Source organism: Microbulbifer epialgicus (assembly GCF_041447265.1).
Lineage (GTDB): Bacteria > Pseudomonadota > Gammaproteobacteria > Pseudomonadales > Cellvibrionaceae > Microbulbifer > Microbulbifer epialgicus.
Map to the genome: position 1 here is coordinate 1 of NZ_JBGMEK010000007.1, position 57,671 is coordinate 57,671.

The window sequence follows — 57,671 nt, forward strand, 5'->3', positions numbered from 1 at the left end:
CAGAGTTGAGCATGTATTTGGTTCTATGGAAAATGAACAGGGAGGAATGTTCGTTCGAACTATAGGACTTGCGCGCGCCAATGTTAAGGTTGGCATGATGAATTTGGTTTACAACATGCGTCGATTTGTCAGTTTATACAGTCGAATTGCGCCCGCAGCATGAAGAGTGGGATAAAATGGATATGAGTTTTACTTGGAATTACTATAAAACACACTAACTATCAATATTTATCGAATAAGCTCAGTTTTACAACTAAAACTCAACCATAAAATAGCACTCCAATAATTCGTAAATTTATCTCCGAATTTATAGAGATGCCCATTTGAAAGTTTCTTTCCTCAGCTAGAAAACTTTTCTCAAAATCTTCCATCTAACATACATACAATACACTGCGTTGGACATAGCCTAGGTGGGGCTCTAGCGACTCTAGCTGCGGATTGGCTCTCCTCTAACACAGGAAAAACTGTAAAGCTCTACACCTATGGAAGCCCCAGGGTTGGACTTGATCAATTCTCCAATAATTGTAAACGCCGATTAACTCCTCACAATATCTACCGAGTTTATCATCGAGCCGATGCTGTTCCTATGGTACCTACTTGGCCATTTGTTCATGTACCTAGCGGTGGAATAGGAGATTTTGAACTACCAAGCCCAAGCTATAACCCTCTTACTAATCATAGTAGCGTAACCTATATTGACTCTGTCGCACCGAATGAAACGAGCCTAGATTGGGATACTGTTAGACAAAGAAAGCCTAAAGGCAACTTGGATAAAAGTATCGAAACCTGGCTTAAATCTGATGGTATTCTCTCATTATCCATGAATACCGCTTGGATTGCCGGAGAGGCATTACTCTGGGTCTTAAAGAAGATCGGTCACTTGGCTGGGATCTCTTTGGTTGTTGCAGGGAGTACAACATTTACCATCTTAGACAGATTGGCAATATTCCTACATAACGCCTACCAAGTAAGTAAAGATATTTCCTACTGGGTAATGCGGTTAATACGTAGATTTGCTCAGTTAATCGGTATGACTATTGTGGAAGGAGTTGACATCACGGTCTCATTTATACGCATGGTGTTCTTACGTATGCACCGGGCTATCTCTGACTTAGTAATGAGAGCAGGAAGGATGATTCACTAATCTGACTTAGCAGAAGTAACTATAGCAATATGGCATTAAGTGGTACCCAGCCCAGTAGTGCAATCCAGTTGACCCCACTACTGGGCTAGTTTTCTGATTATTCTACGTTATAGGCAAAGTCACCTTCTTCAGTCGCGGAAACTTTAATTACCTTAACCTCTTCACCTTTAGCCATCTTATCCAGGCACTCACTAGCCAATTCAGGTAACAGGGTTTTATTTAAAATCACCTCAATATTACGGGCGCCAGTATCAGCTTCATGACATCGCGCTACGATATTTATAAGTACATCCTCATCATATGAGAAAGATGCTCCGTAGTGCTCACGCACTCGCTTCTCAATCTTACGCATATTGATTTTACAAATCTCAACCAGATCCTCATCATCCAGCGGGTAGTAGGCAACTACATTAGCCCGGCCGAGGAATGCCGGCTTGAATTTCTGTAGCAGATGAGGACGGATATTATCCAACAATACATCCGGTTCAGGCTTTTCCTCAACTTGGTTAAAGATAGCTCTGATAGCGTCTTCACCAGCGTTTGAAGTCATGATAATGACTGTGTTCTTAAAGTCGATATCACGACCTTCACCATCCTTAATCGTGCCTTTATCAAACAAATTGTAGAAAATATCCTGCACACCCGGATGGGCTTTTTCCATTTCATCTAGCAGGATTACTGAATAAGGCTTACGTCGTGCAGCTTCAGTGAGCACACCACCTTCTCCGTAACCAACATACCCGGGTGGAGAGCCCAGAAGCATGGAAACTTTATGCTCTTCCTTGAACTCAGCCATATTAATTGTGGTAATACTTTGCTCACCGCCAAATAGCTCATCCGCTAAAGCCAACGCAGTTTCGGTTTTACCCACACCACTGGTACCGCAGAACATAAATACCCCGACAGGCTTACGGGGATCAGTCAATCCAGCACGGGAGGTACGGATTGCCTGGGCAACGGCCTCAATTGCGTGTGGCTGTCCTATGACACGCTTATTCAGGCGGTCGGCCAGTGTCTTCACTGCAACAATTTCATCGCTCACCATTTTGCCTACCGGGATTCCAGTCCAGTTGGCAACTACCGCAGCTATTGCCTGCTCATCCACCGCAGGCTGCATGAGTGGTGTATCTCCCTGGATCGCCTCCAGATCAGAGGTAAGAGCTTTAAGTTGTTCTTGGTAGTCTGCCAACAAGGCAGCATCGGGAGCCTCTTCACTATTACCACCCTGAGTTTTTATAAACTCGGCGTCAATCAGATCACGCAGTTTCTGAATCTGCTCAATCAGCTCATTTTCCTGAGTAAGTTGCTGCTCCAGAGAGGCCTGGCGCTGCTCTTCGGCTTGCTTAAACTCTCTCAACTCAACCAATTGCTCTTCGTGCTCACCCATTGCCGCATTTTCACGTTCCAGCTTGGCCAGAGTGGTAGTAGTGCGGTTAATATTAATACGAGCATCTTCAATTGCCCCCGGTGTAGCCGACTGACTCAAAGCCACCCGAGCACAGGCGGTGTCTAACAGACTTACCGACTTATCAGGAAGCTGGCGGCCGGGAATATAGCGATGGGACAATTTCACTGATGCGATAACTGCTTCATCCAGAATACGCACTTTGTGATGCTGTTCCAGGGAAGTAGCAATACCGCGCATCATATCAATAGCATTGTTTTCATCTGGCTCTTCCACTTTTACCACTTGGAAGCGTCTGGTCAGGGCTGGGTCGCGCTCGAAATATTTTTTGTATTCCGCCCATGTGGTTGCGGCGAGAGTACGCAATTCCCCCCTGGCCAACGCAGGCTTCAGCAAGTTAGCCGCATCACCCTGTCCTTCTTTACCACCAGCACCAATCATGGTGTGGGCTTCGTCAATAAATAAAATTATTGGCGTAGCTGAAGCGCGTACTTCTTCGATAACCGATTTCAGGCGATTCTCAAATTCGCCCTTTACGCTGGCGCCCGCCTGTAGCAAGCCGAGGTCGAGTGTACGTACAGCGACACCACGCAATGGCTCTGGTACATCACCACTGGCAATGCGCAATGCAAACCCTTCCACGACGGCGGTTTTGCCGACACCGGCTTCGCCGGTAAGAATTGGGTTATTTTGCCGGCGACGGGTTAGGATATCGATACACTGACGAATCTCCTCATCTCGGCCAAGTACAGGGTCGATCTCACCCTTTTTGGCTCTTTCGGTGAGGTTAATAGTGTACTTGTCCAACGCCGGCGCCTTACTGGCTGCTGCGGCCACCGCGGCAGCTCCGTCACTACTGGCTGCCGCAGCTCCTACATGGCTGGATTCTCCGCTCTGACCAAACATCGCTCTGGCTGTTTCACGGACAGATTCCGGGGCTATATTCTTGAGTTCGGGACAAGACTCCAGGATTTGTCGGCGGGAGGTTTCTTCCAATAATAGCGCCGCCAGGAAATGTCCGGAACTGATAGCACGATGGCCATAGTCGATTGAAGCAAGCATCCAAGCATTTTTACCTGACTCTACAATAGTCGGAGACAGCGCCGGTGGGCGGCTGCTTCCAGAGCGGAACCCAGCAATTGCCGTTGCCAACTGTTTGGCGAAATTAGCTGGGTTACAATCATGTTTTTCCAGCAGGTGATACAAGTCTGTATCAGACTGGTCCAACAATTTGAGTAGCCAGTGCTCTAACTCTACATTGTACTGGTTCTGTGCCAGGCACAGACCGGCAGCCCCCTCAAGAGAGTCACGCATGTGCGGTGTCATGGTATCCACTAACCGCTTCAGATCAATATTAATCACGGCGTAAAGGTCCTTTTAAAAATTATTGTTAAATATTACTTATGCTGCTGGTAAAGCTTCATCGGGCGATAAATTTTCAGCACTTAGCGTAATCTGTACTGGATCTACAGCTTCCTGCTCACTGGCCATATGAGTATTCCATCCCAGCAGGGGCTCATATTCAGATTTCCGATTTAACTGTACCGGTGACACCTGCTTGGAAGGCAGTGATACGGAAAGTTCAAAATCCATTTCAATACCCGCGCTAAACTTAATAAACGCTTTTAATGCTTCCAATTTCTGGGTTCCAGGGGCAATTGTCATAAATTGCTCATAGGCCATTGGTTCTATAATCACCCGGAATTTATTCTGTGCCTGGAAGCAATGAGTCCCCAGGATCGTGTTGGTACCAAGGCAATTATTCACTCCATCAGGAGCCTCATCACACGGGAGCCTACAGAGAATATCTTTGGGTAACTCATCCCATTGTCCCTGGAACTGCTCAATACTCACGATAAGATTAAAGTAGTGCTTGATCATACTGGTCAGAGCTGCCGCAGAGCAGCGCTCCTGACCAAGGTGGCCGGCCATTCCCAACATTGCCTCATCAGGTATAGGCATCCGGTAACGCATTTCACTCGTGCCGAGTCCAGCCAGGGAAGCAATAGCTTGGGTGAAAAGATCAGGCTCACGCTCATTGCGCAGACGCTGCCGTTCATAATTCACTGGAAGTTGATATTTGTACCAAGCTTGGTAGAGCAGTGACACATGGCGATGGTTGAACATATCGAGAAAATCACGTAGAGCCGTGTTATTTTCCCTCAGCTCTTTTTGCACAAGCTCAGTCAGGTAGTACGGCAAAACCCCCTGACTACCGATCAAACCGGTAAACCCAACCTCCATATGCCATTGGCTGACATCGGCGTCCTGCCCTTGGCCACCAACGGACTGTTTTTTCTCAAGGCGTAAAACGTCTGAGCCAACAAATGAAAGCCCCGATTGAGCGCTAAAGCGAACCAATTCTTTGGATGGTGGTGCGGCTCCAGCAATAGGCTCGTTGCAGAACCCGCCATCCGACATTGACACTGCCCGCTCTACCAGACGTACAGCCTGGAAAAAGTCGAAATTGTAGGGTTCTCGGCGCAGCCGCTCTATTACAGTAAAGCTTTTTCGCCGGCGCGAGGTGGCCATCTTTTCAAGTCTCCATCTCTGCCACTCATAGTGGCAATCAATTTGGTAAATGAATTAATAGAGCAATAGAGTCCTAAAAAGCGCTCAATAATACTGGCAAATAAGAGTGGGCTTGTACCAGTAAGCATCATCGAATCGAGTTCTATTTCCACTTCAGTACCCCGGCACAAAACTACACTCTGATCGATCTGTATCGGTGCGGTAACAGGCTTGGTTTGCAATTTAAGCAAGGACTCAATTAAGTTACGCGTGCTGGCAGAATCGCGAAAATCATATAGTCTGAATATCTCCTTGAGGGCGTCGCAACCCTGATCACCTGATAGTGAAAGATGATTCAAGTTCAGGTGCGAAATTAATCGCCAGAAACCACGCTCCCTTCTCGGAGGTCTCAATGTCGCTGTTGGCGCAACCACACTGGAAATACGACTGGCTGGAACATCTCCATCCACCACCTCAAGATAAGGTTGCGAATTCCCACTGGGTAGTTTTTTTGGCAAATTGCGATTACAGCAAGTTAGCTTAATATCCAGCGTCTGGTCACTGATTCTGTGTGGATTAAAATCGAGATCTACCAGGCTGATATCAACCTCTGAAGCCTGTTCATTGCGATGCTCACCTTCAATAACATCTCTGCGCTGGCTGTACCAGAATGCCGATTGCTCCGCATGATGCTGACTATGCTTAATGCCATAAAATGGCCGGTAATTGGTCGTTTCTCCATCACCATCTGTCGCAGCCACCTCGTCAATGGAATAAATCTCCAAGCCATCACTGCGGCGAGCATCGGGCACAATATGATAATTATATTGAGTGTGACTCAAGGGGATTGGATCAGCACTCTGACTAAATAAGTTGATTACCGGAGTGCAGCCAAGGGCAAACATACTGGGAACCAGTTGTTTTTCCAATTCTTCATGGGTTTCAGAAAGATAGAAATAGAGATTTAGAGTATCCCCATAGCTCTCATTCAGAGCATTCTGCAAATTGGCAATATCCAGAAATAGAAATTTTTCCGGAAAAGCAAAATATTCTGTCAGTAGCCGATAGCCAATAAATGCTGTATCGGGGTAAGGCAACAACCCCTGATCTTCGTCCAGTCCTACCTGTTTGATATCATCAGGAGATAGAAACGTTGGTTTAGGGTCACTCTCACCATTGGCTACTACCAACTTTACACATTTTGTCAGCAACAAATCGTAAAGAGCATATACATGCGTAGCTTGACCGCGCAGGAAAAAACGCAAATTTTCCGGCGTCATTCCTGCAAAACTTAAATCCGGGCTCAAAGCTTTTAAGGACAATTTAAGAACCGCATTTGCCCCTTGGATATCATTACAACCAGGTGCAATAAAGGGCCTGGGCATCAGACTAGCGCTCACGGGCTGAAATGGACTGATATCTACCGGATAATTAGTAGTAAAGCGACAGGTCTGTCCTTGAAAGCTTTCACTTTCCAATAAAGTACCAGCTGCCACCGGAGTGATAGCATCAAGATCTGCATCCGGCTCAAACTGTACAATAGCGCAGGAGGGAATTGGCCTTAGATAATGCGGATAAAGGGTTTCGAGCATAGCATCTGTCAGCTCAGGAAAATCATCGCTGAGTTTCTGCTGTACCCTCGCATTCATATAAGCGAAACCCGATAGCAAGCGTCCCACGAGAGGGTCGTCAACTGTTTCCGCATCCAATTGTAATCGCGAGGCCGCTGCGGGATGCATCCGAGCAAATTCAGCAGAAGTTTGCTGAATGAAGGCTAATTCGCGCTCATAGAGATCGATTAATTTTTCACTCATTACAAAATCTCAGACACGTCTACCAGTTGGGTCACAGGGTTCAGGGCCGAATCAAACACAATCACTTCTGCCGCCGGGTTCACATGCAATACAGCTTCGACTCGAAAACGAATACTCGGATCCTCTACATCAACCTTTTCCTGGGTTGTGACTTTTACCGAGCGAATTCTTGGCTCAAAATTTAGGATTGTTTTTTCTATATCCCGGCAAAACTGTTTCCTGCTGCCCAATGAAGATAAATTTACTGTGGATAAATCCGGGAGACCATAATTAATATTTGAGTGCTCAAGATTATCCAGTCCATCAGGAGCAGAAATACAGCGATAGCGCGTATTAAATAGGTACTCGAGATCGCGTCGCACTCCCTCACGTAATTGCCTCAGAACCTGATGGGATTGATGTATATCCATTCTGCTAGAAGAATCCAGCAGTCTGTCCAGAACCGGTGCCAGCAGGCGCTTTTCCTTTGCCATAAACCTAAGTGCCTCCTACACCTATGGTCGCCAAGGCCGTAGTCAGCTTCAGTTCAGAAACCAAATGATCAACGGTATAATGACTTTTCAAGTGGATAACACTTTGATAGCTACCTGCCTTGCCAGGCTCATCAACCACCCTGACTCGTGCCTCGCGCAATGGATAGCGCGCAAGCATCTCCCACGAAAGATCGTCACGGCCAGTCGTATAACGATCGAGCCACTGTTGTAACTGGCGTTCACAGTCAGCGGCATTCATATAGGCACCAACCTTATCCCTGATCATTACCTTGATATAATGTGCAAAGCGGGACGCACAAAGAATCTGCTGTAACATGGAACTGATACGCGCATTCGCTGTGGCGGCTTTCGAGGTGTATTGCTTAGCCTTTTGTAGAGACGGCACACTATTAAATGCGCTGTAAGGGGTATCATAACAGTGGCTCAAGCAGGCAAATCCCAGCTCAGACAAATCCCGTTCAGCAAAATCTGTAACCAGAATCGAGGTGGACATACGCACCATGGAAGGATTGCTATCTGGTCTATAGGGTATTTTCGGCAACTGGGTTACCAGACCGCCACCCAGGTGATCGCGGGCTACGCCACGAATATGGGAAAACCATCCCACCTCACTAAATTCACGCAGTAGTACAGCGCCCAGGGCAAAACAGGCATTACCCCATAAATAGTGTCGGTTGTGAGAAGCATTGACCTGCTCCTGGAATCTCAATCCACGATAGCGAGAAAATTCAACATTGTAGGGCTCACGCATAAGCACATACGGCAGGGTAACCGCGACGAAGCGGCTATCTTCCAGGTCGCGCAAACTGTTCCAGCGAATATACTCTTTCTGACGAAAAACTTCGGAAAACTGAATTGGTTTTGCCAAGTCATCGAAATGGTCAATACCAAATAGGTATGGAGTGGCCGCGCAAATAAAAGGAGCAAAAGCGGCTGCTGCTGTATGCGCTATTCCCTGCAGAGTAAACACATCATCGTAGGGGTGGCCCGGCATTGGTCGATGACAGATATAGTAATCGCCCAGTAGCAATCCAAATGGCTCGCCACCCGGAGTACCAAATTCCTCGTTGTAAACCAGGTGAAACAGACCGGACTGATCAAAATCCGGAGCTCTTTCCATATCTTTGCTTAAATCCCGCCAGTTGGCATCCAGCAGTTTGATCTTGATATTGTCCGAGTGAGGCGTATTAAAAACCAGCATGGACAAACCACGCCAACTTGCTTCAAGTTGCTGAAAGCGAGGGTGGTGTATGATCCGGTTTACCTGATCACAAATAAGCTCATCCAGCTCCATAATCATGCGGCTGAGATATTGGCGAACAGAAAAATTATCCTTCTTTGAGCAGGGGCAAATTTCAGTTAGCCAATATTCAAAGGCAAACAGCTCATCCGGCTCGCGTAAAAAGCGCCGAAGTTCGCTCTGCTCTCCCTTGGCCAACTTTTCCGGTAGTACGTCTAGATGATCTTCCATTATCTGGTCATGTGTTGCGCAAGGCACCGGAAAACTCCCACAAGCATTGTTCCTGAGAGACTCGATAGAATCCTAGCCTTGAGCAAGGCCCTTTGAAGAGGTGGCCCGCCTCAAACAGGCGGGCCTGTGGCATTATCCAGCGGACGGGATATTCGCCACCATACGCATGGATGTAGTCAGCTCTTCCATCTGCAGCCAAGGCTTCAAATAAGCAACTGCACTGTAGCAGCCAGGCTGTCCTGGAATTTCCTTCACTTCCACACGGGCCTCAGAGAGCGGGTACTTCGCCTTCATTTCCGGGCTCGCGTCCGGGTTGGAGTTGGTGTATTGGGAAATCCACTTGTTCAACCAGCGCTCACAGTCACTGGCTTCCATGAAAGAACCCACCTTGTCCCGGGCCATTACTTTTAGGTAATGGGCGATACGAGAAGTGGCCATCAGATAAGGCAAACGCGCGGAAATAGCTGCGTTTGCAGTTGCATCTGGGTCATCATAAGTCTTGGCTTTCTGTGCGCTCTGAGAACCGAAAAATACGGAATAATCAGTATTTTTATAATGGCATAGCGGCAGGAAGCCCTGAGCACTGAGTTCCGCTTCACGGCGGTCTGTAATACCGATTTCAGTAGGGCATTTCTGGTCAAGATCGCCGTCATCACTTTTAAACACGTGTGAGGGCAGACCTTCTACCTTACCACCACCCTCTGCACCGCGAATTGCAGTACACCAGGAGTTTTCAGCGAAAGCTTTGGTCATGGTGGTACCCATAACATAAGAAGCATTCATCCAGCAGTACTGGTCGTGCTCAGCAGGGCGGGAAACACCGGATTCATCAACTTCAAATTCCTCGAAGTCAAAAGCTTCGATGGGCTTGGTGTTGGCACCATAAGGGGTACGAGCCAGGGTGCGCGGCATTACCAAAGTCACGAAACGGGAATCATCACTGTCGCGGAAGCTGCGCCACTTGATGTATTCAGCTGACTCAAAAATACCGCCGAGATCGCGGGGCTTGGACAACTCGGTGTAATCATCAAAGCCGAACATACCGGAACCGGCTGCGGAGATAAACGGACAGAAGCCCGCTGCAGCAACATTCGACATCTTGCTCAGCAGCTCGATATCTTCTGGGTGGCTGGTAAATTCGAAATCACCAATCATGCAGCCATAGGGCTCACCACCAGCAGTGCCAAACTCTTCTTCATAGATTTTCTTGAAGGTCTGGCTCTGGTCAAACTCAACGGCTTTGTCCAGGTCACGGAACAGTTCACGCTTGCTCAGGTTGAGCATGCGGATCTTCATGGTTGCCCCGGTTTCAGAGTTCATCACCAAGTGGTTGAGCCCACGCCAAGAGCCTTCCAGCTTTTGAAATTTTTCATCGTGCAGGATAGCGGACAGCTGCTTGGACATAGCCTGGTCAATCGCGCTAACCGCAGTTTTAATGGTCTGAGTCAGGTTGCGGTCCCAGGTAACAGTACCTTTCAGGACCTGTTCAGTGAGGTTTGCAATCAGGTCTTGCGCTTCTTGAGGCTCAGTTTGCTTGGTTGCGGCAATCGCCTGGTCCAACAGGCTGGAAGATTGTTCCTCAGCTTCGCTTTCCGCTACATTTTCTACTTCTGTGCTCATTCTGAGTCCTCTCCTTTATCCTTGTTCAGGCCCAGCTGCTCGGAAATAGCGCCTACGTTTTCCGTGCTCTTCAGAATATCTTCCAGAACTTTCTCCAGCTCTTCTGAACGGTCAGCCTTGCTCAATAGGTCACGCAATTTACTGCGCGCCTCCAAAAGCTGCTTGAGCGGCTCAACCTGATCCACAATCTGCTCTGGGGAAAAGTCGTCCATTTGTCTGAAATCGAGATCGACGGCCATTTTACTGCCGTCACCTGACAGGGTGTTCTCCACCTGTAGGTTCAACTTCGGGTTTACCTTGGTCATTACATCGTTGAAATTGTCACGATCGATTTGAACGAATTTGCGATCTTTCAACGCCTTGCGATTTTCAGTGTTATCACCTGAATAATCGCCCATAACGCCCGCCACGAAAGGAAGCTCCTTTTTGACTTCTGCGCCATTGGTTTCTACATCATAGGTAATATGCACACGCGGCTTGCGCACACGCTTTAGTTTGTTGTGGATGCTCTCAGACATCTCAGGTCTCCTTTCCTAGATTTAAGGACTGCTATTCTCAATTAACTACCAACCTGTGTTGGCTTCTTCTTGTGGTTGACCGCCCCATGCATCATCGGAAGCAGGCTCAGAAGCCGCAGCTGCAGGCTCAGATGGCACCGGCGCAGACGGAGGGGTGCCGCTCGATACCGGTGGCGCCACATAACGCTGAGTATCGGTGCCATCCAGGCGCACTCCTGTGAGCTGGGAATAGAGCGCTCGGGACTGCTCGTCCGGCAGCAACTCTGTCATCAATTCTGAAACCGTCATACGCCCCCAGCCAATCAGTCGTTCCAGGCCTGGTGCCAGCGGAGTATGGGGCTCGTAAGTCCTGAAATACTTGGCGGCCTGCTCTAGCAGGCGAAGTGCATCCTCACGCGAGGACACAGGCCCTGTTGGAGCCACGATAGCATTGGCAACCAATGTGGCCGCAACATTTGGGACAGCATCATCTGAGACAGCCTCAGCTGATTCTGACTCATCACCTTGAGTCGTTGTTGCTTCAGCCTGAGCGGCAATCGATTCCAACTGGGTTTTATAGATAAATCTGGCTGTGCGCAGCACCTCATCCAAAAGAGAGGAAATATTGGTCGAAGGAGGGGCATCATGGCCGCAACTCTTACGCAGCGCATCGTTAATATTTTTGTAGTGGGCAATGCTGGACTCTATTGTCTCAATCAGGTTCTGTGACCACTCGTTACTCGCACTGTTTACACATTGATTGACGTCCTCAAAACTATAACCCAAGGTTTCAATTCGTGCGGCTTTAGCATCGTCATCAGCAATGCGATCGGCATCTCGCGCCTGCTGGTGCTGGAAGAAGGAGAAATCTCCATAGTCGCCCTCGGGTGTAACCGGAGCACTGCGAATAGGCATCATCAAGGTGCCATCGCCGCCATCACCGTTGAGGCCCGTGAGGGGTGCCACTTTGGTTTCAATGCCATCTTCATCGGGCAGTGGGTACAATCCGTCCCAAAAATCTTCAACGAACTGATCAATCAACTGTAAGCCATCCCGGAGGCCGGCAAAGCCATGCAGGCGAATAAGCGCCTCGGTATACCAGCTGGCGACCTCCAGGTCCTTGCTTTTCTTGGTAAGAATCTTTTCCGCGGACTTGGCCACGTCTCGCCAGGGCGCCAACAAATCAGTGTCCGTTTCATCGAACATCGCCGAGCGCTCAGCCGCCCGAGCACTATTTCGCGCATCCTTGATGGAATAATAATCTGAGGTGGGCGAACGGTCCTCCCGTATGTCCTCTCCCACAGGGCTTTCTGGAGAGATCGGGGCAACAAGCTCTTCGATATTTATCGTATTTGGGAATGCCATGAATTAAATCCCTTGTACCAAATCCATTCCTTCAATAAGAATCTCGAGAAGAGTACACGTTGTAAAGATCTAATCAAGGCAAATGACACGATGAACCAACATTACCCTAAAAAAAGTGCATGAAGCACAAAGCTGTGCAAATTATTTTTGTTATATTTTTAATATCTAGGATTTTATTTAGGGCTATTACACGGCGATTACAGCTGAGCTCTTGTTTTCCGCGACTTCCTCTCCCATTGGCAAATACTTAAAAGTTGCCACTATCTGAATAAATTCGATTTTAGCCTGTTGAATACTTTGTGAATCGGTCCAGAGAAACGCTGTATAAAAACATTGCGCACTTTGTGAAAATGCCACTAAATATTGAATCGATTCTCGACCGATACTTGCACACATTTCATACACAATAACACTCTGCCAAGGCCATTCGATGGCCTCAGGGCCACGTAAAATTTCTCCATTGGTGACCTTCCCGAGACATTGCTTCATTTGCGCCTCTCCGTAGTCGGCAAGCGTAAGTCCAGAGGGAAGTTCAGAGCGATCCTGAGCCAAAACAATCAGGTAGCGATTGGCTTCTACATTACCAGCCTGGATTATCGCACTGGGATTCAGGTTATCGCACGAACGCCAGCCACGCGGTGCGCTTATGGTGATACGAGGATCTACACTGCTAAGCTTACCCAGCACAATGGGCAATTCCGACTCTCCTCTCTCGCTGGAGGTCTTAGTGCAATGTAAAAGCTCAGCACCCAAATACAATTGGGAGTGCCAGCCAGAGTTCCACAACTTCTGTATAAATCGGCTGGCTTCTACCCTATCATTGGTTTTTTTCAACTGGGACCTGGAACTGGCCAACAGAGCCTTTATCTGACTGAAACTGAAATGAAACTCACTACCCAGCGCAGCGATCGCACGACGCCGCTCAAAATATCCTCTGATTTCTCCGGTAAATACTACAAAGTAAGACATACCTTTAACCTTTGCTTCCTGCAGCGATTGATGGGTAAGCAACTTCTAGGCTAATCCAAGTTGCCCTGCCTGCAAGCGGTATCACCTCAACGGCTACACCAACTATATTTCCTTTGTTTGCCAGCTCGACCAGCCTGCCCTAAATATTTAACTCGCCCGCTTAGTGAAGTGAGCGCGCGTGATATTTCTTGAACAACTGGCTCAGATTCCCCGATTGCCTCAGGGAAAAGATATGCGCATAGATAATCGATAAATAGCCGCGTTCACGCAGAACCAGGAAGTCACTCCTGCTCAATGCATCCAGACGCTTCTCGGAAACACAGAAAACCCCAGTCAGTTGATGCTTTGTATTGTGGGGCAGATCCACCAGAACCACTTGTTCCTGCAATAGCTCCATCTGCATCAGGTGGCGAACAAACTCCCTGCTCTGTATCTTCTGCTGATAAATCTTTTCTAGCAGACTTCTGGCTTCCACTAGACGTTGGCTTGGGTCCCCGTTTTTTTCAAAGAGTTTGTACCCAACCCCGTTGACCGCTGTCAGTGACAATGCAGAGGGATCAACACAGACAATAGCATTGGAAGGGCTACTGTCTTTACAATACAAATAGAAAGGATACGCCCTCAGAGTTGCCGGTATATATTCCCCCTGCCACTTACCTTCCCGCCAAAACAGATTCTTGCCAGGTTTGATCCCCAGCATGGCGCAGCTTTCCAGCGGCTCCCCATCTTTGGACCTGGCAAAGACAATTGGGCAGTCCCGTGCCACTGCATGGAATTCGGTGGGGTACACAGGGCAGAGATGCCGGTTATCGCTGTGAGAAATATCTCCCACTACAACACTGTGCCGGCGGTGTTTGTTTTTGTCCAATACAACAAATTGTTTCACGCAGTGTTTCCCTTCACTTCTTACATCGCCACTTGCCGCTGCCTTGCGCCCAGCATGGAACAGTAGAACTCAGGGCTTGGCAGTGACGGACATAACAGACTGGTCGGTGCTAGATGCTGTGACCCTTCACACCACCACAGGCTGTAACTGGCAAAGCTTTTTTTACATAACTGTCCTAACAGCCCCGCGTAACTACTCTCAATACCCGATGCATCACCACTGGATACATAAAAGTCTGATTGAGGCCCGGGTAAAATCGCCGTATATAACCCCGTAGGAACTGGTGCAAAAGCCTCAGATAGCTGATCGACATGCAGCATATTTTGCAGAGCGCCGATCGCCAGTTCAGAGAGTCCCTGAAACCAGTCTTTTTCATGCGCCATGAAGGTAAATGCATCGGTAGCTGCGGGCAACGGTGCCGTGATAGTTAGCGGAAAGTAACGGCCAACGCTATCCACACTGGGAACCAGTATCCCCGCCCAGGCGCTTTCATCAATCATCCCCTTACCATGCACAAAGCGCCAGACCGGGCTGGTTAAATAATAATCCAGCCACTCATTGCCCATAATCTCTCGGGAGCCATGTACAGTGCGTTGCAGCCATTCATCCCACACACTGACAAAGCTGGCGGGTAACTGGCGTTGGATAAAATCCCCATGCCCCGGCAGCTTGCCAAAAATACCTATAGAGTTTTGCAAATTACTCTCTCTCTGCTCACAGAGTCTCTGGACACCTGTACCCACGTAGCAGGCTGCGATCAAACGGATTATTTACATTGGAGGCGATCAGCCTGAACTGTGCTTTGCGTCCCTCCTCGGAAAAGGTCACCAATCGCTCAGCATTACTGCGGCCAGATTCCACATCAGAACTGGCGAGAAGACGGTACCATGCCCAGTCCCCTTCAAAATGTTTGCGGTGCACAGTTTCATTCAGGTCTTCAAAAATAATCCGCGCCCTGTTGCTCTCACCACCGCGCCAAGTGAGTTTCTTACTGGTCTTGGGCCCATGGGAATAGGGAACCCGCTGGTCTCCCAACTCCAGCTCAAACAATCTCACACTGGAATCCAGCTTGGTTGGCTCAATGCGAAACGAATAGGATGCGTTTGCTCCTGCAGCGAAGAAGGTCTTGCGGATTTTTTCCGCACGGCGCAACTGAGACAGAGTCTCTTGGGACAAGCTCATGCCCTGCCCCTCCACATATTTCACTTTCCAGTTTCTGGTGTCGACAAATGGCTTCAGGTATTCATCGACAAACTTCTGCTGAATACCGCCCGGTTTGAAGTATTGGTTAAACTCCATCACCGGCACTTCCTGATCGCGGTCGCTGCGCAACGGGTAGCGATTGGCCAGGGTATTGGTATAACTGAGATAGACCTGCTCGCGCCATACCCGGTTGAGATGGCCTTTCGCCTTGCTCATCACCAGTGCCCAGGTGCCGTCAGCAATATCTGTCAGCCACCTATCAAAGGGAGCTGGCGCATTGGCCGCTTTAACCCTCAGCTGCTTGATAGCGTCACCGCCCCCTGCAAAACGACCCTTGGCGCTAGCAAAAGCGGCCTCATTGGAATCGGGTGCACTATCAATCTCAGTCAGGTACTCCTGAATCTTGTTGATGGTGACAAGGTACTCCTGAATCCTCGCCGGCCTGCCCTTTTCACTTTGGGTAATGCGCTGCACCTCTTCAAAACGCACATCGACAATATTGGGCTTGTAGTGATCTTTCAGCGCACCTGCAGCACTATCCAGCGCAGCGCCCCCGAGCCTGCGAGTAGTGCTGGATACCGGCAGCGGCACGCCTTTAGCATCTACGGGCAGTTCAGGGCGAGGGGTCAGGCGAGTGTTATCCGCGGTGATTTCTGTCACGGCCAGTAGTGGTGAATAGATGGGATCAGATAATGTCGAGAGAACCTCCAGAGCCTGGGAGGTACTGTTAAATCTGCGGATACTGAAACCGCCGAGGAAAGACTGCCACTGTTGCAGATATTCACTCAGATAAATACGCTTCACATCCTCGCCAAGTTTCGCGCGATCTGCCTCGGTAAAGTCCTCACCAGTGAGATCGCCACCATAAATCCAGCGCTCCTCGGCCATGTTTGTCATCAGCTGGGAAGCGGCCCCGAAGTCCATTTCCTTGTATCCGGCTTTGGTATACAAGAAGGGGATACTGAATCGTGGATCGTTAGCTGCTACACCAAAAACCTGCTGGGTATCACCTCCAATCTCCTGATAAAGATCTACCGAGGTCTGACCCAGATCGCTATTTTGTAGCTGGGCGAAAAGACGCTGCGGTACCGGGATACGTCGCAGCTGCTGGCGCGCACGCGCCACTACCCGATCATTCTGCTGGACACTTGCGGGAATCGCTTGGGCTAACAACTGGTCGAGGTGATAGCGCAAATTCTCCTGCTCACCAGCCTCCCCCGGCAACTGTCGCTCCCAGCGTGAATTGTAGTAACCCTCAACACTGGCAATATCGAGCTTGTCCGGGTTAAAGAACATCAAGTAAGTTTTCAGCGTACTGACCAGAGCCGGGTCATCACTGCCCAAGCGGCTGAGGTTACTCTCAATATCGCGCAACAGTGCCGGCAGGAAAACAGTTTCCAATTTATGACGGTAGAGCTGGTCTACCGCCTGGTCGATGCGTTTGTCATACAAACCCAGGTTAGATATCCAGGGGTGCTCTTCGCGATCGTACACTGAGGTTGCCCGGCGCAGGGGCTCAAGCATTTTCAAGGTATTTGCTGGCGTGGGCCGTTTACCCTTGAGCTCATCCTCAGCCTGTTGATAGGCAGCTAGGCTGTCATTAACCTCCCCCATAGACAGCTTATTTGACGCAAGACTGCCGCTCCAAAGGAAAATCGAGCCCACGAATACCGCCGCCAGCGTGGCATACACCCCTCTGCGCAGCCACTGATTGGCTGTTTCTACCCTGCGGTTAACGCCAACCAGCTCCGCCTCTGGAAAAATAACATCCTTGAGTAAGCGGTGTAGGAAAAAGCTCTTCCCCGCCCCTTGGAATTTGTGCGCAACACTGCGCTCAAGACCAAAGTCTGCGGTGACCGAAGCCATCATTCTGTCTACCGGGCTACCCTCTTGGGTACCACTGGTAAAGTAAATGCCCCTTACCATTGGCACAGTTTCGTAGCGGTTTGGCTCGAAGGATTGCTTGATAAAGTCGGCCAGAATACCTGCGAGATTTTCCATTCGAGCAGGGAAACCCTGCAATAAAGCGCGCTTCTCTACATTGCGCTCCTGGTGCACCCGCCACAAAACGCGCTGATTCAGGCGCTCTATCAACTGGTTGAATTCCGCCTTGAAGTTATCCAAAGGCGCACCGATCGTAGCATTGGTTTCGCGTGGGAAACTCACGCCCCAAACCTGCTCACGCTCAGCTTGGGACAGGTTATCAAAGAACTCACTAAAGCCCGCCACCAGGTCACACTTGGTGAAGGTGAGATAGATAGGAAAGCGAATGCCCAATTCCTGCTGCAGTTCATTTACGCGTTGGCGAATTGTTTTTGCCTGATGCTGGCGCTGCTCCTCAGTTTGCACCATCAAATCCTGCAAACTGATAGCAACCATGGCGCCGTTGATCGGGCGGCGGCGGCGATAGCGCTTCAATAACCCCAGGAAAGCTTTCCATGCACTGTTGTCATATACCCTGTGGCTATCTTGAGTGGTATAGCGGCCCGCGGTATCTATCAGCACCGCATCATTGGTAAACCACCAATCGCAGTTGCGCGTACCGCCAACCCCACCCAAAGCCTCTTTCCCGTGACTTTGCGCAAGGGGGAACTCCAAGCCGGAATTCACCAGAGCCGTGGTTTTACCACATCCGGGCGGACCAATAATGATGTACCAGGGCAACTGATATAGAGATATCTTACCTTTGTCTGACTTGAAGCGGGCGTTGCGCAACACTTCCATAGCTTCACGGAAACGCCCAGACAGTGCATCCAGTTCCTCGCGGGAGTGCTCCTCATCCGGATCCTGTGCTGCCTCCTGAGACTCTTCAATGCCCTTAATTAATGCCTGATTCTGGCGGCGCTCCACCAACCACTGGCTCAAGTTCCACACCAGCCAGAGGGCGAAAATAAATACGATTATTGTGATACGAATAGTTGGCGAAAGAGTGGCGTTTTCACTGCCAAATTTGATGTAATCCGCCCCAAACCAAATAAGCACAGAGAGTGCTGACAGTCCGATCAGTCCTAGCACCCATTTATTGGTAAAAAAGTCGCGCAAGCGTTTCATGAATAGCTCCATCTCCCCGGGGCTTTGCCGCGCCGGATCGGTTCAGTCCGAGTGTTACCCTTCTTCCCCTTGCGGGGCTTCGCTGTCACTGCCTGTGAGATCTACAACGCGATCAGCCACTGGCGTCGTCGTTTCGTATAGCCACCAGCGATAGCCGCTATAAGTGGCGACCAACAGGCCCAAGGCAACACTCATAACGACCCATAAGGGCACGTAGTGAATCAGGCCTGATTTGCGCTCGACACAGCCCTGCCAGCGGGGGGACAGGTCCCGGTCCATAGCCGGCTTGTGCTGCTCAATCGTTCGGTACAGTTCATCGCGTATCTGTTCGATCTGTTCGTGGCCGCGCTGCACCAATCGGTACTTGCCCTGGAAGCCGAGGCTTAGGCACAAGTAGAAAAGCTCCAGCAGTTCCAGATGGGAGGCCGGCGTTTCGAGCATGCGCTGCAAAATAGCAAAGCATTTTTCTCCACCAAAAGTCTCTTTATGGAACAGACTTAACAACGAGTGCTGGCTCCAGCCACTGGCGGTTCCCCAGGGAGTAGTAAGTACCACTTCATCTACTACGGTACACAGCAGGTAGCGCGCAGTGAGAACCGACTCCGGAGCCAGAGCCAACTGCTTGGCCTCTCTTTCAAACGCCTGGATTTCCTTGGTCAAGCGCTTGTGTAAATCCGGCACATTGGAATGATTCATGGTTGTGCGCAGCTTGATGATCACACCGAGCAATTTGGAGGCGGCAGAAACCAGCGGGTTTAAGCTGTTGCGGATCTGCATATCCACATTGCCACCAGGGCTGGCAAAAAATGGCTGCTGGGACGGCGCTGCCGGCTGCGCCGGGGCTGCCGCACCCGGAGTTGGAATCATTACGGTTCTATCACCCGCATTGGGTGTCGGCGGTGGAGTAAGGCTTTCATTGCTCATATCAGTTATTCCTTATCGCCCAAAGCTCCATGGTCAGCCCGGGGAACTCCGCTCCGAGATGCACGGCAAAACCGCCAGACCGTAACATCGCCTGCCACAGCTCACCGCTGCGCTCCAACTCAAAATAAGTAAACCCGGCATGATAGGGAATTTGCCGTGGCGCCACAGGCAGTGGGCGCAATTTTAAGCCGGGCAACTGCGCAGAAATCAATTCGCGAATAGCTTCTACCGGTGCCACTTTGGACTGGGTGGGGAAACGGCTGCGCAGCAGGTCACCAGGCATATCCGCTTTCGCGGCCATCACAAAGCTGGCGCCCTTCAGCAGTGAGGGATCGGTAACTGGCGCGACATAAATACCAAATTTTCTCTGTACCAGCTCCATGGGAATGGCTGTCTGCTCCAGCACGGTAGAGAGCGACTGGCGAAGAGCCGAAAACAGCCCGGCAAAGCTAAGTTGCAGGTTTTCATGAGCATAACTGGGAATATCCGGCGGGCGTTTGGTCGATGAAGTGAAAGTCGATAGCTCACCAGCCAGCTGGAGCAGTTCCACAAACAGACAGTGCGGATGCAAGCGCGGCTGGGAAGTAATCTGTTTCAGTAGTGGCTCGAAACGGTTAATCACTTGCAGTAAAAGGTAATCGGCGATCTCCGCAGAGCCGCTTCTGCCACTATCACTGAGGCGGTGCCCGAGAGCCGAACCACGATGATCGAGTAGCCCCTTAACCTCCTCGATATAGGCTTTAATTACCGCCGAGGTTTCTGTATTTAAAAGCGGTGGAATATAGTCCGCATCCAATTCCACCGGCTTCTCTGGCTGGCGCTCACGTATACGCGCAATACCGATCGCGGCATAGCCGCTCAGGTCATCACTTTCCAGCTTGAGACACACACGCAACTTACCCACCTGGATGCGGGCAGACTCACCAGAAGCAGCGGCGCTGTTACGCGCGTCGAAATTGGCCGTTTGATAGCGCGCCTGGGGAAAATCTTCCTGATCCCGTATGGATTCCTGGCTACCCGGCCGTTTCATCGGCACACAGAGGTAAACCACTTCATCGCGCGTATTGATCGGTACATCCAAAACGTCAGGCAGGTGCTCATTTTCCGGTGCCAATATCGGGGTACCATCAGGAAAGATAGCGCGTACGCGGGACACGGAAATTTTACCCATAGACAGCGGCTCACTGTCGATGCCCAGCTCAATCACACCCCAGGTATAGGGCCCCAGCGAGGCCGTGCGCGCCTCAACCAACTGTTCAAGATAGCGATCCTGCTGTTGAAAATGCTGAGGGCGTAAAAACATACCCTCGCTCCAGATCACCTTGTTGTTTGCCGACATAAGTCTTCCTTGCAGGGCCCATCTCGCTTCAGGAGGGGCTCAATAAAAGGGGCTGATCAGAAAGGTTTACCGATCTATTTAGATTTTTCCATTTCCTGCAGGCGTTTTTGCATCGCCTCATAATCTTCGCTGGAAATAGTCACAGTATCGCTCTGGCGCTTTCCGGAATCCTGACGAGACAAAGGAGAAACAATTCCGCGGCGGCGCTTATTAATATCATCTGGCGTACCGATACGGGTATCGGCCAGGGCTACGCGGTACTCATTTTTCTTGTGATCCGTAATCGGCAAGACCAGCAGAGCGTCGGCCTTTTGATACTGCACAAATTCAGCCAGAAGGCCGATATATTTTACATCCGGAGTCAGCTGCAATTCTTCTATGCGCTGTTCTCCGGGAGCAAACTCTTTCAGGATTACGGTATCCAACAAATCCTTGCCCAGCCGCGACTGTGCATTTTCATATAGGTTCAGGAAATCCTCGCGGGCAAACTGACGGTCATCAGCCAGCATAAATACCCGCACCACAACTGGCGAAGCCCGCCCGTCATCATCGGGATTGACGTCCTCGCGGATATTTACCGACAACTCCACACTGGTCTCCAGATTCAGGGTACGCCTGGTGGTCTGGCAAGCCGTCAGGGTAACCACTAATATTCCCAGCAAAGTGAAATGCAATAATTTTCTTATCGACACGACCAACTCCCTTTTTTTTCGATCAATTAATTAATTTTTCAATTGTCTGGCATTTTTCAGCTCAGACAATTGATTTTCATAAGTCACTGCAAATTCATCGCCAAATAACTTGCGATAACAGGCATCGGGATCACCAACCAGGTCGTGATACATCGCAGTGAAGCCCTCCCATTTTTTTGCATTTTTATTGCCGAACATCCCCGAGGTGTTTCCCAGGCGACGCTCGATATTGTCAGGGCTGAAATATTTCAGCATCGCGCTGTAACCTGCACGCATTCCGGCGAGCACTGCCACCTGATGATCCGACAAGTCATCGAAGCTATCGCGCACAGCCTCTTTAGGTTGCATAAAGGCCCCATTGCCGGCAAACATCGCTTCGAGGGCATCGCGCTCTGTAGCACTGAATTTAAGTGGGTTATTGGCCTCGGTCTGTATCATGGTGCGCTGTACACGCAACTCATTTTTAATGCTGGTACGCGCACGCAGCAGGTCAATCAAGCGCGCAACGGTCTCGCGTACAATCTCCGCCGCCTGCTGGTCAGCCAACTGTTGCTGGGCCGGGTTTATATTCAGGCCCAGAGTCGAGGCCAGCACACCAGTACTGGGGACGGATGGTGGTGCCACCGGTTGTGGTTGGGGCTGCGGTTCGGGCACCTGTGGCTGAGCTTGCGGCTGCTGTAGCTGGGAAAAACTCTGCCCCTGCGCGGCAAAATTGGCCGGGCCGCTCGCCAGTCCCTGAGACGCATCAAAACCTGGAGCACCTTCAACCTGCTGCCCCTGTATCGCCGCAAAGGAATCGGCGAACGGGTTATCTTGTGGAGTTTGAGGAGCTATCTGCGGTTGGACCTGGGCCGGTGGAACCTGAGGCTGAGGAGGCGTGACAGGCATCTGTGGTGGAACCACTGGCGCTTGCTGTTGCACCAACTGAGGCTGCACAGGGGGAGCCTGGAACTGTTGTGGTGGTGTTACCTGTGGCTGTGCGGGAGGCATTGGCTCCACAGGCTGTGGCTCCGGAGCGATATGTACTGCATGACGGTCCGCAGGTACATGGTCCTGATCACTGCCATCTTTCCACCATTCATCGTCCGGCCACTGGCCCGAATTATCCTGGCCGGCGGCTCCAGACAGCGATCCCAGACCGGGAGTCTCTGTGCCAGCAAAAGTCTGTGGCTTGTCAAAAGCGGAAAGTGGATCTAGGGGGCCAGAATCCGCACCGAGTAGGCTATCTCCTGAAGGCGCACTCTGGCTGCCGGAAGCAACGTAGCCCCACTCACCGGTCTGGGAGATATCACTACTGCTGCCGGCACCAGGTTCCAGCCAGTTATCCAGCTGTTTAGCCTCTGCCTGGCTCTGCATCTTTGCCATGGCACTGGCATTAAAAGTAGTACGATCCGAAGTATCGAGAAAATCTGCGCTGTCCAGCCCCTTAGGCAGGTCACTTTTTGCCTGCGGTTTGCGCAGTGTCACTTTGAGACGATACTCCCCTACATTGACAATATCCCCCTCTTTAAGCGCTATTTTATTGCCCTTGCCCAGGGGGCTATCGCCATCATTGTGATAGGTGCCATTGGTGCTGGTATCTGTCAGGAAAAACTGATTTTCACTGAAAGAGATCTGTGCGTGCTTGGAAGAGACAACGCGGTCGGGATCCGGCAACACCCAGTAGTTATCCGCAGAGCGACCTAAACTGCCCCCCTCTTTCGTGAACAGTTTTGTGTGCTTGAGCATATTGGCCCCTGAGGGATCAGCCAATACCGAGAGAATTAGATCCATGTCTTCCTGACTCACGCTGTTAATAAACTTTGCAATAACACGGGCAGCTTCGGGAAGCCGCCAGGCCACGCAAAATAACCGGGAAAAATCTGCCAGTCATATCAATTAATCCGAGCTGCCAAATACAACTCAGTTCGTTTCTTTTAGTCCCAGGGGCCTTTCAGGGTCCCACCGGCAAGGGAAGTTAATCGGGGCAGAATTATCTGGTCCCGTCCCTGTACAGAGCGCATAGTGCTGAGCCCCGCTTGCATAAACCTTGTTGCTCCGCGATCGGTAAGCAAAGCCTCGGCACAGGGGGTAATCCACTGTCCCTGGGGTAGTTTGCGCAAATGCAGCGGCAGACTTTCATAAATGGCCGATGACGGCGCACGAAGCCTGCCACTTGCGGAGAACTCTTGGCATATAGCCAAAGCCAGCAGATAAACGCTGTTACCCCACAGGTAATACTGATGTCCTTGCTCGGGAGTCAACTCCTCGAAATCAAAGTGCTCAGTGGTAGACGTCTCGCTGCCAAAAGGCAGGCGTAACATGAATCGGGGGGCCGCCAACGCCACATGCTCACTCCCAGAGTACTCCCGCACAGCTTGCCAGCTATCTGCAAAACGTTCACTCAAGGGGTAGTACCAATCATCGGGGTCAACAGACCCTGCCAAATTGGGGCAGCCCGCCAACTTGGTATCACCACCTAACAACAAAGCACTGCCAGCCGCTTCAGCGATAGTGGAAAGGTCGATCAGCAGATGCAGGTCCCGCTCCTCATCAGTGATATAAAAATCGCCTAGAACCAAATTGTATGGGCGATTGCCTGATGCAGTCTCCCGGTCGACTAGCAACTTGAAAACCTGTGAATTTTCCAGGTCACTCTCCGCACTGGCAAAATCGGCAAGCAACTCCTCTTTACTTATGTCGATAAGATACAGCTGTAAATTGGGATGTTCTTCTAAACGCCTGAGTAAAAACTGCAGGCTGAGCCAGCTTGCCTCCAGCTGGCGAAAATCACTGTGATGCATCAACTTGCGCATCACATCCGAAGTGGCTTCAGTAAGTGCATTAAGGTATTCACCCTGGCGAGGGTCGGCACTCTTCTGCACATAGGGCGCAACGATATCCTTGATCAACTGGTCCACTTCGAAGGTACTGCCATTCTCTATGGCATGGCGCTCGCGGCCTGCTGCAAGAATTTCATCGAAAAAAGATCTATCAGCTGAATATGACTTGGCCTCAGTGGAGGACTCACGCAATTCGGGCTTCCACTGCTGAATTTCCTCAGCGGCCTGCTGGAATTGCGCTGGATCGCGCAGACGCTGCTCCAGCTCAATAAATTTTTTGAATAGCGGCAGGCGGCTGTACAGGTAGTCCGGATGCAAGTCATCAAAACAGGGAAGAAACAGCGGTTTTTCCATAACCGGCAGCTGTAGGCTCACCCCCAGGTCGGCAAAAACCCCTTCAAAGGTATCACGGTTTAACAAGTAAACCCTGCGCTGACCGATAGTACCTGGCTCACACTGGCGACGGCTAGCTCGCCCACTGAAATCGCCGATAATTGCGACCTTTAGCTTATCAGTGCCCAATTCCATGTCGTTTTCCTTTTTATCCTCGCCGGGAATGTGAAACCCCGCCGCTATGGTGGCTCTACTCACTATCAACTTTCCAATGGCAGCAAAAACTGTGCAGCGATTTCCGCTACTTCCCTGTACCCATCATGCGTTTTTATTTATTTCGTTTCCATAGCTTTTTCTTCGATTTTTTTTGCTTTTCTGGGACGACCGCGCTTTAGCGGACGCACTCTTTGATTAGCGATTTGTTCAATTTTTTCTTTAAATGCATCGCCGCCCAAAACATGCCCCAATTTAATCGTCTCGGCAATGTAATCGAGCAGGCGGCGATCAAAGCTGTAGCGAAAAAGCTTTCTGTAGGCTTGGGCACGCTCCTGGGCCCTCTCCCCCAAAGCAATATATAAATGATGATCCTTAATCAAATTGTCATGCTTAACGTTCACATGGTGATTAAAGCTCGACCACTGATAATTGCCCAGAGAGTCTGCCAACCCCAAGTACAATGGGCGTAATTCGACGTACCTGTAGCAAGTCAACAAATAGGCATCGGAATCAATTAAGCTGGACTTATAACGCCCCCTCCAAATAGTACCGGAACGCTTGTACCGGTGATTGACAAACTGGACATAACGGCGCCCCAGGGATTGCATCATCGAGGATATTCCATCGGGAATCCGGGGTGTCGCAATGATCTGAATCATATTGGGCAACAAAACGTATGCGTGAACATCAACGCTGTACTGATCAGCGGCGTTGCGTAAACTAATCAAATAATATTGATAATCTTCCTCATCAAAGAAACAAGGCAGGTTATTGTGACCAACCTGCACGATATGCTGGGGAATATTTATTAGATTGAGCCTGGGCAAACGGGGCATTTTGCCAGCGAATCCTTTTTAAACAGGCGCGATGCCTTTCTAGTGGTGAACAAAGGTTTTATTATCGCAAACCAAGGAAAAAAATTTCAAACTTAGTCTGCGGCCAAGTTACCATAAGAACTTGTTATTCGGATGTAGTAATGATACGCCGCATTTTCTTGCTATTTAATAAAGGGGAGTTGCACCAGACATGGATCAGATAAGTCTGGCGGTCAACGGGCGCACTGATATCGGTCAAGTTCGCGAGGAGAATGAAGATAGCATACGCTGGTATGCATCCTCTGATAAACCCTTCGCCTATATAGTGGTTGCCGATGGTATGGGAGGCTATTCAGGCGGCGCTACAGCAAGCAAAATAGCAGCTGAAACCATCCAGTCCCACATGGACGACCTGTTAAAACACACCTTTATTTCCTGCACTCCCGAACAACAACAATTGATTCTGCGAGCGACCCTGACTGAGGCTATTAACAGTGCCAATAATGCTCTGCTCAACACCAAGAATTTGAACCCCCAGTTTTCCAAAATGGGAACAACAATTGTTGTTGCAGTTATGTGGTATGACTTCCTTATCGTTGCCCATATAGGCGATTCCAGGGCGTACTTATGGAACAACTACGGATTACAGCGCCTTACACGGGATCACAGTGTTGTACAGGAGATGGTAGATAGCGGCCAAATGACCCAGCAACAGGCCAAACAGTCCAACGTACGCAATCACATTACCCGAGCCCTGGGAGTCTCAAGCTCAGTGGAAGCAGAGATTAACAGCTGGAAACTAACCGAAAACGCCCTGTTGCTGGTGTGCAGCGACGGCCTCACGGAATACTTGGATGATCACGCGATAGAACGGGTACTGGCCACTCACCGCCCAGCTCTCGAGAGCGTATACCGCTTTATCGACGATGCTAACAAACTCGGCGGACGGGATAACATCACTGCCGGAATTCTCGAATACTCCTCCCAGCCCATGCCACAGATGCTCGCAAAGGAGCAGAATGTGACCCAGAGGCCCCGGTCACCCGATGTGACTATCCGCAAATCACAACGCTAACCCAATTTGCCGGAAGCTGAAGCATGACACCGGAACGTCTCACCCAGCTAGTACCCAACCTGCTCAAAACCCTAAGCCCTCCCCCTGTTACTTTCGCACAGGGGAGTCCGGCGGCTGCTTGCCAGTGGCTGGCTGAAATTCAGAACTTACCTTCACCAGCCGATTCTACCGATCATATCCACCCGCTGTGGCCACAGGCTCCTGAGGTATCAGTTAATACCTACACTGTTGCCTCAGCGCCGGTGGGGCAATTACTGCCCGGTATCGGCGATGGCCCGACAAGCCTGATCAATATTCCCGGAGTCAATCCCCTCGACATCTGTGTCCCGCCAATGCAGCGCAGCCGGTGCATTGAGGGTTGGGTTAACGGGGCTAATGGCGAGCTGGCTTTCGAGAGCATTGACTTGGCACTACCGGGCCCACTGCCCTTTCAATGGAAACGCTACTATCGCTCCTCAATTAGCGAAGACTGCGGCATCGGCGCCGGCTGGCGCCACTCCCTTAGCGAAAACCTGTCAGTACAGGGCAATACTGTTGAATTACACACTGCGGAAGGGCGTAGGGTCCACTTCCAACTACCTGCGATTGGCCACGGTTGTTACAACCGTTTTGAGCGCCTGCTGCTGTTTCGCCAGAGCCTGCATAGCTATCGCCTCACGGCATTTAACGAGCCTCACAAGATTTTTCGTGCCGACGGGGTCAACAGCGCCCTGCCACTTACCGAAATCCGGGATCAGTTTGGCAATGCCCTGACCATCGACTACAGCGAGGGACTGCCCAGGAAAATTGTAAGCTCCTGGGGGCGGGTGCTGGAGTTCCACAGCCACGGTGGTCGCATTATCAAGCTGCTCAACAGCCACGCCCCCGAAGAGCAACAAACCTTGTGCATTTTCGATTTTCACGGAGGACTGCTCAGTGATGTTTACCGGGGCCGCGAGAGGGAGCGCTACAATTACCATGATCTCTCCCTGGTTGAGGTGCACTGCAGCCGAAACGGCAGTACCCAGTTTGAGTACGACCACCAGGGCCGCTGCCATAAGTTGAGGCGAGAGGAGACAGAAACCCTCCTCAGCTGGCAGCACACACACAATAGCTGCCTTGTGGAAACCATCGACAGGGACTCACAGCAGCTGCGCTTTGATCGCTTCGGCCAACTGATTCATGAAGCCCAGGGTCAGCGCCAGCGCAGCTGGCTTTACGATAGCTACGGCAATCTCTGCCAGCATATCGGAGCAGATGGGCAGCGTACCTTCTTCCGCTATGACGAACTGGGACGGGTCCGGCGCAGCACTTGCGCAGGTGTCAGCAACCGTTACCAATACGATGAGAACGGCTTCCCCGAAGGCATACTACTCAACGGGGACCAGCCATGGCTATATCGCTTTAGTGATAAAGGCCGGCCACTGGCAATTGTCGACCCTGAACAACAGGAGTGGAAATTCCTCTACAGCGATCGCGGCCAGTTGACGCAAATTACCGACCCTGAGGGCGGTCGAGTGGACTTCTCCTGGGATGGACAAGGTCAACTGCAAGCCGTTCGCTGCGGGGAGAAGGTTTGGGGTTTTGAGTACGATCACTGGCAGCGGATGAGTGCGCTGGTAGTCAATGAAGAGACTTGGTGCGAGTGGCGCTATGGCCCGGAAGGCGAGTTGCGTGAGTCCCATATTGGTATGCACCAATACGGCCTGGATTACTCAGAGCGGGGGCTACCCTATGCAATTCACGCCGGCAACAGCCAGAGCCTGCACTGCGAATACGATAGTGCCGGCAATATATGCCAGATCCAATTTGCCGATGGCAACAACTGGGAACTGCACTGCAATGCCCACGGTCAGTTAACCCAATTGGACACCGCTAAAGGAAACTACCGCTGGCACTACGACCCCATCGGCCAGTTAGTCTCATATCACACACCGGATAAACGCCATTTGCGCTGGCACTACAATACCGATGGCAGTATCAGCGAATACTGCGACAACGACTGCCGCTGGTATTTTAATTACAATGAAAATGGCTCCATTGCCGGAATCCGCAACAACAACGGCCAGAGTTGTGAATTTCATTACGATGCACATCAGCGCCTGATCCAAGCCAACAATTTACACTCTTCCGTGCGCTTTAAATACGATCAGCGCAATCGGGTGATTGCCGAAAACCACAACAGCAGCGACGTTCGCGATTTCAGCCTGAGATATCAGTACGACTCACGCGGATGGCTGAAAAACGCCAGCTCCGATAATCTCGATTTAGCCTATACCCTCACACCTTGCGGATCCCTGTATGGAATTGACGCCAATGGTGAGCCAATCCTCCGCACTGAAATAGACGGACAAAAACACATACATGTCCAGGGGGACATTCGCAGCACCTATAAATTTGACGCAGGCCGGCTAGCAGCTCTGGACAGCGGTCTCGCCCTAACCTGGCAATTCGATCGACAAGCTCCTCTGCAACTCACGACGCCTATTCTCCAGGCTGGACTTGCCCAGGCACATATTGAGCGAGATAAACGCGGCAATATCACCAGTGAGCGGGAGATTCCCGGGCGCAAAGACTACCAATACCAGTACGATGGCTGGGGCCTGATGAGTACCGCAGAGTGTGGCGAGTTCAAAACCTATTTCCGCTATGACCCGTTTGGACGCCGCCTGAGTAAAACCTGTACCCATCGCAAGTCGACACGCCAACGTCGTGTGACTACCAGCTGGAGCGGCCTCGGCATCTGGGCGGAGGCACACCAAATTGATGGTAAATCACGCGGCATCGGACACTGGATACAACACCCCTTGAGCGGCTCTCTTCTCTGCCATTGGAGCTCAGGTACCAGCGAGCACTACCTGACCAATCCGGAGGGCAAGCCCCTGGTCATCTTTGATACGCAGGGCACAATACAATGGTCCCGCAATAGCGAAACCGGGGCTACTGCCAACCGCGGCTTTGGTCTTGAGCCCAGCCCCTGGCGTGGTGCCAACCTTATTGCCGATATCGAAACAGGCCTCTGGTACCACACCTCGGGATACTGGAACCCGGCGCTGAATATTTGGTTGAATGGCACCCAGGTTTTTGCCCGCTCGACACCCGACTCTTCTCTGGCCAAACTTTAAGGTCAGTGGCCTGATACAACCTATCGGGAAGGCTCTACAGCGCTTTCCCTTCCGCCCTCTACAATCAATTAAGTCCAATAGTGTGGCTGAGATATGCGAGATTCCCTGGACTTTGAAATTGGCGGTATTGCAGTGGCCAGGGGGGAGTCCCGCCGTATAAACCTGCCGGTGGTTAGCCTGTATACCAATACGGATATGGCAATCCCTGTCTATGTGCAACGCGGCAAGCGGACCGGCCCTACAATTTTTGTCTGTGCGGCGGTACACGGGGATGAACTTAATGGCATCGAGATAATCAGCCGCCTGATTCAGAGCCGCGGCCTCAAGTCCCTGCGCGGCACTCTTATCGCCGTTCCCATGGTCAATGTCTACGGCGTGCTTCAACACACCCGATACTTACCCGATCGGCGCGACCTGAACCGATCTTTCCCCGGATCAGCCAAGGGCTCCCTAGCCGCTCGCATGGCCCATGTCTTCCTGCGGGAGATAGTGGCCAAATGTGATTACGGCATCGACCTTCACACCGGTGCTGCGCACCGCAGTAACTTACCCCAGGTGCGCGCCAACCTGGACGATGCCAGCACTCGTGCCATGGCCAGAGCTTTCGGTGTGCCGGTGCTGCTCAATGCCTCCATCCGCGATGGCTCCCTTCGCCAAGCCGCCGCCGATCTTGGAGTAAGAATCCTACTGTATGAAGCGGGCGAAGCACTGCGTTTTGATGAACTGTGCATACGCGCAGGGGTCAAGGGCGTAATCAACGTAATGCGACACCTGGAAATGCTGCCAAAAAGCCGCGGTGGCAATTCGATAGAACCGTTTATTGCCCGCAGCAGCGGCTGGCTGCGCGCCGGCGACAGCGGTATCGCAAATCATATCAAGACTCTGGGGGATCACATATACGAGGGCGAACTACTTGCCACTATCGCCGACCCTTACGGCAAGGAACTCGACCAGGTGCGATCTAACGGAGAGGGGATTATTATTGGCAAACAGAATATTCCCCTGGTACTCGAGGGCGAGGCGATGTATCACATCGCCTATTTCCGCGAGCCCCAGGAAGTTGTGGAAAACCTCGAATTACTACAGGACAGCCTGCTGCCGGATGAAAATTTCTAGCTGACTATTGTTGCTGAAGTAACTCCAGTACCTCTTTACTGGGAAAACCTTTGACCTCTACACCGGCACGCTCCTCAAACGTCCTAATTGCCTTGCGGGTACCGGGGCCGGCTTTACCATCGACCTCTCCGGTATAAAGGCCTTTCTGCTTCAGTAGTTTCTGTAGTTCTTCCACTTGGCCGCTATCGAGAGGAGTAAACGGCCGGTTCCAATCCTTCACCAAGGGCGGCGCGCCGCCGATTCGGTCCGCTAACAGACCAATTGCCGTCGCATAGCGGTCAGAGTTGTTGTAGCGCTTCAACACAAAAAAGTTTTTGAATACCAGGAAAGCCGGGCCGTTACGCCCATCCGGCAGCTTCAATTCAGCTATCGCTTTCTTGCTGGGGAATGGCTCGCCATTGGCGCGTTTGACCCCAAGCTTTTCCCACTCCGCCACCGTCAGCTTGCCCCCAGGCAGTTTACGTGCAGGTATGCTGACTTCGTAACCCCAGGGTTTACCTCGCTGCCAACCATTGCTAGAAAGCAGGTTGGCCGCTGTAGCCAGGGCATCAGGCACGGAGTTCCAGATATCACGCTTGCCATCGCCATCGATATCCACAGCATAGGCCTGATAGCTGGTGGGAATAAATTGAGTATGACCCATTGCACCAGCCCAGGAGCCGAGCAAGTACTGCCCTTCTACATCGCCAGCCTGGAGTATTTTCAGGGCTGCAAGCAACTGCTGGCGTCCAAACTTCTTACGTTGAGGATCCGCATAGGCCAGAGTCGCCAGGGAGCGGATCACATTGCGCATCACCTGTTCGTTACCGAGGATCCCGCCGAAGCTCGATTCCACTGACCAAATCGCCAGGAGTATATTGGGGTCCACCCCAAAGCGCTTCTGGATTTTGTCCAACCAGGGTTTCATCTTCTCCTTTTCCAGCTTACCGCGCTCAATGGCCCGCTTCTGCACTCGGTTGTCGAAGTACTGCCAGACGGGTGCTTTGAACTCCGGCTGATAGCTGGCGCGGTCCAGCACCCATTGGTCGGGAGAGGTGATACCTTTGAATGCTTGGTCGTAGACTTGAGGCGAGATGCCGCTCTTGATAGCGGTTTTGCGGAACTCCTGCACCCACTTCTCAAAAGCCGGGTCCGGCTTGTCAGCGGCCTGCCCCGCCAATGAGAGCAACATCAAGCAAAGGGCGAGAAAGTAGAACAGTATAGGGAACCTGTGCAGTCTGGGCATGAGAGTACCTTTAACACAACTTTTTGCTCGCTCAAGGTTAGAACGAGCCTCTCCTTTCCGGAAGGTGGATTTATCAATTGATGTCACCCAACCGACCGTGCATTAATCGTGACCGCGGAACTGGAAGGAAGTTCTGGGCGGAGCACACCTCTGTGACCAGGGCTACAAAATTCAGGGGATTACGTAAAAGAGCACAGCAAAGAAATGCAGGATACCGCCGGCCAACACAAACAAATGCCAGATAGCGTGGTGGAAGCGCAGACTTCGCCATAGGTAGAAGGCAATACCCCCTGTATAACAAAGTCCACCTATTACTAGCAGCCACAGGCCACCGGTTTCCAAGCTGTTCGCCAGTGGTTTGATTGCAGCGATGACTACCCAGCCCATTAAGGCGCTTAAAGTGATAGACAGGGCGCGAATTTTTTTCAGCGGGGTGAACTGAATTATCAACCCGAGCAGTGCCAGTCCCCAAATAATCCCGAACAGCCACCAGCCCCATGGACCGCGCAGTGTCACCAAAGTAAAGGGCGTGTAAGTCCCAGCAATCAGCAGAAATATTGAGGAGTGATCCAGTGTGCGCAGAATCGCCTTGGCACCAATATGGCTGACCGCATGGTAAAGAGTTGAGGCGAGGAAACATAAGATCAGCGTTGTAGCGTAAACGCTAGAGCTGACAATATGCCACGCATCGCCGCGCAGGGCAGCAAAACCACAGAGAACACCTAGGCCGGCAATAGCGAGGAGAGCTCCGACACCGTGAGTTATGCTGTTGGCAATCTCTTCCGCAAAGCTATAGCGGCTGGCAACGGAAACAGTCGAAGTCATAGATTGGCCCGGTTGAATTCTGATCAAAAGTACTCCTAAAAGCACTCGACCAATAACTTGAATCAAGTCTAATAATCAGAGGCCTCACCTAAAATAGCAAGGCCGAGATCAGACTGTGTGTTCACAACCGGGCTACAAACGCCTTATTCGCTAGCGTTATGTATTCCCATTTCACAGAGGGCGGATGAGGCGCGAACAATGGTCTCATTGCGGTCCGGGCCAGTAGAAACAATATCTACAGGTGCTCCTACCAGCGCCTCGATACGAGCGATATAGGCTTTGGCATTCGCGGGCAAATCTGCCTCGCGGCGCACACCTTTTGTAGTTTCCTTCCAGCCGGACAAAATCTCGTAAACCGGCTCAACTCCCTCCCATCCAGCGGCATCGAAAGGCACCGGAATCTCTTCGCCGGCAGAGTTACGATAACCCACACAGATCTTCACTTCCTTGAGACCATCAAGCACGTCCAGTTTGGTCAGGCACAGGCCCGAGATGCTGTTGATACGAATCGCATGGCGCACGGCTACGGCATCAAACCAGCCAGTGCGGCGCTCTCGCCCCGTGGTAGCACCAAACTCATGGCCTTTCTCGCCTAGATAGCGGCCGACTTCGCAATCCAATTCAGTGGGGAATGGGCCGCTACCAACACGGGTGGTATAGGCCTTGGTGATACCCAGCACATAGTCCAGGTATAGGGGGCCGAAGCCGGAGCCTGTAGCGGTTCCGCCTGCAGTCGTATTGGAAGAGGTTACATAAGGGTAAGTGCCGTGGTCGATATCCAGCAGCGAGCCTTGGGCGCCCTCAAACAGGATATGTTCACCCTGTTCACGGGCCTTGTGCAGGTGATCCGCAACATCGGTGATCATCGGCATCAGCTGCTCGCGCCAGGTTTTCGCCTGCTCCAAGGTATCCTCGTAGCTGACAGGCTCGGCTTTGTAATACTGGGTCAGGGCAAAGTTGTGATAGTCGACCAGCTCTTTGAGCTGGCTACAGAAGCTATCCCAATTGCACAGATCACCGAGGCGTAAGCCACGGCGGGCAACCTTATCCTCATAAGCCGGGCCGATTCCGCGACCGGTAGTGCCGATCGCTTTGTCGCCGCGGGCTTTTTCACGGGCCTGATCAAGTGCCACATGTACAGGCAGGATCAACGGGCAGGCCGGCGACAGGCGCAAGCGCTCTCTTACAGGCACCCCTTTCTTTTCCAGCTCCGCCATTTCTTTAAGCAGTGCTTCTGGTGACAATACTACGCCGTTGCCAATCAAGCAGGTTACGCTGGGGCGCAGGATACCGGAGGGAATCAGGTGCAGTACGGTCTTCTCACCGTCAATAACCAGGGTGTGGCCGGCGTTATGTCCGCCCTGAAAGCGCACTACCAGCGAGACCTGCTCTGTCAGCAAATCGACAATCTTGCCCTTGCCTTCATCGCCCCACTGGGTTCCCAGCACTACTACGTTCTTGCCCATCTGTATCAATCTCTAACTCAGGTTTCTCTCTGCGGGCGCTTGAAGCCCCCGACATCAATGGATCTTGCGGTAAACACCGCATCTATACCGGCACTTCCACTGCGCCCGCTCTCAATCAGTCCCGCAGCTTTATCACCCAGGAACCGCTTTCGAGCACCAGCTCGCGGTTGCAGCGCGAGTGGAGATCGCTGTCTGCACCACCGGATAGCGTGGCAATCACCACCTCTCCCTGTCGGCGCAGCTCGTTAACCGTACGCCATAGCTCAATGCCCTCTGAACCGCGCATGTCCGGCGCAAGAATAGCCCCGGTCTCAGGCACTGCGCCCCTGCCCAGGGTATTGAGGGCTACCAGATCACTACTGAAGCCTGTTGCCGGGCGATCACGACCGAATTCCGCACCGATACCATTGTAACGGCCGCCATTGGCGAGAACCTGGCCGTGGCCTGGAGTGTAGGCAGCGAAAACCAATCCGGTTTCATAGTCATAGCCGCGTACTTCACTCAAATCGAAAAACAGCTCCACGGTCGGGTAGCGCTCGCTCAATGCCTCGGCCACCTGCTGCAAGTCAGACAGCGCAGCCTGCAGCGGCGCCGGCGTCCCACTCAACAACTCGCGTGCCTTCTCCAGGCAGTCGAGTCCACCGGCGAGGCCAGGCAACGCCCGTAACCAAGTGGCCACCTGAGGATCAGCAGCATTTGCCGCCACCCAGTCATAGACATCGGCGCTGGCCTTACTCTGAAGCAGGGCCGATAGCTCATCCCGTTGAGCCTCATCCAGCCCCGCAACTGCAGCGAGACTTCTATAGATGGCGACATGACCGAGGTCCAGGTATACCTTTTCGATACCGGCGATCTGCAGGCTCTCCAACATCATGGAGATCACCTCAATATCACCGCTCAGGCTGTCCACGCCAAATAACTCCGCACCTACTTGGATCGGAGCGCGAGAGCCCATCGCGGTGCGTGGCCGGGTGTAGAGAACATGGCCCGCATAGCACAGGCGGTTAGCACCAGCTCTGGGGAAACTGTGCGCATCAATGCGCGCAGTTTGTGGAGTGATATCGGCACGAATACCGAGCGTGCGGCCGGAAATCTGATCGGTGACCTTAAAGGTACTCAGATCTAAATCACGCCCCATCCCTATCAATAAGGATTCAGTGAATTCCAACATCGGCGGTATTACCAACTCATACCCCCAACAATGGTAGAGGTCCAATAGTCGGCGGCGCAGGGTCTCAACCTGAACAGCATCCGCGGGCAATATTTCCGCGATGCCATCCGGCAACATCCAGCGATCAGCTTGGGTCATGGTGAAACGGGTTTGTCAGGGTTAATGGGGCACGCCAGCACCTTCCACAAAAAAACCGGGCGAGGCCCGGTTTGCATGATTTTAGCATCAAGTGCGGCTGGGAAGGTAGCGTTATCGAGCCTGTCGAAACGACAACCTAACCTCTTCAGATCCAACTGGCTGACTCGAAAAATCAGCGGCCGTTTACCAGCCCCGGCGACTTACTGCCCTTTGGGGTCCTTCAGATAGCGGAAAAATTCACTATCCGGGTCCACCAGAAGCATATCAGACTTACTCTGGAAGGACTCCTTATAGGCCTGAAGACTGCGGGTAAAGCGGTAAAACTCCGGATTCTTACTATAAGCCGAGGCATAAATAGCCGCCGCTTCTGCATCACCAGCACCGCGCAACTCTTCTGCCTGGCGGTAGGCTTCAGATTCAATTACCACTTTCTGGCGATCGGCGTTAGCCTTGATACGCTCACTGGCCTCCTGACCCTTGGCCCGGTGATCCCGCGCTTCCAACTCACGGCCGGCACGCATACGCTGGAACACCGATTCGGAAACTTCCGGCGGCAGGTCGATACGCTTTACACGCACATCAATCACTTCCACACCCAGGTCCTCCTGCGCCACTTGATTGAGGTTCTTGGTGATTTCTGCCATCAGCTCATCGCGCTCACCACTGACCACTTCGTGCAGGTCGCGCACACCAAACTGGTTGCGCAGCTGATCATTGATCCGCTCAGACAGCAGACGCACTGCATTGCGCTCATCACCGCGGGTAGCGATATAAAACTTATTCACATCGGAGATACGATACTTGGCGTATGAATCCACCATCATGAACTTGTTTTCACTGTTGAGCATACGCACCGGGCTGGAGTCCACAGTTTGAATACGCGCATCAAACTTGCGCAGCTTTTCCGCGAACGGGATCTTAAAAAAGAGGCCCGGTTCGTTATAGGTGCGCACCAGCTCACCAAAACGCAGCAGCACACCCTTTTCCGTTTCTTTAACCACAAAAGCGCTGGAGGAAACTATCAGTATGCCGACCAACAGCAGGGCAATTATTCCCAAAGTTTTGTTGTTCATTCCATCACCTCCTAGCGGACAGACTGGCTGCGGCGGCCGTTGGCAGCGTCCTGACGCAAGCGCTCGACAATGCGCTGGTAGACTTCCTCAATCAAAATTGGTGAGGTGTCCTTGCGTGAGGCCGCATGAGTCGTACTCTCCTGCGCCAACTTATCCAGCGGCAGGTACATCATGTTGTTGCCACCTTCGACATCCACCATCACTTTGGAAGTACTGGACATCACCTCTTGAACCGCATCCAGGTAGAGACGTTCGCGGGTCACTTCAGGCGCACGCTCGTATTCGGTCAGCAACTTCTCGAAACGCACTGCCTCACCGCGAGCACTCTCGACTACGCGAGCCTTGTAAGCTTCCGCCTCTTCGATAATCCGCTGGGCCTGACCACGTGCTACCGGGATAACCTGATTGGCATAAGCCTGGGCTTCATTTTGCAGGCGAACCTCGTCCTCCCGGGCCTTGGTTACATCATCAAATGCATCCTGAACTTCACGGGGTGCCTTGGCATCGGTCAAGTTGACCACATCAATACGAATACCGGTCTGATACAGATCCAGATACTCCTGCAAACGCTGCTGAGTATCGGTGGATACTTGAGTACGATTCTGCGAGATGACGCCATTCAGGGTCAGGGAGCCCACTACGTGGCGCAGGGCGCTATCAGTAGCCTCCTGTAAGCTCTTCACTGGCTCGCGAACACGCAGTACAAAGGACTCCGCATCACTTACCTGCCACTGTACAGTCAGCACCACTTCAACGATATTGGCATCTTCAGTCAGCATCTGCCCTGTAGTGCGCTCGGTACGTACCTCGGTCATGTTCACCTTGGTGACGTTATCGATTAGTGGGGGGTTCCAGTGCAGCCCGGCAGATTCTGTCGAATGGTATTTCCCCAACCGCAGTACCACCGCCTGCTCGTTGGCATTGACCTGGTAAATACCAAGGCCGGCATAAATCAATACGGCGACACCAATAACCAACATCCAGGGAAAGTTGCCCGTACCTGTGCTGGGGCTGCCACCGCCAAACAGGCCACCCAGCTTCTGCTGGATTTTACGAAACAGTTCATCGAGATCGGGGGGGCCATCGTTATTACGATTGCCGCCGCCACCGCCCCATGGGTCTTTATCTTTACCACCCGGCTCATTCCAGGCCATCTAATTTACTCCAACTCTGATCATTTAAGCTTTCACTCCGGCGGATTCTAGCATCCTCTGCCGGCAAAATATTGCCGCCAGGGCTCAGCCCGAGGCAAGTTTGTCGCAACCGCAGTCACACAGAAATCTTTCACTAATGGCAATAAGGGCACTATTGCCCCGCCCCACCGCTATCTTCCTCACCATCGACCTGTGGCAACCACTCGGGCCCCTCATCATTGACGGTAAACTGGGCCAGCAGGCGCTGGAAGTCACTGCGTGGTAATAGCAGCTGCAGTTCACAGTCGCCATTATCGCGATAAGTTTCGCTCTGGATAGCATTGATCTGGTAAAGCTGCGCACGCAGGCGGGACTGATGTGGCTTCACCACCAACAGGCCACGCACCATCTGCTCTCCCAGGCACTCGGCGATGGCCTCAATCAGAAGTTCACAGCCCGCACCAGTGGCTGCGGATAGCCACACCGCACGCGGCACACCATTCTCATCACGATCAATACGGGGCTCACAATCTGCCAGCAGATCAATTTTGTTATACACCAACAGTTGTGGCAGTTCCGCTGCGCCAATTTCCTCGAGAACACTCTGCACTTCCTCAATCAGGTGCAGGCGGTCCTCTGCGGCGGCGTCCACCACATGTAGCAACAGGGTTGCCTGGGCTGCCTCCTCTAATGTGGCGCGAAACGCCTCAACCAGTTTATGCGGCAGATGGGATACAAAACCAACCGTATCAGCCAATACCATGGCGCCAACATTGGGTAATTCAACCCGGCGCATGGTCGGGTCCAGCGTGGCAAACAGCTGGTCACGTACATAAACTTCAGCATCGGTGAGGCGGTTAAATAGGGTGGACTTGCCCGCATTGGTGTAACCCACCAGTGATACCGTGGCAACTTCCGCACGAGCTCGCGCGCGCCGGCCCTGTTCCCTCTGACGCCGAACTTTTTCCAGGCGCTTCTCAATGGAGTCGATGCGCGCTCTCAACAGGCGGCGGTCAGTTTCCAGCTGGGTTTCACCTGGTCCACGCAAGCCGATACCACCCTTCTGACGCTCCAAGTGCGTCCAACCTCGTACAAGCCTGGTGGCCATATGGCGCAGCTGCGCCAGCTCCACCTGCAACTTTCCCTCATGGGTACGTGCGCGCTGGGCAAAAATATCCAGGATCAGGCCAGTGCGGTCGAGCACCCGGCATTTCAGCTCACGCTCAATATTGCGCTCCTGACTGGGGGAAAGGATGTGATCAAAAATCACAAGCTCCGCGCCCTGCTCTTTTACCACCTGATGAATTTCTTCCAGCTTACCGCGTCCGACAAAAGTTTTTGGGTCCGGCGTTGCACGCTGACCAAAGATAAAGCTAACCGGATCTGCTCCGGCAGAGAGGGCCAACTCCTCAAATTCACGAGGATCATCGGGGCTGTCGATAGCGGAGAGTTCTAGGTGTACGAGTACGGCCAGCTCACCGGATTCCGGTCGATCGAAAAACAATGGGAAATCTCTATTGCGGAAACGGGCACTAGCCCGCCTCCCAAACTGAAGTGGCAGCAGGCAAGCCGCTCCGGACTCGCTTACTGTAGGCGCCCCAGCCATGGGGGCGCTAGTCAAATTGCGCGGTTCTATCAGCTAAAGGATTCGCGCTCACCGCCTTCTCCGTTACCCTCACCACCGTGCTGCGCCGCCGGATTCAGCAGAGGCACGCGTACAGCGCGAGACGGAACGACTGTAGAAATAGCGTGCTTGTACACCATCTGGCTGACGGTATTTTTTAATAACACCACAAACTGGTCGAAAGATTCAATTTGGCCTTGGAGCTTGATGCCGTTTACCAGATAGATAGAAACCGGGATACGCTCTTTGCGCAATACGTTGAGGTAAGGGTCTTGTAAGCTATGCCCTTTTGACATCTTTTTTCTCCTTGTCAAAAAGCTGAATGCGGTATGCAGGCCGCAATCGCACCCGCGAAGAGCGCGGATCAAAGAACGACTGAGGTTGAATACGCGTGTAAGTAGTGTAGTAGCGAGCCGAAAAGGCCGGCTCTTTGAAAACTGACTGAATGAGCTTGTCGTTTATTAGCCCAACCACGTTATGGATGCTCAGGCGAGAAATTTCAAGGCTTCCGCCAATATTTCGTCATTCTCACGCACCCTGCCATCGGCATCCTGAGTATACAAAGTTTGCAAGTCAGGCCAGCGTCGCAGCCAGGTCAACTGGCGCTTGGCCAGCTGGCGTGTAGCCGCAACACCCGCCGCAACCATTTCATCGTAATCACATCGACCATCCAGGTAATGCCAGACCTGACGATAGCCCACTGACCGAATTGCCGGCAGATCTTCGTGCAGATCGCCACGCGCACGCAGGCCTCGCACCTCATCGACAAACCCAGCATTGAGCATCCGCTTAAAGCGCAGCTCAATGCGCTGGTGCAACAGCCCTCGATCCCTCGGCATAATTGCCAGCTGGCTCACATGGTAACGCTCCTGCACCCCACTGCTGGATTGCTCACGGCGCAACTGGGACAAAGGCACTCCGGTGAGACGGTAAACTTCCAAGCCCCTTTCGATTCGCACCGAATGGTTAGGATGCAATTCTGCCGCTAATTGCGGATCCACTTCGGCTAGCTCCGCGTGCAGAGCAGGCCAGCCCTCTCGTTCAGCTTGCGACTCTATCTCTGCGCGCAATTGGGCATCGGCTTCAGGCAGTTTTGCCATACCTTCTAGGAGAGCGCGGAAGTACAACATAGTTCCGCCTACCAGCAAAGGGATCTTACTCGCTGCACTGATTTCGTCCATAGCTTGGAGAGCATCTTTGCGAAATCGCCCTGCGGAATAGGACTCACTAGGATCGCAATTATCGATAAGGCGATGGGGATAATGCGCCAGCTCTTGAGGGCTCGGTTTGGCTGAACCCAGATCCAGGCCCCGATACACCAGCGCCGAATCGACACTTATCAATTCAACCGGCAGATTGTCGGCCAGAGCCATAGCCAGATCCGTCTTGCCCGATGCCGTGGGGCCCATCAAGAAAATTGCGCGGGGTTTGTCGCCCGAGGTACGCTCGCTCAAATCACCACCTACTTCCAGTTCGCGCTTATTGACCGCGCATAAACCACTTATCCATATCCGCCAGTTTAACCTGGGTCCAGGTGGGCCGGCCGTGATTGCACTGGCCGCTGCGCTCGGTGCGCTCCATATCCCGTAACAGAGCATTCATTTCAGGCACCGTCAGACGGCGATTGGCACGCACCGAACCGTGGCAGGCCATGGTGCCAAGCACTTCGTTAATGCGCTCACCGATACGTTCACTATCACCCTGTCCCAATAAGTCGGAAAGCACATCACGCACCAGCTGCTCCACCTCCGCGCCATGCAACATGGTAGGCACTTGGCGCACCAGTAGGGTCTCAGGACCGGCGCGCTGCAATACAAAGCCAAGAGACGTAAAGACTTCACTGCGCTCCTCGAAACAATCCGCCTCGCGCTGGCTTACTGCCAAACTCACCGGCACCAGTAGCGGCTGGGCCTGGATACCACCAGCGGCGTGAGCGACTTTCATCTGTTCGTAAACAATGCGCTCATGGGCGGCATGCATATCCACCACAATCATGCCCTGCTCGTTCTGCGCGAGAATATAAATCCCATGCAACTGGGCAATAGCAAACCCCAGCGGCGGTACATCTTCATCGGAACTTACTTCACCGCCTGCGGGCACTGGTGCCACTGCAGGCACAGCGCGAGGAGACCCAGCCCCACTCGCTACGGGCTCAGCAACTACAGCATCTTCCTGATAGGGTTCATGCAGTGCACCGTAGGCTTTCATCTGCTGCTGCAGACTTCCCGGAGATGGTCTATTGCTCAGCGGCATCTTCTGCTGCCCAGCAAACTCTCCGGCCTGGATACCGGAAACTTTGTCTACACTCGCAACCTCTGTATCCTCAGCCGCCTCCTCTACGGCCTCTTCACGCTGTCCTGGTCGCACATCAGCCAGGGCCCGGTGCAAACTGCCAAACAGGAAATCATGCACCAAACGGCCATCGCGAAAGCGCACCTCGTGCTTGGTTGGGTGCACGTTAACATCCACTGATGCGGGGTCCAGTTCCAAGTAGAGTACAAATGCAGGATGGCGACCGTGATAGAGCACATCGGCAAAAGCACGGCGCACCGCATGGCTCACTACCTTGTCGCGAATTGCACGGCCATTGACATAGAAAAACTGCAAGTCGGCCTGGGAGCGTGAGAATGCAGGCTCAGCCACCCAACCCCAGAGACGCAGACCATTTCGTTCCACATCAATATGCAGGGCATTTTGCATAAAAGCCGGGCCGCAAACCTGGGCAACACGGCGTTCCATTTCAACACGGCCACTGCCTGCTCGCAGGTTATGCACTCCTTTGCCGTTATGGCGCAAACTGATGGAGACATCAAAACGGGACAAGGCCAAACGCTTAATGGTGTCATCAATGCGGTTAAATTCAGTCTTCTCGGTACGCAGGAATTTGCGTCTCGCAGGGGTATTAAAAAATAGATCACGCACATCCACGGTGGTACCGCGAGGGTGGGCAGCCGGGGATAGCTGCGCCTGCATATCACGCCCTTCTGCACTCACCTGCCAGCCCTTGCCACTCTCATAACGGCTGCTGGTCAGCGCCAAGCGCGCTACTGAGGAAATACTGGCGAGAGCCTCACCGCGAAAACCAAGGGTCGCTACAGCCTCGAGATCTTCCAACACATGAATCTTTGAAGTAGCGTGGCGGGCCAGGGCCATAGGCAGGTCTTCGCGTTCGATACCTTTACCGTTATCGCGCACTTTCATACGTTTGATACCGCCGTTATCGACATCCACTTCCAAGCGTGTGGCGCCGGCATCAAGAGAGTTTTCCAACAACTCTTTAATAACCGAAGCCGGGCGCTCCACCACTTCACCGGCGGCGATCTGGTTGGCGAGGCGGGGCGATAATTGTTGGATACGTTCGTGCATGACTCTGGCCTGTTAACGCTTATTTGACCGGCCTGAAAGGCTATAGGGTTCGATATTAACCCGAGGGAATACTTAGAGTTTGACCCACGCGAATCACTGAGTTTTTAATGCCGTTGGCCCTCATTAAGGCTGTAACAGAAACATCATATCGCGCGGCTATCCCAGACAATGTCTCACCTCGGGCAATTATATGGCGTCGCGACTTGGTGCCCTGATTGGCTGCTAGCCAAGTGCCTGCCGGCGGCCGACGGTTGAAGTAGCCCACTATACCTTCGCTGAGTTTTTCTGCCATACGCTGTTGGAATTTAGGGTCACTCAAGCGTCGAGACTCATAGGGATTAGTGATAAAGCCTGTTTCTACCAGGATTGAGGGTACGTCGGGGTTGCGTAGCTCCGAGAAATTTGCCTGCTCCACTTTCTTTTTGTGCAAATGGGTAAAACTACCCAGGGAGTTCAATACGCTGGCACCAATATCGAGACTCGCATTCATAGTCGCAGTCATCGACAGGTCCAATAACACCCCGGCAAGAGTATCATCCTTGTCATCCAGACTCAGGTCTCCCGCTCCCCCAATTAAGTCAGACTCATTTTCTCGCTGAGCCAAGAAGCGCGCCGTCTCACTGGTCGCCCCTCGAGAGGAAACAGCATAGACACCAGCACCACGAGCCTCCTTTCGGGTAAAGGCATCGGCGTGAATTGAGACATACAAATCAGCGCGCATTTTGCGCCCTTTTTTCACTCGCTGTCTCAGGGGAATAAAATAATCACCTGTTCTTACCAATTTCGCGCTAAATCCCCGCTCTCGATCAAGCTCCCGCTGAAGTTTGCGCGCTATCGCCAGCACCACATCCTTCTCCCGCAGACCGCCAGGACCTAGAGCCCCCGGATCCTCGCCCCCGTGACCAGCATTTACAGCGATAACGATATCTCGTTCACTACTTACTTGTTGTAGAGTCTTTTCTTGATTTTCAACTTTGTCGTAAAGATCGATTACCAGGCGATCTGGCAATTGCTCGTGGCGACGCAGGGCAAAACTACGTGGATTGATCTGCCGTTTGAGGTCGAGAACCACACGCAGATCTTTCTTATTTTGGCGCGCGTGGCGCACCTGAGAGATAGGAGTGCCTTTTAGATCCAGTGCATCCAACTGAGCCTTCAGTTTGGTATCAGTAATATCCACCACTACCCGGTGTGGTCCACTCAGGGTAAAGAGCTTGTGCTCCGCCGGTCCACTCAAATCAAAAACCAGGCGTGTGTGATCCGGCGCGCGCCACAGGCGTACGCCTTCCACTTCTGCCGCCTTTAACGGTACTACTACCACCAGCCCGAAAACCAGGGCCAAAAGTGACCGCCACATCAAACTCATTACATCCCAATCCTTTCGCTTATTGTTATTCACACGCCCTCGAAATAAGGTCTGCCGATACTATTGCAGCAATTTTTCCAGCGTATCGAGCACTGCCGCGCCCTGTTTGGAGTGAGCAGTCAGCAATAACTGTCTACCGCTATCTGGCACCTCCAGGTCCAGTTGCAAATCCGGCTCCGGCAATACGCCAGCCCCGCGCTCCGGCCATTCCACCAGACTCAGACTGTGGGCGGCGAAATAATCCCGCACCCCCATAAACTCCAGCTCCTCGGCGTCACCCAGCCGGTAGAGATCGAAATGATAAATTCGTTGCGTACCCAGCTCATAGGGCTCTACCAACGTATAGGTGGGACTCTTTACTGCACCATCATGACCAAAAGCCCTTAAAACGCCGCGACAAAAAGTGGTTTTCCCCGCACCCAACTGGCCATTCAGATACAGCGTCAGTCCATGCTGCAGGCCACTTGCCAGGCATGCGCGCCCCAGCGCCTCTCCACTGGCGACTGTTGCTTCTTCGTCCGCCAAATGTAATTTGAGTTCACTCACTATCAATCTACCAATCGTCGAATCCAAGGCAGTAAATCAGTGGCCAACAAACCTCGCTGGCCATCCTCAGCAGCGCGATTACCGGCTTCTCCATGCAGCCAAACTGCCAGACGGGCCGCTTCAACCAGGGGCAAGTGCTGCCCGATCAGTGCAGCAACGATACCGGTAAGCAGATCGCCCATACCACCAGAGGCCATACCCGGATTACCGCTATTTATCAGATCTACACCACCATCGTGGGCAATCAGGGTACCTGCGCCCTTAAGTATCACCACACCACTGAACTTTTCCTGAACTGCGGCAGCTGCTTCACGGGGATCGGCCAGTACATCGTCAGTGTCACAACCGAGCAGGCGTGCCGCCTCTCCCACATGGGGGGTCAGTACCCAATCATTCCGTTTCACGCCGGCCAATACCCGCCCTTCGGACAGGATATTTAACGCATCCGCATCCACCACTAATGGCACCTCTGCTCGCCCCGCGCGGGCTAACAGCTGTTCGCTCCAGGGCGAGCGCCCGAGGCCGGGACCGACAGCTATAACACTGGGGCCGTCCAGCAGTGGCTCCAGCTCCTGGCCGGAAATTACCGGATGAGCCATAACTTCAGGACAACGAGTCAAAGCTGCAGAGAGGTGCTCAGGGCGAGTAGCCAGAGAAATCAGACCGGCTCCAGCCCGCGCGCTGGACTGAGCAGCCATAAGTGCAGCACCGCCAAAGCCGCTATCGCCTCCGACGATCAGAATATGGCCAAACTGATTTTTAAAGGTGTCCGCAGCACGCACTGGCAAGCGTTTAATACCCTCCGCCGTGTAGCGGTGCACTGCGGCATCAACATCACAGTAGGCCTGCGCTGGCGCGCCCAGATCCTCGAACTGGACCTCACCGCATAGCGCCGGGCCTCGACCACAATAGAGGCCGAGTTTGCGCCCGATAAAAGTCACCGTCATATCCGCATGTACGGCGAGGTCAGCGGTTCCCATATCGGCGCTTAGACCGGACGGGATATCCACAGCCAATACCGGCCCAGGACTCTTCTCAATTCTCTCCACCGCATGGGCGACATCCACGCGCAGTGCCCCACTAAACCCAGTACCAAGCAGAGCATCCACGATCAGGGTGTTGCCATCGGCATTGTCCAACTCTGCTAAGGAAGTCAGCACCTGTACGCCTTCTCGGCGGGCGTATTCGCAGGCTTCATGCGCATCACCTTTCAGCTTATCCGGCTCAGTACAGGCATAAACCGTAACCGGGATCTTTTTTTGCGCTGCCAGGGCCGCAACCACATAGCCATCCCCACCATTATTACCGCCGCCACAAAAGACCTGTATACGGCCAATATCAGGCCACTGTGCCTGCAAATGCTTGAAGGCCGCGCGGCCGGCACGTTTCATTAATCGAATGGATGGAATTTCCAGCGCTGCTATGGTTTGTCGGTCGAGTTCCCGGACCGATTCGGCACTGTACAAAGGTTGAGGCGTGTCCATGCGGCTCCCGCAATGTGGTCAAGAATTCATCTGTGGCAAAATAGGCGATTGCATCGCTGTCAGTTGCACTGCCAGCAGAGTATACCGCCCCGGCCAGTCAATGTGCTTGCATGGGATATCGAGCCGCTTTTACCTATGACCAAATCACTGCTCGCAGAATTAGCCGACCTGATTAAAATCTGGGGGCGGGAGCTGGGCTTTCAGCAAATTGGCATTACTGATTGCCAGCTGGAGGAGGATGGCGAGCGCCTACAAGCATGGATTGATGCCGGTTACAGCGCGGATATGGAATGGATGAGTGCACACGGGGAAAAGCGCTGGCGCCCTGGTTTACTGGAAGAAGGGACTGTCCGTGTTATAAGCGCACGCCTGGATTACCTTCCTCCGGACACTCAGCCAATTAAAGTGCTGAAAGATTCGAGCAAAGCCTATATTTCCCGCTACTCCACTGGCCGCGATTACCATAAGCTGATTCGCAAGCGCCTGGCGAATCTAACCAAAAAAATAGATGCCTTCTGTGCCGAGCACGGGATCGAATCCAAAGGGCGCGCATTTACCGATAGTGCCCCGGTAATGGAGCGAGCATTAGCTCGTAAGGCTGGGCTCGGCTGGATAGGCAAGAACTGCTTACTGATTAACTCTAAGGCCGGGTCGTTCTTTTTCCTCGGCGAAATCTATACCAACCTACCGCTACCTGTCGACGAAGGTGACTTCGCCGATGAGTGCGGCGACTGTGTAGCCTGTCTCCGGGTATGCCCAACCGATGCCTTTATCGGTCCTCGGACCCTGGATGCGGGCCGCTGTATCTCCTACCTGACCATCGAAAATAAAGGGCCGATACCCGAGGAATTTCGCGAGCCCATCGGAAACCGTGTATTTGGCTGCGACGACTGCCAGACAATCTGCCCCTGGAACAAATTCGCCAAACCCACTGCCGAACAGGATTTCCACCCGCGCCACGGACTGGATAACGGCGAGTTACTGGCACTATTCAACTGGAGCGAAGAGGAGTTTCTGCGCAAAACTGAAGGCTCGCCCATTCGCCGTATTGGTTACGAGCGCTGGCAGCGCAATCTGGCGGTTGCCCTCGGCAATGGCGAACCCATCGATGCGGTTTTGGATACCCTGGAACAGGCCCGGCCAACCGCCACACCGCTGGTGCTTGAACATATCGACTGGGCCCTGGCACGCCTGCGTGGTGGCCGAAAGCGCAAGCGCAAGATCAAGCGCGCTCCCAAATAGGGAACGCAACGACATACAAAGCCAAGGGGCAAGGATTAGAGCCGGAAAAAAGTCTCACGGTAATGGCGCAGCTCTTCGATCGAGTCACGGATATCATCAAGAGCCAGGTGGTTACTGTGCTTTTTCACCCCCTCCAGCACTTCCGGGCGCCAGCGCCTGGCCAGCTCCTTCACCGAACTCACATCCAGGTTGCGATAGTGGAAGTAGGATTCCAACTGCGGCATATATTTGACTAAAAAGCGGCGATCTTGGCCGATAGAGTTACCACACATAGGGGACGCACCCTCCGGTACCCAGTGGCGCAAGAACTCTATAGTTTCGCGCTCTGCCTCTCGCTCGGATATGGCCGACTCTTTCACCCGTGCTACCAGACCAGATCCACCATGCTGCTCGGTGTTCCAATCATCCATTGCATTCAACAGCACATCACTCTGGTGAATTACCATCGCAGGGCCTTCAGCGAGAACATTTAGACGCGAATCGGTCACAATAGTAGCGATCTCGATAATGCGCTCTTTCTCTGGATTGAGGCCGGTCATCTCCAGATCGATCCAAATCAGGTTGTTCTGATCCACAGGGGGTCTCCTCAAACTTTCCGCGCAAGTTACCGTAACTACCCAGCAATAGCTATAATCCGCCGCTGATCCCCAGGTGCCAATGCATGAGTAAACGCAAATTGAACCGACGCCAGCAGTGGCGTATCTCCAAAATCCAGCAGGAACGCGAGGCGCGCGCACGCAAGCGCGAGCAGTCGGCGGAACAAGCGATGGATGAAGGCCAACTGGCCCAGGAACAAACCGGCCTGGTGATCGCCAATTATGGCACCCAGATATTGGTGGAGAGTGAAAGGGACTCCTCCCTGCGCCAGCGCTGCCACCTGCGTGCCAACATTGAGACATTGGTGACCGGCGATCATGTTGCCTGGCGCCCGGCCACGAGTGATAGCGATGGTGGCTATGGTGTGGTCGGTGCACGCCTACCCCGTACATCGGAATTGCAGCGACCAGATCGCTACGGCGATTTAAAAACCGTGGCCGCCAATATCGATCGTATTGTCATCGTTATAGCACCCTATCCCGAGCCCTTCGCCAATGCTATCGATCGCTACCTGGTAGCGGCAGAAACCACCGGCATTCCACCTATTTTATTGCTCAACAAAATCGACCTGATCAACGACAGTAACCGCAAAGCACTGGATGAGTTGCTGGCCCCTTACCCAGACCTGGGTTATCCGGTGCTAAAACTCTCCACCAAAACCGGTGAGGGCTTACCCCAATTACTGGAAACCCTGGCCCTGGGCAGCAGTGTTTTTGTAGGACAATCCGGCGTGGGAAAATCATCATTGGTGAACGCACTGCTCCCAAGTGCCGGCGCACGTACTGGTGCGCTTTCACAAGCCACCTTGAAAGGCACCCACACCACTACTGCGGCGGAACTGTTTCACCTGCCAAGTGGCGGCGATTTGATAGACTCCCCTGGCATCCGTGAATTTGGCCTCTGGCATATGGAGGAAACTGCGCTGCTGGAAGGTTTTGTAGAGTTCCGCCCCTTTATCGGCCACTGTCGCTTCAGGGACTGCCGTCACCAGGGTGAACCTGGTTGCGCCATCCACGAAGCACTGGCCAGTGGCGATATCAGCGAGCGCCGCATGAACAGTTTCTTACACCTGCGCAACAGCCTGGAATCGGAGAATAAATTTTGAACCTGATTATCGAAGCGGAAGATCTCGCTGCCGAGCTAGAGCGCGAGGAACTTCTAATTGTCGACCTCAGCTCCAACCAAAACTATCTGAGCGGCCATATTCCTGGCGCCTTGCACCTGCCTTTCCAGGCTTTGATGGCCGGCACTCCTCCAGCGCCCGGGAAATTGCCAGACCTGGAACAGTTGACCCAAATATTCCGTGCAATTGGCTTGCGTCCAGAAACCCATGTCGTCGCCTGCGATGATGAAGGGGGCGGCTGGGCTGGACGCTTTCTGTGGACCCTGGAGATGATCGGCCACCATAACTACAGCTATCTGAATGGTGGCATGCACGCCTGGCGCAGTGCTGGCCTGCCTCTTTCCACTGACGAGCCGCAGACCAACCCCAGCGATATTAAAATATCCATCGATTCAGCCCCATCCATTGACACCGAACAAATTCAGGCACAGCTAGGCAACCCGGATTTTATTATTTGGGATGCGCGCTCACCGCAAGAATATTCTGGTGAACGGGTATTGGCCATGAAAGGTGGTCATATTCCCGGTGCTATCAACTGCGAATGGACCCAGCTTATGGATCCCCAGCGAGACATGCGTATCCGCGCCGATGCACGGGAATTTCTCGCCAAGCTGGGAATTGACGACAAGCACAAGATCGTTACCCATTGTCAAAGCCACCACCGCTCTGGCTTCACCTGGCTGGTGGGTAAATCCCTAGGCTTCGATATATGCGCCTACCCCGGTTCCTGGAGCGAGTGGGGTAACCTGCCCGATACACCGGTAGAACAGTAAGAATCATCAAGAAACGTTGTAATTCTATGAACCCAAAACTCTTTACCGCACTGCAGTACCTGACTCCGCAGCACGCCTTGTCCCGCGCTGCCGGCTGGCTGGCGAACACACAAATCAAATCGATCAAAGACCCCTTTACCCGCTGGTTTGTGGATAAGTACGGCGTCAATATGCAGGAGGCAAAGGAGACCGACTGTACCGCCTATCGCACCTTTAACGATTTTTTCACCCGCGAACTAAAAGAAGGCGCACGTCCCATTATCACCGGCGAGCACAGCCTTGCCTGTCCGGCGGATGGTGCCATCAGCCAACTGGGCGGCATCCACAACGGCCGCATATTCCAGGCCAAGGGACACGACTACAGCCTGCTCGAGCTTGTGGGCGGGGATCCGGAGCTGGCAGCACAGTTTAACGACGGCCATTTCGCCACGATTTATCTGTCACCCAAAGATTACCACCGTGTGCATATGCCTGTGGCCGGTACCCTGCGCAATATGACCTACGTGCCAGGCCAACTCTTTTCAGTCAACACAGTAACAGCGGAAAATGTGCCGCGCTTGTTCGCCCACAATGAGCGGCTGGTGTGTGTATTCGATACCGTGGCAGGCCCCATGGCCATGATTCTTGTGGGCGCTATGATTGTTGCCGGTATTGAAACCATATGGGCGGGCCAGGTAACTCCACACAAGCGCGATGTGCGCAGCACCAATTATCTCAACACCTCGCCAATCCACCTGAAAAAGGGCGAAGAGATGGGCCGCTTTAAGCTGGGGTCCACAGTTATTATGCTGTTCGGCGCGGATCAGGTACGCTGGCTTGACTCCCTGAATGCGGAAACCCCGGTACGAATGGGAGAGCACTTCGGCAATCTACTCGCTGAGAAAGACTGAACTTGAAGGGGCGACTTACACCGCCCATCATGGATAATTTAGGTAGTGGGTAGCAGCTGTTATTTCGCCAGACGAGAAATCAACCGGGATAGCTGCCCATTACCTTTAAACAAATAATTATCCCGCACCGCAGCTGTATCCACCTGGGGGTAAGCACCGGGCTCGATATCACGCAAGATTCTCACTTGCTCCTGAGCGCTCATCTTACCCCGCTCAATCAGCTTCTTCGCACGATCCTCAGCCTCAGCCAGATCGAGAAGGCGAGGTTTATTCAACTGACGTTTGTGTTCATCCAAGATAATCATCACCTTGGGCCTGAGGCGACGGTCGTAAGTTTGCTCCACTACCACGCCCACTTCACCACTGGAAAGCTCCACCTGGGTACCCGTTGGGTAAAGGCCTATCGCCTGAATAAACTCCACTACCAGCTGCTCCTGATAGGCAATACCGCGCAGATCATACAAACTGGCCACAGCGCGAGAAGGGGCTACAGGTTCGCTGACGCCACGGGGGTTAGTCGCTTCATCGTAAAAGGTCACGATTCCGCACATACGCGCCAACACGGGTATCTTGTCGCTCCGCAGGCCATCTGAATAACCACTGCCATCATGGCGTTCGCGGTGGCAGCGCACAATATTGATTACCTGGGGGTCAACCTGAGCATCGGCGGAGAGCATGCGCACACTGTGCTGAACAAACTTTCGATACTCCAGCTCACTGCGCGGATCGCGTTGCTTCATTTGCAACACTTCAGCCGGGATAGCCAATTTACCGACATCCTTGAGAAGGGTCGCCACCCCCAGCTGTAATAGCTCCCGTCTTCCCAGTCCGATATGACGGCCAAACAGTACCGCCCAGATACTCGCCCTCACTGAGTGGCTATAGGTATGCTCATCTTTATCCCGCACCCGCGCCAGCCAGGCGAAGGCATCGGGACTGCGCAACACACTTTCCACCAGATCTTCCACCACCCGATTGACCTGTTGCACCGGTAGCGGCCGGTTGCTGGCCACCAACCCCATTACCTCACCCATGCCCTGCAATATCTGCCCATGCAGTTTGCGTGCATTGCTGGCTTCGCGACGGGCAGGCTGTGGCATTGGGTATGCCTTATGGGAAATCGCCACAGGACGACAGGGGATAGTTACGCGGGGAGCATTGCGGCCTTGGCCAGCTGCGCCGGCACCGCTGCCACCGACCAGGCGACGTAGAGTCGCACCAGCACTGCCAACGGTCTTGTGAACATCCACATAGACAAAGCGGCAGTATTTTTGCAGCTGCCGTATCTCCTCCAGGTCGCGAATATAAAAGCCCTGCAGCGCAAAAGGTGTCTGTGTCCAGGGCTTGTCTAGCCTGGAAACAAACATGCCGCGCTGTAGGTCACCGACGGAGATTTTTGCCTGTTCGATTGCCACTTGGAGAGGTGCCGACTACTGAGATAATTACTTGAAAACTGCCCAATGCTAAGGAGCAGAGTGCCTCTATCGGGACTCTTTGGGCAGGCGCACATTTATATCACGGAGAGATATTGACGAGCACCCGCCCAAAGTGAGACCGCATTCACAGACTCAGACACCAGTTGGAACACTTAGACGTGATACTTCGCAGAAAGCTCCACTACCGCCTCAATCATGGCGCCGGCGTGCGCAGGATCGACCTTTGGAGTAATTCCGTGACCGAGATTAAATACATGACCACTACCACGACCAAATGCCCGCAGAATAGATTCCACTTCCTGGCGGATACGCTCGGGGCTGGCATAGAGGACTGAGGGGTCAAGGTTGCCCTGCAGGGCCACTCGCTCACCGACACGGGCGCGGGCACTGCCAATATCTGTAGTCCAATCCAGGCCCAGTGCGTCGGCACCAGTCTCCGCCATCGCCTCCAACCACTGCCCACCGCCTTTGGTGAACAGGATGGCGGGTACACGACGGCCGTCGACTTCCTTAATCAAGCCACCGAGGATACGCGCCATATACTGCAAGGAGAACTCGCGGTAGGCACTGTGGCTCAGCGCTCCACCCCAGGTATCAAAGATCTGCACAGCTTGGGCACCGGCACGTATCTGCGCATTCAGGTAGTCGGTTACAGAATCGGCCAATACTGATAGCAGCTGGTGCATTAACTCTGGGCGGTTATAGAGCATTTCTTTGCAGCGGGCGAAATCCTTACTGGAGCCACCCTCAATCATATAGGTGGCCAGGGTCCAGGGGCTGCCGGAAAAACCTATCAGCGGTACACGCCCATTCAGCTCCCGGCGAATGGTGGACACAGCATTCATCACGTAATCCAGGTCCCGCTCACTGTTAACCACTTCCAGTGACTCAATATCTGCCGCAGTACGCAGAGGTTTATGGAACTTCGGGCCTTCGCCCTCAGAAAAATAGAGTCCCAGTCCCATGGCATCGGGGATAGTAAGGATATCGGAAAACAGGATTGCCGCATCTAGGGGATAGCGCTCCAAGGGTTGCAGTGTCACCTCGCAAGCCAGTTCGGTGTTGCGGCACAAGTCCATAAAACTACCAGCTTCGGCCCGGCTTGCGCGATACTCTGGCAGATAGCGACCCGCCTGGCGCATCATCCACACTGGCGTTCGATCCACAGGCTGGCGTAGCAGGGCGCGAAGGAAGCGGTCGTTTTTCAATTCGGACGGTTTGGTATCAGACATATGCACACCGAGCGGGCTAAAAAGCGGCCATTGTACAGGGGGCGGGGCCACTATAAATAGAGTGGCAAAAATATAGCGGTGTGCAGCCTTGAGCTGATAGGGAAGATCAACAAAGAGAAGTATGGAGAGGGGTGTCCCCCTCTCCTAACCTGCGAGACCCATCAGATATCCAGGTAGTCGAGGATACCCTCACCGGCCTGACGCCCCTCCCAAATAGCGGTAACCACCAAATCGGAGCCGCGCACCATATCACCGCCAGCGAAGACCTTCTCATTTGAAGTCTGGAACTTGTACTTCTGCTTTTCCGGAGCGACGACGCCACCCCAATCGGCGACCGTAATATTGTGTTCAGTAAACCACCCCGCCGGGCTAGGGCGGAAGCCGAAGGCTACCAATACAATATCGGCGGGGATCACCTCCTCCGACTCAGGCACAACCTGTGGGCGACGACGGTCATTCTCATCTGGCTCACCCAATTTCGTTGTCACCACCTTAACTCCAGCAACCTTGCCGTCACCGACAATTTCCACTGGCTGGCGGTTGAAAAGGAATTGCACGCCCTCTTCTTTGGCATTGGCCACTTCTCTGCGGGAGCCGGGCATATTTTCTTCATCGCGGCGGTAGGCGCAGGTGACGCTCTTGGCGCCCAGGCGAATGGCACTGCGGTTACAGTCCATAGCGGTATCGCCACCACCGAGTACTACTACACGCTTACCCTCCACAGGTACAAATTCCGAGGGGTCTTTCTCCCAACCCATATTGCGGTTCACATTGGCCACCAGGAATGGCAGGGCATCGTGAACCCCTGAAAGGTCTTCGCCAGGGAAGCCGCCCTTCATAAAGTTGTAGGTACCCATTCCAAGGAATACCGCATCATAATCGCTGAGCAGTTGTTCGAAGCTGATGTCCTTGCCCACTTCGGTATTGAGGCAAAACTCCACCCCCATCCCCACAAAAACCTCGCGACGCTTCTGCATCACTGACTTTTCCAGTTTGAACTCCGGGATACCGAAAGTAATTAAGCCACCGATCTCTGGGTGCCTGTCGAATACTACCGGCTGCACGCCGTTGCGCACGAGGATATCGGCGCAACCCAGGCCCGCGGGGCCGGCACCAACAATCGCAACCTTCTTGCCCGTTTTTTCCACATGACTCAGATCCGGCCGCCAGCCCAGCGCAAAAGCCGTATCGGTAATGTACTTTTCGGCATTGCCGATAGTTACGGCACCAAAACCATCGTTAAGGGTGCAAGCGCCTTCACAAAGTCGATCTTGTGGGCAAACGCGTCCACAGACTTCTGGCAACGTATTTGTTTCATGGCAAAGCTCCGCCGCCTCAATCACATTCCCCTCACTGATCAATTGCAGCCAGTTGGGAATATAGTTGTGCACCGGGCACTTCCACTCACAGTAGGGGTTGCCGCAGTCCAGGCATCGGTGTGCTTGGCTGGCTACCTGGTTCTCACTGAAGGGCTGGTAGATTTCTACAAACTCATTAGTGCGAGTGATGATGTCCTTCTTTGGCGGATCGATGCGGGACACGTCGATAAACTGGAAATCGTTATTCAGTCTGTCTTTCATACTGTTTCTCCACCCCAGCCTTATTCGCCGCGCTTGCGCACGTCAGAAAGAAGATCCGCAAGGCTCGCCGCCTTGGGTTTTACCAGCCAGAAACGACTCAGGTATTCATCAAAGTTATCCAGCAGCTCCGCGCCCCAGGCGCTACCGGTTTCGGCAGCATATTCTTCTATCACCTCGCGCAGGTGGCTCTGATGCGGCTCAAGAATTTCACTGCTAATACGGCGTAACTCAATCAACTCATGGTTGCAACGGTCGAAGAAATCCCGTTCCATGTCGAGTACATAGGCAAAGCCACCGGTCATACCGGCACCAAAGTTAAAGCCGGTGCGACCTAGTACTGCAACCATGCCACCGGTCATATATTCACAGCAATGATCGCCAGCTCCCTCTACCACGGCAAAAGCACCAGAGTTACGCACGGCAAAACGCTCCCCAGCACGGCCCGCAGCAAATAGCTTGCCCCCGGTAGCGCCATACAGACAGGTATTGCCGACGATACTGGTCTCCTCGGAGGCGAAGGTACTGTTCTCAGGTGGTCGTATCACCAGCTTGCCACCGGCCATACCTTTGCCGACGTAATCATTAGCATCCCCTTCCAGATACATCTCCAAGCCACCGGCATTCCAAACACCGAACGACTGCCCTGCCACCCCTTTAAGCTGTAGCTTGATCGGTGCTTCTACCATGCCCTGATTACCATGACGCTTGGCGATCTCACCGGACAGCCTTGCCCCCAGGGAGCGGTCACAGTTGGTTACGTCATAGCTGAACTCGCCACCAGCAAGTTTCTCAATGAAAGGCAAAATCTCTTCCACCATTCGCTCGGCCAGTTCGCCCTTGTCCCAGGGCTCATTCCTGGCAGACTGGCAGGTTTGCGGTTTGCTATCGAGCAGCTCATCGCTATGCAGCAGTGGCGAAAGATCGAGCTTCTTCTGTTTGTCGGTCTCTCCTTCCAACACTCGCAACAGATCCACACGGCCGACCAGCTCCTCCACACTGCGCACTCCCAACCGCGCCATCCATTCGCGGGTCTCCTGGGCAATGAAACGGAAGAAATTCATCGCCATCTCAGCGGTGCCGATATAGTGTTCATCGCGCAGATTCTTACGCTGGGTAGCAACGCCGGTAGCACAGTTATTCAGGTGACAGATACGCAGATACTTACAGCCAATAGCCACCATAGGTGCAGTACCAAAGCCAAAGCTCTCGGCTCCCAGGATGGCTGCTTTGATCACATCGAGACCGCTCTTTAAACCACCGTCAGTTTGCACTCGCACTTTGTCGCGCAAATCATTCGCACGGAGGGTCTGATGGGTTTCAGCTAAGCCCAACTCCCATGGAGATCCCGCATAACGGATAGAGGTTATGGGGCTAGCCGCAGTGCCGCCATCGTACCCGGAGATGGTTATCAGATCCGCATAAGCCTTGGCCACACCTGCAGCGATGGTGCCAACGCCCGGGCGCGAAACCAGTTTCACCGACACTAGCGCATCCGGGTTGACCTGCTTCAGGTCGAAAATCAGCTGGGCAAGATCCTCGATGGAATAGATATCGTGGTGAGGTGGCGGCGAAATTAGCGTCACGCCGGGCACTGAATAACGCAGGCGTGCGATCAGGCCATTTACCTTACCGCCGGGCAACTGACCTCCTTCACCGGGCTTGGCACCCTGGGCCACCTTGATCTGCAATACTTCGGCACTCACCAGATAGTGCGGTGTTACCCCAAAGCGACCGGAAGCGATCTGTTTGATCTTGGAGACTTTATCAGTGCCAAAGCGTGCCGGGTCTTCACCACCCTCACCACTATTGGAACGGCCTCCCAGCCGGTTCATTGCCTGGGCCAGTGATTCATGAGCCTCAGGCGACAGGGCCCCCAAAGACATAGCGGCAGAATCAAAGCGGCGCACAATTTGCGCAATTGGCTCCACCTCTTCCAGAGGTACTGGCTCAATATTTTCTTTAAATCCGAGCATATCCCGCAGGGTTGCTACCGGACGCTGATTTACCAATTCCGCATAATCACGCCAAGCGGAATAGTCCCCAGTACTGGCAGCGCGGCGCAGCGCGGTCACAACATCCGGATTAAAAGTGTGGTACTCCTGGCCGTGCACGTATTTGTGCAGCCCTCCAGGAGAAACCGGCTTGCGCGCCTTCCAGGCAATACTGGCACGCGATGCCATATCCGATTCCAGTTCAGCAAAACCGGCACCCTCGATACGGGTTGGCGCACCGGGGAAACACAGATCCACTACTTCTCTGGAGAGCCCCACCAGTTCGAACAGAAGGGCGCCCCGATACGAGGCCACCGTGGAAATTCCCATTTTCGATAGGATTTTCAGCAACCCTTTGATAATGCCATTGCGATAATTCTTCTGCGCTTCTGCGGCATCCAGCAGCAATTCACCAGTATCGATCAGATGATTGATAATGCTGTAAGAGAAATAGGGGTGCACAGCTGTGGCACCAACACCCACTAGACAGGCCAGTTGGTGCGCATCTCTAGCACTGGCGGTAT

Annotated in this window: 43 protein-coding genes and 2 pseudogenes (1 of these 45 running past the window's edge); 9 read left to right on the forward strand and 36 right to left on the reverse strand. The window is 52.8% G+C overall.

The features are described 5' to 3' along the window. Both ACCI49_RS04955 and ACCI49_RS04960 read left to right on the forward strand, forming a co-directional pair. Window positions 1-163 (forward strand): annotated as a pseudogene (locus ACCI49_RS04955) (IS5/IS1182 family transposase); the annotation flags it as partial. A gap of 180 nt (window positions 164-343) precedes the next feature. Then, window positions 344-1,144 (forward strand): annotated as a pseudogene (locus ACCI49_RS04960) (lipase family protein); the annotation flags it as partial. Window positions 1,145-1,241: 97 nt separating this feature from the next. On the opposite strand, the gene tssH reads toward ACCI49_RS04960, so the two are convergent. The 18 genes from tssH to ACCI49_RS05050 form a co-directional block, all read right to left on the reverse strand. Then, window positions 1,242-3,911 carry a type VI secretion system ATPase TssH gene (tssH, locus tag ACCI49_RS04965; protein WP_371837874.1) on the reverse strand — a complete coding sequence of 890 codons (2,670 nt, stop codon included), beginning with the start codon at window positions 3,909-3,911 and terminating at the stop codon, window positions 1,242-1,244. 39 nt (window positions 3,912-3,950) lie between these two features. Next, complete coding sequence (tssG, locus tag ACCI49_RS04970) at window positions 3,951-5,081, reverse strand: type VI secretion system baseplate subunit TssG (RefSeq protein WP_371837875.1); 1,131 nt, start codon at window positions 5,079-5,081, stop codon at window positions 3,951-3,953. Next, window positions 5,045-6,874, reverse strand: a complete 1,830-nt coding sequence (gene tssF, locus ACCI49_RS04975; protein WP_371837876.1) for a type VI secretion system baseplate subunit TssF — start codon at window positions 6,872-6,874, stop codon at window positions 5,045-5,047. The genes tssG and tssF overlap by 37 nt, the downstream gene beginning before the upstream one ends. Continuing rightward, window positions 6,874-7,347, reverse strand: coding sequence for a type VI secretion system baseplate subunit TssE (tssE, locus tag ACCI49_RS04980; RefSeq protein ID WP_371837877.1), 474 nt, complete (start codon window positions 7,345-7,347; stop codon window positions 6,874-6,876). The genes tssF and tssE overlap by 1 nt, the downstream gene beginning before the upstream one ends. A gap of 4 nt (window positions 7,348-7,351) precedes the next feature. Further along, window positions 7,352-8,839, reverse strand: a complete 1,488-nt coding sequence (tssC, locus tag ACCI49_RS04985) for a type VI secretion system contractile sheath large subunit (RefSeq protein WP_371837878.1) — start codon at window positions 8,837-8,839, stop codon at window positions 7,352-7,354. Between the two features lie 132 nt (window positions 8,840-8,971). Further along, window positions 8,972-10,459 carry a type VI secretion system contractile sheath large subunit gene (tssC, locus tag ACCI49_RS04990; protein WP_371837879.1) on the reverse strand — a complete coding sequence of 496 codons (1,488 nt, stop codon included), beginning with the start codon at window positions 10,457-10,459 and terminating at the stop codon, window positions 8,972-8,974. Next, a complete protein-coding gene (gene tssB / locus ACCI49_RS04995; RefSeq protein ID WP_020413601.1) occupies window positions 10,456-10,977 on the reverse strand; it encodes a type VI secretion system contractile sheath small subunit in 522 nt (173 codons plus the stop codon). The genes tssC (ACCI49_RS04990) and tssB overlap by 4 nt, the downstream gene beginning before the upstream one ends. Before the next feature lie 45 nt (window positions 10,978-11,022). Next, window positions 11,023-12,321: a type VI secretion system protein TssA gene (tssA, locus tag ACCI49_RS05000; RefSeq protein ID WP_371837880.1), complete on the reverse strand. Its 1,299-nt coding sequence runs from the start codon at window positions 12,319-12,321 to the stop codon at window positions 11,023-11,025. Between the two features lie 186 nt (window positions 12,322-12,507). Further along, window positions 12,508-13,290, reverse strand: a complete 783-nt coding sequence (locus tag ACCI49_RS05005; RefSeq protein ID WP_371837881.1) for a hypothetical protein — start codon at window positions 13,288-13,290, stop codon at window positions 12,508-12,510. A 160-nt stretch (window positions 13,291-13,450) separates the two neighbouring features. Beyond that, window positions 13,451-14,176 (reverse strand): SapC family protein, encoded by a 726-nt coding sequence (locus ACCI49_RS05010; protein WP_371837882.1) that lies wholly within the window; start codon window positions 14,174-14,176, stop codon window positions 13,451-13,453. A 20-nt stretch (window positions 14,177-14,196) separates the two neighbouring features. Beyond that, on the reverse strand, window positions 14,197-14,874 hold the full coding sequence (tagF, locus tag ACCI49_RS05015; protein WP_371837883.1) for a type VI secretion system-associated protein TagF: 678 nt from the start codon (window positions 14,872-14,874) through the stop codon (window positions 14,197-14,199). Between the two features lie 16 nt (window positions 14,875-14,890). Beyond that, a complete protein-coding gene (tssM, locus tag ACCI49_RS05020) occupies window positions 14,891-18,430 on the reverse strand; it encodes a type VI secretion system membrane subunit TssM (RefSeq protein WP_371837884.1) in 3,540 nt (1,179 codons plus the stop codon). Between the two features lie 54 nt (window positions 18,431-18,484). Next, complete coding sequence (icmH, locus tag ACCI49_RS05025) at window positions 18,485-19,354, reverse strand: type IVB secretion system protein IcmH/DotU (protein WP_371837885.1); 870 nt, start codon at window positions 19,352-19,354, stop codon at window positions 18,485-18,487. A gap of 1 nt (window position 19,355) precedes the next feature. Then, window positions 19,356-20,693 (reverse strand): type VI secretion system baseplate subunit TssK, encoded by a 1,338-nt coding sequence (gene tssK / locus ACCI49_RS05030; protein ID WP_371837886.1) that lies wholly within the window; start codon window positions 20,691-20,693, stop codon window positions 19,356-19,358. 74 nt (window positions 20,694-20,767) lie between these two features. Continuing rightward, entirely contained in the window at window positions 20,768-21,385 is a 618-nt protein-coding gene (tssJ, locus tag ACCI49_RS05035; RefSeq protein ID WP_371837887.1) for a type VI secretion system lipoprotein TssJ, read from the reverse strand. A gap of 30 nt (window positions 21,386-21,415) precedes the next feature. Beyond that, window positions 21,416-23,227, reverse strand: a complete 1,812-nt coding sequence (tagH, locus tag ACCI49_RS05040) for a type VI secretion system-associated FHA domain protein TagH (protein ID WP_371837888.1) — start codon at window positions 23,225-23,227, stop codon at window positions 21,416-21,418. Between the two features lie 74 nt (window positions 23,228-23,301). Further along, the gene (locus ACCI49_RS05045; protein ID WP_371837889.1) at window positions 23,302-24,798 is read right to left on the reverse strand and encodes a type VI secretion system contractile sheath domain-containing protein; all 1,497 of its coding nucleotides are present in this window, start codon (window positions 24,796-24,798) and stop codon (window positions 23,302-23,304) included. Between the two features lie 74 nt (window positions 24,799-24,872). Continuing rightward, entirely contained in the window at window positions 24,873-25,592 is a 720-nt protein-coding gene (locus tag ACCI49_RS05050; protein WP_371837890.1) for a transposase, read from the reverse strand. Between the two features lie 190 nt (window positions 25,593-25,782). Here ACCI49_RS05050 and ACCI49_RS05055 point away from each other — a divergent pair, with 190 nt between their 5' ends. From ACCI49_RS05055 to ACCI49_RS05065, 3 genes are all read left to right on the forward strand, one after another. Beyond that, entirely contained in the window at window positions 25,783-26,646 is an 864-nt protein-coding gene (locus tag ACCI49_RS05055) for a Stp1/IreP family PP2C-type Ser/Thr phosphatase (RefSeq protein ID WP_371837891.1), read from the forward strand. A gap of 23 nt (window positions 26,647-26,669) precedes the next feature. Continuing rightward, on the forward strand, window positions 26,670-29,750 hold the full coding sequence (locus tag ACCI49_RS05060; RefSeq protein ID WP_371837892.1) for a DUF6531 domain-containing protein: 3,081 nt from the start codon (window positions 26,670-26,672) through the stop codon (window positions 29,748-29,750). A 93-nt stretch (window positions 29,751-29,843) separates the two neighbouring features. Next, entirely contained in the window at window positions 29,844-30,866 is a 1,023-nt protein-coding gene (locus tag ACCI49_RS05065) for a succinylglutamate desuccinylase/aspartoacylase family protein (protein WP_371837893.1), read from the forward strand. Between the two features lie 4 nt (window positions 30,867-30,870). On the opposite strand, the gene ACCI49_RS05070 is transcribed toward ACCI49_RS05065, so the two are convergent. From ACCI49_RS05070 to ACCI49_RS05130, 13 genes are all read right to left on the reverse strand, one after another. Then, entirely contained in the window at window positions 30,871-32,091 is a 1,221-nt protein-coding gene (locus ACCI49_RS05070; protein WP_371837894.1) for a lytic murein transglycosylase, read from the reverse strand. 171 nt (window positions 32,092-32,262) lie between these two features. Then, window positions 32,263-32,943, reverse strand: a complete 681-nt coding sequence (gene trhA / locus ACCI49_RS05075; RefSeq protein WP_371837895.1) for a PAQR family membrane homeostasis protein TrhA — start codon at window positions 32,941-32,943, stop codon at window positions 32,263-32,265. Between the two features lie 116 nt (window positions 32,944-33,059). Further along, a complete protein-coding gene (locus ACCI49_RS05080; RefSeq protein WP_371837896.1) occupies window positions 33,060-34,382 on the reverse strand; it encodes an adenylosuccinate synthase in 1,323 nt (440 codons plus the stop codon). Between the two features lie 115 nt (window positions 34,383-34,497). Further along, window positions 34,498-35,691 carry an ATP phosphoribosyltransferase regulatory subunit gene (locus tag ACCI49_RS05085; RefSeq protein WP_371837897.1) on the reverse strand — a complete coding sequence of 398 codons (1,194 nt, stop codon included), beginning with the start codon at window positions 35,689-35,691 and terminating at the stop codon, window positions 34,498-34,500. Window positions 35,692-35,891: 200 nt separating this feature from the next. Continuing rightward, window positions 35,892-36,764, reverse strand: coding sequence for a protease modulator HflC (gene hflC, locus ACCI49_RS05090; protein ID WP_371837898.1), 873 nt, complete (start codon window positions 36,762-36,764; stop codon window positions 35,892-35,894). Between the two features lie 11 nt (window positions 36,765-36,775). Further along, a complete protein-coding gene (hflK, locus tag ACCI49_RS05095) occupies window positions 36,776-37,918 on the reverse strand; it encodes an FtsH protease activity modulator HflK (RefSeq protein WP_371837899.1) in 1,143 nt (380 codons plus the stop codon). A 151-nt stretch (window positions 37,919-38,069) separates the two neighbouring features. Continuing rightward, on the reverse strand, window positions 38,070-39,401 hold the full coding sequence (gene hflX / locus ACCI49_RS05100; protein ID WP_371837965.1) for a ribosome rescue GTPase HflX: 1,332 nt from the start codon (window positions 39,399-39,401) through the stop codon (window positions 38,070-38,072). 131 nt (window positions 39,402-39,532) lie between these two features. Then, window positions 39,533-39,817, reverse strand: coding sequence for an RNA chaperone Hfq (gene hfq, locus ACCI49_RS05105; RefSeq protein WP_020413623.1), 285 nt, complete (start codon window positions 39,815-39,817; stop codon window positions 39,533-39,535). 189 nt (window positions 39,818-40,006) lie between these two features. Beyond that, window positions 40,007-40,930 carry a tRNA (adenosine(37)-N6)-dimethylallyltransferase MiaA gene (gene miaA / locus ACCI49_RS05110; RefSeq protein WP_371837966.1) on the reverse strand — a complete coding sequence of 308 codons (924 nt, stop codon included), beginning with the start codon at window positions 40,928-40,930 and terminating at the stop codon, window positions 40,007-40,009. A gap of 70 nt (window positions 40,931-41,000) precedes the next feature. After that, a complete protein-coding gene (gene mutL / locus ACCI49_RS05115; RefSeq protein ID WP_371837900.1) occupies window positions 41,001-42,887 on the reverse strand; it encodes a DNA mismatch repair endonuclease MutL in 1,887 nt (628 codons plus the stop codon). Window positions 42,888-42,942: 55 nt separating this feature from the next. Continuing rightward, window positions 42,943-44,253 carry an N-acetylmuramoyl-L-alanine amidase gene (locus tag ACCI49_RS05120; protein WP_371837901.1) on the reverse strand — a complete coding sequence of 437 codons (1,311 nt, stop codon included), beginning with the start codon at window positions 44,251-44,253 and terminating at the stop codon, window positions 42,943-42,945. Window positions 44,254-44,313: 60 nt separating this feature from the next. Beyond that, entirely contained in the window at window positions 44,314-44,799 is a 486-nt protein-coding gene (tsaE, locus tag ACCI49_RS05125; RefSeq protein ID WP_371837902.1) for a tRNA (adenosine(37)-N6)-threonylcarbamoyltransferase complex ATPase subunit type 1 TsaE, read from the reverse strand. Between the two features lie 2 nt (window positions 44,800-44,801). Next, window positions 44,802-46,283 (reverse strand): NAD(P)H-hydrate dehydratase, encoded by a 1,482-nt coding sequence (locus tag ACCI49_RS05130; RefSeq protein WP_371837903.1) that lies wholly within the window; start codon window positions 46,281-46,283, stop codon window positions 44,802-44,804. 135 nt (window positions 46,284-46,418) lie between these two features. Here ACCI49_RS05130 and queG point away from each other — a divergent pair, with 135 nt between their 5' ends. Beyond that, complete coding sequence (gene queG, locus ACCI49_RS05135) at window positions 46,419-47,525, forward strand: tRNA epoxyqueuosine(34) reductase QueG (protein WP_371837904.1); 1,107 nt, start codon at window positions 46,419-46,421, stop codon at window positions 47,523-47,525. A gap of 35 nt (window positions 47,526-47,560) precedes the next feature. On the opposite strand, the gene orn is transcribed toward queG, so the two are convergent. Continuing rightward, window positions 47,561-48,100 carry an oligoribonuclease gene (gene orn / locus ACCI49_RS05140; RefSeq protein ID WP_371837905.1) on the reverse strand — a complete coding sequence of 180 codons (540 nt, stop codon included), beginning with the start codon at window positions 48,098-48,100 and terminating at the stop codon, window positions 47,561-47,563. Window positions 48,101-48,186: 86 nt separating this feature from the next. On the opposite strand from orn, the gene rsgA reads away from it, so the two are divergent. Genes rsgA through asd form a run of 3 tightly spaced genes read left to right on the forward strand, consistent with a single transcriptional unit; the run spans window position 48,187 to window position 50,908 of the window. Beyond that, entirely contained in the window at window positions 48,187-49,227 is a 1,041-nt protein-coding gene (gene rsgA / locus ACCI49_RS05145) for a small ribosomal subunit biogenesis GTPase RsgA (RefSeq protein WP_371837906.1), read from the forward strand. Then, window positions 49,224-50,018 (forward strand): sulfurtransferase, encoded by a 795-nt coding sequence (locus ACCI49_RS05150; RefSeq protein WP_371837907.1) that lies wholly within the window; start codon window positions 49,224-49,226, stop codon window positions 50,016-50,018. The genes rsgA and ACCI49_RS05150 overlap by 4 nt, the downstream gene beginning before the upstream one ends. A 26-nt stretch (window positions 50,019-50,044) precedes the next feature. Then, on the forward strand, window positions 50,045-50,908 hold the full coding sequence (gene asd / locus ACCI49_RS05155; protein ID WP_371837908.1) for an archaetidylserine decarboxylase: 864 nt from the start codon (window positions 50,045-50,047) through the stop codon (window positions 50,906-50,908). A 59-nt stretch (window positions 50,909-50,967) separates the two neighbouring features. Here asd and ACCI49_RS05160 read toward each other — a convergent pair whose 3' ends face one another. The 4 genes from ACCI49_RS05160 to gltB form a co-directional block, all read right to left on the reverse strand. Next, window positions 50,968-52,323: an HD-GYP domain-containing protein gene (locus ACCI49_RS05160; RefSeq protein WP_371837909.1), complete on the reverse strand. Its 1,356-nt coding sequence runs from the start codon at window positions 52,321-52,323 to the stop codon at window positions 50,968-50,970. Window positions 52,324-52,496: 173 nt separating this feature from the next. Further along, a complete protein-coding gene (gene hemE, locus ACCI49_RS05165; RefSeq protein ID WP_371837910.1) occupies window positions 52,497-53,576 on the reverse strand; it encodes a uroporphyrinogen decarboxylase in 1,080 nt (359 codons plus the stop codon). 161 nt (window positions 53,577-53,737) lie between these two features. After that, window positions 53,738-55,156 (reverse strand): glutamate synthase small subunit GltD family protein, encoded by a 1,419-nt coding sequence (locus tag ACCI49_RS05170; RefSeq protein WP_371837911.1) that lies wholly within the window; start codon window positions 55,154-55,156, stop codon window positions 53,738-53,740. A 20-nt stretch (window positions 55,157-55,176) separates the two neighbouring features. After that, on the reverse strand, window positions 55,177-57,671 hold the 3' portion of the coding sequence (gene gltB, locus ACCI49_RS05175; protein WP_371837912.1) for a glutamate synthase large subunit. Its footprint extends 1,954 nt past the window's final position; 2,495 of the gene's 4,449 nt are visible here — the last part of the coding sequence; its start codon lies off the right edge, out of view; it ends in the stop codon at window positions 55,177-55,179.

Bases quoted from the DNA above. Each gene is read 5' to 3' on its own strand.
- ACCI49_RS05170 (WP_371837911.1), bottom strand. From the start codon at position 55,156: ATGAAAGACAGACTGAATAACGATTTCCAGTTTATCGACGTGTCCCGC.
- ACCI49_RS05120 (WP_371837901.1), bottom strand. From the start codon at position 44,253: ATGAGTTTGATGTGGCGGTCACTTTTGGCCCTGGTTTTCGGGCTGGTG.
- hflK (WP_371837899.1), bottom strand. From the start codon at position 37,918: ATGGCCTGGAATGAGCCGGGTGGTAAAGATAAAGACCCATGGGGCGGT.
- tssA (WP_371837880.1), bottom strand. From the start codon at position 12,321: ATGGCATTCCCAAATACGATAAATATCGAAGAGCTTGTTGCCCCGATC.
- icmH (WP_371837885.1), bottom strand. From the start codon at position 19,354: ATGAGCAATGAAAGCCTTACTCCACCGCCGACACCCAATGCGGGTGAT.
- tssF (WP_371837876.1), bottom strand. From the start codon at position 6,874: ATGAGTGAAAAATTAATCGATCTCTATGAGCGCGAATTAGCCTTCATT.
- tssK (WP_371837886.1), bottom strand. From the start codon at position 20,693: ATGTCGGCAAACAACAAGGTGATCTGGAGCGAGGGTATGTTTTTACGC.
- rsgA (WP_371837906.1), top strand. From the start codon at position 48,187: ATGAGTAAACGCAAATTGAACCGACGCCAGCAGTGGCGTATCTCCAAA.
- tssC (WP_371837879.1), bottom strand. From the start codon at position 10,459: ATGAGCACAGAAGTAGAAAATGTAGCGGAAAGCGAAGCTGAGGAACAA.
- tssB (WP_020413601.1), bottom strand. From the start codon at position 10,977: ATGTCTGAGAGCATCCACAACAAACTAAAGCGTGTGCGCAAGCCGCGT.
- ACCI49_RS05070 (WP_371837894.1), bottom strand. From the start codon at position 32,091: ATGCCCAGACTGCACAGGTTCCCTATACTGTTCTACTTTCTCGCCCTT.
- tssG (WP_371837875.1), bottom strand. From the start codon at position 5,081: ATGGCCACCTCGCGCCGGCGAAAAAGCTTTACTGTAATAGAGCGGCTG.
- asd (WP_371837908.1), top strand. From the start codon at position 50,045: ATGAACCCAAAACTCTTTACCGCACTGCAGTACCTGACTCCGCAGCAC.
- ACCI49_RS05130 (WP_371837903.1), bottom strand. From the start codon at position 46,283: ATGGACACGCCTCAACCTTTGTACAGTGCCGAATCGGTCCGGGAACTC.
- ACCI49_RS05060 (WP_371837892.1), top strand. From the start codon at position 26,670: ATGACACCGGAACGTCTCACCCAGCTAGTACCCAACCTGCTCAAAACC.
- ACCI49_RS05085 (WP_371837897.1), bottom strand. From the start codon at position 35,691: ATGACCCAAGCTGATCGCTGGATGTTGCCGGATGGCATCGCGGAAATA.
- miaA (WP_371837966.1), bottom strand. From the start codon at position 40,930: ATGGGCCCCACGGCATCGGGCAAGACGGATCTGGCTATGGCTCTGGCC.
- tssE (WP_371837877.1), bottom strand. From the start codon at position 7,347: ATGGCAAAGGAAAAGCGCCTGCTGGCACCGGTTCTGGACAGACTGCTG.
- ACCI49_RS05005 (WP_371837881.1), bottom strand. From the start codon at position 13,290: ATGTCTTACTTTGTAGTATTTACCGGAGAAATCAGAGGATATTTTGAG.
- hemE (WP_371837910.1), bottom strand. From the start codon at position 53,576: ATGTCTGATACCAAACCGTCCGAATTGAAAAACGACCGCTTCCTTCGC.
- hflC (WP_371837898.1), bottom strand. From the start codon at position 36,764: ATGAACAACAAAACTTTGGGAATAATTGCCCTGCTGTTGGTCGGCATA.
- ACCI49_RS05050 (WP_371837890.1), bottom strand. From the start codon at position 25,592: ATGCCCCGTTTGCCCAGGCTCAATCTAATAAATATTCCCCAGCATATC.
- tssC (WP_371837878.1), bottom strand. From the start codon at position 8,839: ATGGAAGATCATCTAGACGTACTACCGGAAAAGTTGGCCAAGGGAGAG.
- ACCI49_RS05055 (WP_371837891.1), top strand. From the start codon at position 25,783: ATGGATCAGATAAGTCTGGCGGTCAACGGGCGCACTGATATCGGTCAA.
- ACCI49_RS05065 (WP_371837893.1), top strand. From the start codon at position 29,844: ATGCGAGATTCCCTGGACTTTGAAATTGGCGGTATTGCAGTGGCCAGG.
- queG (WP_371837904.1), top strand. From the start codon at position 46,419: ATGACCAAATCACTGCTCGCAGAATTAGCCGACCTGATTAAAATCTGG.
- ACCI49_RS05080 (WP_371837896.1), bottom strand. From the start codon at position 34,382: ATGGGCAAGAACGTAGTAGTGCTGGGAACCCAGTGGGGCGATGAAGGC.
- mutL (WP_371837900.1), bottom strand. From the start codon at position 42,887: ATGCACGAACGTATCCAACAATTATCGCCCCGCCTCGCCAACCAGATC.
- hfq (WP_020413623.1), bottom strand. From the start codon at position 39,817: ATGTCAAAAGGGCATAGCTTACAAGACCCTTACCTCAACGTATTGCGC.
- tssM (WP_371837884.1), bottom strand. From the start codon at position 18,430: ATGAAACGCTTGCGCGACTTTTTTACCAATAAATGGGTGCTAGGACTG.